General features: G+C 65.9%; 47 protein-coding genes, 2 tRNA genes and 10 pseudogenes (2 of these 59 running past the window's edge). 26 read left to right on the top strand and 33 right to left on the bottom strand.

Annotation, left to right across the window (positions count from 1 at the left end):
• Both ACPEE0_RS05095 and ACPEE0_RS05090 read right to left on the bottom strand, forming a co-directional pair.
• Positions 1-573, bottom strand: partial view of a LuxR C-terminal-related transcriptional regulator gene (locus ACPEE0_RS05095; protein WP_009358324.1) — the 5' portion only. Its footprint begins 108 nt before the window's first position; 573 of the gene's 681 nt are visible here — the first part of the coding sequence; the start codon lies at positions 571-573; its stop codon lies off the left edge, out of view.
• Positions 570-1,987 (bottom strand): annotated as a pseudogene (locus tag ACPEE0_RS05090) (PspC domain-containing protein). The gene ACPEE0_RS05095 and the pseudogene ACPEE0_RS05090 overlap by 4 nt, the downstream one beginning before the upstream one ends.
• Before the next feature lie 125 nt (positions 1,988-2,112).
• Here ACPEE0_RS05090 and ACPEE0_RS05085 point away from each other — a divergent pair.
• From ACPEE0_RS05085 to ACPEE0_RS05065, 5 genes are all read left to right on the top strand, one after another.
• Entirely contained in the window at positions 2,113-3,687 is a 1,575-nt protein-coding gene (locus ACPEE0_RS05085) for a PspC domain-containing protein (RefSeq protein ID WP_424574087.1), read from the top strand.
• 117 nt (positions 3,688-3,804) lie between these two features.
• Positions 3,805-3,999 (top strand): hypothetical protein, encoded by a 195-nt coding sequence (locus ACPEE0_RS05080; RefSeq protein WP_085939508.1) that lies wholly within the window; start codon positions 3,805-3,807, stop codon positions 3,997-3,999.
• Positions 4,000-4,002: 3 nt separating this feature from the next.
• Entirely contained in the window at positions 4,003-4,260 is a 258-nt protein-coding gene (locus ACPEE0_RS05075; protein ID WP_009358328.1) for a PspC domain-containing protein, read from the top strand.
• Between the two features lie 167 nt (positions 4,261-4,427).
• On the top strand, positions 4,428-5,453 hold the full coding sequence (locus ACPEE0_RS05070) for an ATP-dependent 6-phosphofructokinase (RefSeq protein WP_009358329.1): 1,026 nt from the start codon (positions 4,428-4,430) through the stop codon (positions 5,451-5,453).
• Between the two features lie 44 nt (positions 5,454-5,497).
• Entirely contained in the window at positions 5,498-6,214 is a 717-nt protein-coding gene (locus ACPEE0_RS05065) for a GNAT family N-acetyltransferase (protein ID WP_354175158.1), read from the top strand.
• On the opposite strand, the gene ACPEE0_RS05060 is transcribed toward ACPEE0_RS05065, so the two are convergent.
• The 6 genes from ACPEE0_RS05060 to ACPEE0_RS05035 form a co-directional block, all read right to left on the bottom strand.
• Positions 6,176-7,693, bottom strand: coding sequence for a DHA2 family efflux MFS transporter permease subunit (locus ACPEE0_RS05060; RefSeq protein ID WP_424574086.1), 1,518 nt, complete (start codon positions 7,691-7,693; stop codon positions 6,176-6,178). The two genes, ACPEE0_RS05065 and ACPEE0_RS05060, sit on opposite strands and share 39 nt — an antisense overlap.
• A gap of 56 nt (positions 7,694-7,749) precedes the next feature.
• On the bottom strand, positions 7,750-8,154 hold the full coding sequence (locus ACPEE0_RS05055) for an ankyrin repeat domain-containing protein (RefSeq protein ID WP_009358332.1): 405 nt from the start codon (positions 8,152-8,154) through the stop codon (positions 7,750-7,752).
• Positions 8,154-9,236: a YgfZ/GcvT domain-containing protein gene (locus ACPEE0_RS05050; protein WP_354175156.1), complete on the bottom strand. Its 1,083-nt coding sequence runs from the start codon at positions 9,234-9,236 to the stop codon at positions 8,154-8,156. Before ACPEE0_RS05050 ends, ACPEE0_RS05055 begins: the two co-directional genes overlap by 1 nt.
• A 111-nt stretch (positions 9,237-9,347) precedes the next feature.
• On the bottom strand, positions 9,348-10,070 hold the full coding sequence (locus ACPEE0_RS05045) for a flavodoxin family protein (RefSeq protein WP_009357115.1): 723 nt from the start codon (positions 10,068-10,070) through the stop codon (positions 9,348-9,350).
• Between the two features lie 16 nt (positions 10,071-10,086).
• Positions 10,087-10,695 carry an FABP family protein gene (locus ACPEE0_RS05040; RefSeq protein WP_009357116.1) on the bottom strand — a complete coding sequence of 203 codons (609 nt, stop codon included), beginning with the start codon at positions 10,693-10,695 and terminating at the stop codon, positions 10,087-10,089.
• A 173-nt stretch (positions 10,696-10,868) separates the two neighbouring features.
• Complete coding sequence (locus ACPEE0_RS05035; RefSeq protein ID WP_009357118.1) at positions 10,869-11,636, bottom strand: hypothetical protein; 768 nt, start codon at positions 11,634-11,636, stop codon at positions 10,869-10,871.
• A gap of 334 nt (positions 11,637-11,970) precedes the next feature.
• Here ACPEE0_RS05035 and ACPEE0_RS05030 point away from each other — a divergent pair, with 334 nt between their 5' ends.
• From ACPEE0_RS05030 to asd, 11 genes and pseudogenes are all read left to right on the top strand, one after another.
• Positions 11,971-12,669 carry a winged helix-turn-helix transcriptional regulator gene (locus ACPEE0_RS05030; protein WP_133345752.1) on the top strand — a complete coding sequence of 233 codons (699 nt, stop codon included), beginning with the start codon at positions 11,971-11,973 and terminating at the stop codon, positions 12,667-12,669.
• A 33-nt stretch (positions 12,670-12,702) separates the two neighbouring features.
• Positions 12,703-13,674: a mycothiol synthase gene (mshD, locus tag ACPEE0_RS05025; protein ID WP_354175153.1), complete on the top strand. Its 972-nt coding sequence runs from the start codon at positions 12,703-12,705 to the stop codon at positions 13,672-13,674.
• Positions 13,675-13,804: 130 nt separating this feature from the next.
• Entirely contained in the window at positions 13,805-16,054 is a 2,250-nt protein-coding gene (locus ACPEE0_RS05020; RefSeq protein WP_009357119.1) for an RNA degradosome polyphosphate kinase, read from the top strand.
• 11 nt (positions 16,055-16,065) lie between these two features.
• Positions 16,066-17,034 carry an NUDIX hydrolase gene (locus ACPEE0_RS05015; RefSeq protein WP_133345749.1) on the top strand — a complete coding sequence of 323 codons (969 nt, stop codon included), beginning with the start codon at positions 16,066-16,068 and terminating at the stop codon, positions 17,032-17,034.
• A 49-nt stretch (positions 17,035-17,083) separates the two neighbouring features.
• Positions 17,084-17,886 (top strand): annotated as a pseudogene (locus tag ACPEE0_RS05010) (thymidylate synthase).
• Entirely contained in the window at positions 17,883-18,467 is a 585-nt protein-coding gene (locus tag ACPEE0_RS05005) for a dihydrofolate reductase (protein WP_009357122.1), read from the top strand. The pseudogene ACPEE0_RS05010 and the gene ACPEE0_RS05005 overlap by 4 nt, the downstream one beginning before the upstream one ends.
• Before the next feature lie 4 nt (positions 18,468-18,471).
• Positions 18,472-18,690 carry an NF038396 family protein gene (locus tag ACPEE0_RS05000; RefSeq protein WP_009357123.1) on the top strand — a complete coding sequence of 73 codons (219 nt, stop codon included), beginning with the start codon at positions 18,472-18,474 and terminating at the stop codon, positions 18,688-18,690.
• A gap of 116 nt (positions 18,691-18,806) precedes the next feature.
• Complete coding sequence (locus tag ACPEE0_RS04995) at positions 18,807-19,778, top strand: hypothetical protein (RefSeq protein WP_424574085.1); 972 nt, start codon at positions 18,807-18,809, stop codon at positions 19,776-19,778.
• Positions 19,775-20,437, top strand: coding sequence for a hypothetical protein (locus tag ACPEE0_RS04990; protein ID WP_354175149.1), 663 nt, complete (start codon positions 19,775-19,777; stop codon positions 20,435-20,437). Before ACPEE0_RS04995 ends, ACPEE0_RS04990 begins: the two co-directional genes overlap by 4 nt.
• A 1-nt stretch (position 20,438) precedes the next feature.
• Positions 20,439-20,744, top strand: a complete 306-nt coding sequence (locus tag ACPEE0_RS04985; RefSeq protein WP_424574084.1) for a hypothetical protein — start codon at positions 20,439-20,441, stop codon at positions 20,742-20,744.
• A 226-nt stretch (positions 20,745-20,970) separates the two neighbouring features.
• The gene (asd, locus tag ACPEE0_RS04980) at positions 20,971-22,101 is read left to right on the top strand and encodes an aspartate-semialdehyde dehydrogenase (RefSeq protein WP_035752173.1); all 1,131 of its coding nucleotides are present in this window, start codon (positions 20,971-20,973) and stop codon (positions 22,099-22,101) included.
• Positions 22,102-22,160: 59 nt separating this feature from the next.
• Here the strand turns inward: asd and ACPEE0_RS04975 are convergent, their stop codons facing one another.
• The gene (locus tag ACPEE0_RS04975) at positions 22,161-22,832 is read right to left on the bottom strand and encodes a hypothetical protein (RefSeq protein WP_424574083.1); all 672 of its coding nucleotides are present in this window, start codon (positions 22,830-22,832) and stop codon (positions 22,161-22,163) included.
• A gap of 456 nt (positions 22,833-23,288) precedes the next feature.
• On the bottom strand, positions 23,289-24,401 hold the full coding sequence (locus ACPEE0_RS04970) for a winged helix DNA-binding domain-containing protein (protein ID WP_424574082.1): 1,113 nt from the start codon (positions 24,399-24,401) through the stop codon (positions 23,289-23,291).
• 105 nt (positions 24,402-24,506) lie between these two features.
• Here ACPEE0_RS04970 and ACPEE0_RS04965 point away from each other — a divergent pair, with 105 nt between their 5' ends.
• Positions 24,507-24,941 (top strand): hypothetical protein, encoded by a 435-nt coding sequence (locus tag ACPEE0_RS04965; protein ID WP_424574081.1) that lies wholly within the window; start codon positions 24,507-24,509, stop codon positions 24,939-24,941.
• Here ACPEE0_RS04965 and ACPEE0_RS04960 read toward each other — a convergent pair.
• From ACPEE0_RS04960 to ACPEE0_RS04920, 9 genes and pseudogenes are all read right to left on the bottom strand, one after another.
• Positions 24,922-25,989, bottom strand: coding sequence for a UDP-N-acetylmuramate dehydrogenase (locus ACPEE0_RS04960; protein WP_424574080.1), 1,068 nt, complete (start codon positions 25,987-25,989; stop codon positions 24,922-24,924). The two genes, ACPEE0_RS04965 and ACPEE0_RS04960, sit on opposite strands and share 20 nt — an antisense overlap.
• Positions 25,990-26,011: 22 nt before the next feature.
• A pseudogene (locus ACPEE0_RS04955) lies at positions 26,012-27,299 on the bottom strand (MFS transporter).
• Positions 27,300-27,308: 9 nt separating this feature from the next.
• Positions 27,309-27,746 (bottom strand): MaoC family dehydratase, encoded by a 438-nt coding sequence (locus ACPEE0_RS04950; RefSeq protein ID WP_424574079.1) that lies wholly within the window; start codon positions 27,744-27,746, stop codon positions 27,309-27,311.
• 2 nt (positions 27,747-27,748) lie between these two features.
• Positions 27,749-28,210, bottom strand: a complete 462-nt coding sequence (locus ACPEE0_RS04945) for an FAS1-like dehydratase domain-containing protein (RefSeq protein ID WP_424574078.1) — start codon at positions 28,208-28,210, stop codon at positions 27,749-27,751.
• 63 nt (positions 28,211-28,273) lie between these two features.
• A complete protein-coding gene (locus ACPEE0_RS04940; RefSeq protein ID WP_009357136.1) occupies positions 28,274-28,498 on the bottom strand; it encodes a DUF3188 domain-containing protein in 225 nt (74 codons plus the stop codon).
• A 32-nt stretch (positions 28,499-28,530) separates the two neighbouring features.
• A complete protein-coding gene (locus ACPEE0_RS04935; protein WP_009357137.1) occupies positions 28,531-29,502 on the bottom strand; it encodes a DUF2797 domain-containing protein in 972 nt (323 codons plus the stop codon).
• Complete coding sequence (locus ACPEE0_RS04930) at positions 29,502-30,365, bottom strand: HpcH/HpaI aldolase/citrate lyase family protein (protein WP_009357138.1); 864 nt, start codon at positions 30,363-30,365, stop codon at positions 29,502-29,504. Before ACPEE0_RS04930 ends, ACPEE0_RS04935 begins: the two co-directional genes overlap by 1 nt.
• A gap of 164 nt (positions 30,366-30,529) precedes the next feature.
• Positions 30,530-31,446, bottom strand: a pseudogene (locus ACPEE0_RS04925) (aldo/keto reductase).
• Positions 31,447-31,501: 55 nt separating this feature from the next.
• Entirely contained in the window at positions 31,502-33,214 is a 1,713-nt protein-coding gene (locus ACPEE0_RS04920; RefSeq protein ID WP_009357140.1) for a glycoside hydrolase family 13 protein, read from the bottom strand.
• Between the two features lie 229 nt (positions 33,215-33,443).
• On the opposite strand from ACPEE0_RS04920, the pseudogene ACPEE0_RS04915 reads away from it, so the two are divergent.
• Positions 33,444-34,647, top strand: a pseudogene (locus ACPEE0_RS04915) (ROK family protein).
• On the opposite strand, the gene ACPEE0_RS04910 reads toward ACPEE0_RS04915, so the two are convergent.
• From ACPEE0_RS04910 to ACPEE0_RS04895, 4 genes and pseudogenes are all read right to left on the bottom strand, one after another.
• Positions 34,644-35,297, bottom strand: a complete 654-nt coding sequence (locus tag ACPEE0_RS04910) for an SDR family oxidoreductase (protein WP_035752195.1) — start codon at positions 35,295-35,297, stop codon at positions 34,644-34,646. The pseudogene ACPEE0_RS04915 and the gene ACPEE0_RS04910 overlap by 4 nt on opposite strands.
• 16 nt (positions 35,298-35,313) lie before the next feature.
• A pseudogene (locus tag ACPEE0_RS04905) lies at positions 35,314-35,870 on the bottom strand (dihydrofolate reductase family protein).
• A gap of 52 nt (positions 35,871-35,922) precedes the next feature.
• Positions 35,923-36,714, bottom strand: coding sequence for a membrane protein insertase YidC (gene yidC / locus ACPEE0_RS04900; protein WP_035752198.1), 792 nt, complete (start codon positions 36,712-36,714; stop codon positions 35,923-35,925).
• 80 nt (positions 36,715-36,794) lie between these two features.
• Positions 36,795-38,116, bottom strand: a pseudogene (locus tag ACPEE0_RS04895) (YjiH family protein).
• A gap of 30 nt (positions 38,117-38,146) precedes the next feature.
• On the opposite strand from ACPEE0_RS04895, the gene ACPEE0_RS04890 reads away from it, so the two are divergent.
• Positions 38,147-39,061, top strand: coding sequence for an IclR family transcriptional regulator (locus ACPEE0_RS04890; protein WP_085939480.1), 915 nt, complete (start codon positions 38,147-38,149; stop codon positions 39,059-39,061).
• 198 nt (positions 39,062-39,259) lie between these two features.
• Here ACPEE0_RS04890 and ACPEE0_RS04885 read toward each other — a convergent pair whose 3' ends face one another.
• Positions 39,260-40,402, bottom strand: a complete 1,143-nt coding sequence (locus tag ACPEE0_RS04885) for a tyrosine-type recombinase/integrase (protein ID WP_424574077.1) — start codon at positions 40,400-40,402, stop codon at positions 39,260-39,262.
• Between the two features lie 1,791 nt (positions 40,403-42,193).
• On the opposite strand from ACPEE0_RS04885, the gene ACPEE0_RS04880 reads away from it, so the two are divergent.
• A complete protein-coding gene (locus ACPEE0_RS04880) occupies positions 42,194-42,394 on the top strand; it encodes a hypothetical protein (RefSeq protein ID WP_424574076.1) in 201 nt (66 codons plus the stop codon).
• Positions 42,387-42,842 carry a hypothetical protein gene (locus tag ACPEE0_RS04875; RefSeq protein ID WP_424574075.1) on the top strand — a complete coding sequence of 152 codons (456 nt, stop codon included), beginning with the start codon at positions 42,387-42,389 and terminating at the stop codon, positions 42,840-42,842. The genes ACPEE0_RS04880 and ACPEE0_RS04875 overlap by 8 nt, the downstream gene beginning before the upstream one ends.
• Positions 42,843-42,952: 110 nt before the next feature.
• Here the strand turns inward: ACPEE0_RS04875 and ACPEE0_RS04870 are convergent, their stop codons facing one another.
• Complete coding sequence (locus ACPEE0_RS04870) at positions 42,953-43,570, bottom strand: hypothetical protein (RefSeq protein WP_424574074.1); 618 nt, start codon at positions 43,568-43,570, stop codon at positions 42,953-42,955.
• A 189-nt stretch (positions 43,571-43,759) separates the two neighbouring features.
• Between ACPEE0_RS04870 and ACPEE0_RS04865 the strand changes: the two genes are divergently transcribed.
• Complete coding sequence (locus tag ACPEE0_RS04865) at positions 43,760-44,335, top strand: recombinase family protein (RefSeq protein ID WP_424574073.1); 576 nt, start codon at positions 43,760-43,762, stop codon at positions 44,333-44,335.
• Between the two features lie 58 nt (positions 44,336-44,393).
• Here ACPEE0_RS04865 and ACPEE0_RS04860 read toward each other — a convergent pair whose 3' ends face one another.
• The 7 genes and pseudogenes from ACPEE0_RS04860 to ACPEE0_RS04830 all read right to left on the bottom strand — a co-directional run bounded on the left by ACPEE0_RS04860 (position 44,394) and on the right by ACPEE0_RS04830 (position 51,546).
• Positions 44,394-45,938, bottom strand: coding sequence for an Eco57I restriction-modification methylase domain-containing protein (locus tag ACPEE0_RS04860; RefSeq protein WP_424574072.1), 1,545 nt, complete (start codon positions 45,936-45,938; stop codon positions 44,394-44,396).
• A 22-nt stretch (positions 45,939-45,960) separates the two neighbouring features.
• Complete coding sequence (locus ACPEE0_RS04855) at positions 45,961-46,887, bottom strand: N-6 DNA methylase (RefSeq protein WP_424575241.1); 927 nt, start codon at positions 46,885-46,887, stop codon at positions 45,961-45,963.
• A gap of 62 nt (positions 46,888-46,949) precedes the next feature.
• The gene (locus ACPEE0_RS04850) at positions 46,950-47,585 is read right to left on the bottom strand and encodes a hypothetical protein (protein ID WP_424574071.1); all 636 of its coding nucleotides are present in this window, start codon (positions 47,583-47,585) and stop codon (positions 46,950-46,952) included.
• A gap of 314 nt (positions 47,586-47,899) precedes the next feature.
• Positions 47,900-47,973: transfer RNA gene (locus ACPEE0_RS04845), tRNA-Met, on the bottom strand.
• A gap of 61 nt (positions 47,974-48,034) precedes the next feature.
• Positions 48,035-48,106, bottom strand: a tRNA-Thr gene (locus ACPEE0_RS04840).
• Between the two features lie 347 nt (positions 48,107-48,453).
• Positions 48,454-50,483 (bottom strand): annotated as a pseudogene (locus ACPEE0_RS04835) (DEAD/DEAH box helicase).
• 406 nt (positions 50,484-50,889) lie between these two features.
• Positions 50,890-51,546: an MOSC domain-containing protein gene (locus ACPEE0_RS04830; RefSeq protein ID WP_424574070.1), complete on the bottom strand. Its 657-nt coding sequence runs from the start codon at positions 51,544-51,546 to the stop codon at positions 50,890-50,892.
• Between the two features lie 106 nt (positions 51,547-51,652).
• Between ACPEE0_RS04830 and ACPEE0_RS04825 the strand changes: the two are divergent.
• From ACPEE0_RS04825 to ACPEE0_RS04810, 4 genes and pseudogenes are all read left to right on the top strand, one after another.
• Positions 51,653-52,314: pseudogene (locus ACPEE0_RS04825) on the top strand (Tat pathway signal protein).
• 1 nt (position 52,315) lies between these two features.
• Complete coding sequence (locus ACPEE0_RS04820) at positions 52,316-53,527, top strand: glutathionylspermidine synthase family protein (RefSeq protein WP_424574069.1); 1,212 nt, start codon at positions 52,316-52,318, stop codon at positions 53,525-53,527.
• A gap of 13 nt (positions 53,528-53,540) precedes the next feature.
• Positions 53,541-55,063 (top strand): annotated as a pseudogene (locus ACPEE0_RS04815) (APC family permease).
• A gap of 7 nt (positions 55,064-55,070) precedes the next feature.
• The gene (locus tag ACPEE0_RS04810) at positions 55,071-56,267 is read left to right on the top strand and encodes an acyl-CoA dehydrogenase family protein (RefSeq protein WP_424574068.1); all 1,197 of its coding nucleotides are present in this window, start codon (positions 55,071-55,073) and stop codon (positions 56,265-56,267) included.
• Between the two features lie 76 nt (positions 56,268-56,343).
• Here ACPEE0_RS04810 and ACPEE0_RS04805 read toward each other — a convergent pair whose 3' ends face one another.
• On the bottom strand, positions 56,344-57,079 hold the 3' portion of the coding sequence (locus ACPEE0_RS04805; RefSeq protein ID WP_424574067.1) for an SDR family oxidoreductase. 35 nt of this gene lie beyond the right edge of the window; 736 of the gene's 771 nt are visible here — the last part of the coding sequence; its start codon lies off the right edge, out of view — the gene reads right to left on this strand; its stop codon occupies positions 56,344-56,346.

Raw genomic sequence — 57,079 nt, 5'->3', positions numbered from 1 at the left:
GAACAGCTCCTTGGCGACTTCCTTGTAGCTGTAGCCGCGGGCGATCAGGCGCATGACCTCCAGTTCCCGGGCCGAGAGCTTGTCCAGTTCGTCGTCGGCGATGTCGGCCGGGGCGGTGCCGAACGCGTCCAGGACAAACCCTGCCAGGCGGGGCGAAAACACGGCGTCGCCGCCGGCCACGCGGAACACCGCGTCGGTAATCTCGGCGCCGGAGATGGTCTTGGTGACGTACCCGCGGGCGCCGGCGCGGATCACGGCCACCACGTCCTCGGCGGCGTCGGAGACACTGAGGGCCAGGAACCGGGTGGAACCCAGCAGCGGGGCGGAACCGGCGATCACCTCGCGCCCGCCGCCGCCCAGCCCGCCGGGCAGGTGCACATCCAGCAGCACCACGTCCGGGCGCTGCTCGGCGATCACTGCGATGGCCTGTTCCACGGTGGCGGCTTCTCCCACCACCTGGATGCTGGCGTCAAGGTCAGCCTTCAGCCCGGACCTGAAGATCGCATGGTCGTCCACGATGACCACGCGGACGGAGTTCACGGGACGGGAGGCCGCCCCCTGGCTGGTGTTCATGATGTCCCTTCCGAGTTGTCCGTGCCTGCCGCCTGCAACCGCAAACGCACTTCCGTGCCGGCTCCGGTGCTGAGGATGGTGGCGGTGCCGCCGTGCCGTTTCATCCTGCCGATGATCGATTCCCGCACGCCCAGCCGGTCCTCGGGCACGTCCGAGAGTTCAAAGCCGGGGCCCCGGTCCTTGATGAAAACCTCCGCCTGCCCGTCCGAAGCCTCGAGGTAGACGGATACCGTGCCGCCGCCGTGCCGCGAAGCGTTGAGCATCGCCTCGCGGCTGGCCTGGACCAGGGCTTCGTGTGCCTCGGTCATGGCGGTGTCCCCCACGCTGACGACGTCGACGGCGTTGCCCAGCAGGTCCTCCACCTCCGCGGCGACCGCCTTGATCCGGTCCGACAACTGCCCCGCTTCACGGCCGGGGTCCTGGAACAGCCAGCCGCGAAGTTCACGCTCCTGCGCACGGGCCAGCCGGACGACGTCGTGCTCGTTGCCGGCCCGGCGCTGGATGAGGGCCAGCGTCTGCAGGACGGAATCATGGAGGTGGGCGGCGATCTCCGCCCGTTCCATTTCGCGGATCCTGCCGGCCCGCTCGGCCTCCAGGTCCCGCCAGAACTTCAGGGCCCACGGCAGCAGGACCAGCACCACGCCGCCCAGCACAGCCACCGACGCCAGCAGCGCAAGCCAGGTCTGCTCCCAGGAACCGGAGCCGGACACCATCACCAGCACCCCGGCAACCACCAGGGCAAGACCGGCGGCCAGGCGCGCCCAGCCGCCGGCCTGGTCGGCCTTCGTCTTGTCCACCAGGCCGGCGCGCCGCGTTTCATCCAGCTGCATCCAGGCGATGGAGGCGCCGCCCAGGACCGCCGCGGCCGGGATCAGCGTTCCGAGCGGAACGTCCACCCCCAGCAGCTGCGCGATCATGATGCCGGCCACCAGCAGCAGGCCGGAGCCCAGCAGGATTTCCTTGCCGTACTTCATGGTGCGGAAGCGGAACCAGGGCGGGGCTGAACGGAGCCTGGGGCTCCGCTGGGCCGGCCGCCGTCGTCGAAAGGCGTTGCGGCCCGGGCGGCAGCACCGCCCGGTGAGGCCGCTATGCCAGCGCCCGCGCCCCGGTCGGAAAGGTCCGGAACAGGAGCCGGCACCCCTGACGGGGAATTTGCCGGCTGGCTCACCGCAGGCGCAATGGGCGACGCCGGGCGGCGGGCATTGCGCCGGGCGGCCTCGTCCGCGGTGGGAACCATGATCCACAGCCAGGCGTAAAAGGCCAGTCCGGCACCGCCGGCGAGGGAGGCGAGTGCCATGGCCACCCGGACATTCTTGACCGGCCAGCCCAGGTGGACCGCAAGGCCCGAACACACGCCCGCGATCACGCGGTCGCTGCTGCGGGCCAGGGGCGGCCTTGCCGGGAGGGTTGTCATGGAACAATCCAAGCACGGATCAGGGTTCCCCGGACCGGATTCCGGCGGCAACCGGGGGTGACTCAGGGGCGGTTCAGGGTATCCCCCAGTAGAGCGCCGACCTGCGCAAACGCGAGGATTTAGGTATGAACTCGCAGACCCCCTCCCCCGACGACGGCCAGCCCACCGAGCCCCTTCCGGGTCCCGGCAGCCAGCGGCCCACCGAGCCCCTGCCGTCCTCCGTGCCACCAACTCCGGCCCCGTCCGCGGGCCCTACCGCCCCGCAGGACGCGGACAGGAATAACGCCGGTCCCGCTGACGGCCGGAACGCCTCCGGCTACCAGCCCGGAGGCAGCATTCCTTCCGGCAGCCATGAGGCGGCGTCCGGCGGGCTTCCCGGCCCGCAGTACGCTTCCACTGCCCCCTCGCAGTCCACGGACTTCTTCACCTGGGTCCGGGGCCACGGCATCCACCGCGGCACCGACCGCTGGGTGGGCGGCGTCTCCAGCGGCATCGCCAACCGACTGGGCGTGGACCCGCTGATCATCCGCGGCGTCTTCATCGTCCTCACGCTCTTCGCCGGCATCGGCGTGCTGCTGTACGGCCTGGCCTGGGCGTTCCTCCCCGAACCGGACGGCCGGATCCACGTGCAGGAAGCCGGGGCGGGCCGCTGGACCACAGGGATGACCGGCGCCCTGATCGCCACCATCGTGGGCCTGACGGGCCTGGGCGGCGGCTTCTGGGGCTGGACCCATAACGGCTTCGGCGGCTTCCTCTGGACCGTCTTCTGGGTGGGCGGCGCCATCTACCTGATCTACTACCTGTCCCAGCGCAACAAGGGCGCCAGGCCGGCGATGGCCGGACAGCAGCCGGGTCCCTACAGCGGCACGTACGACGCCGGGCACTCCGGAAGTGCCACCACCTCCTCCTTCTCCGCCACCGGCACAACCTACGGCACCGCCCCCGGTTCCGGTTCCATGCCGTCCTACGGCGGCAGCCCGGGCACCGGCTCCTATGGGGATGGAACCTATGGCGGCGGCACCGGGGCGCCTGCATACGTCACCTCCACGCCACCGAGGCCGCCGAAGCCCCGGCCTGCGGGTCCGGGCGCCCCCGCTGTGGCCATCGCGACGGGTGCGGCGCTGCTGGTGGGTGGCGGGCTCAAGGCCCTGGACGTCACCAACGTGATTGACCTGGGCGATGCAGCCAATGCGATCGTCTGGGCAAGCGCAGCCGCAGTACTGGGCCTGGGCATCCTGGTGGCCGGCATCCGCGGCAGGACTGCAGGCGTCCTGAGCCTGTTCGCCGTCATCGCGTTGGTCGCCGGGGGTGTGTACAACGTGGTGGGCGACGGCGACAGGGTCCGGTTCCAGCAGGTCAATTGGAGCCCGGCCACCATAGCGGAGGCCCAGGACGGGTACGACGTCACGGCCGGACGGGGAACTGTGGACCTCACCAACCTGGCTGACGACGCCCCGCTGAGCTCCGACGTCGTCATCCCGCTGGACATCACCGCCAGCAACGTGACTGTGGTCATCCCGGACAACGTGCCCGTGGACATCAAGGCGGACATGACCATGGGAAACCTCAATGAGGTGACCGGACAGCGCGGCGGCACCACCACCCGCGAAAGCAGCTACAACACCGACGAGCCCGGCAGCCGCCTGGTGGTCCAGATCGACGGCACGTTCAGCAACGTCACCATCGAGGAAGGCAACTGAAATGAGCAACAGCAACCAGGCCCCCGGGCCCCGGACCCCGAACCCCGGACCACTGGCTCCTACTCCGCGGGCGTCCCGACGGCGGCAAGCACCGATGCAGGAACGGCACCGGCCCGGGTGGGCACGGTGGTATGGGGACTGATTGTCCTGGCACTGGCGGCCCTGATCATCGTGGCCCAGCTGGGCATCGTGACCCTCAACGGCACCTACGTCCTGATCGGGCTCATGATCGGAGCCGGCGCCGCGCTGGTGGTGGGCGGACTGCTGTCGGCCCGCAAACGTGACAATGAACCAACAACAGGGAAGTCTTGAACCATGGACAAGTTTTTCAGCATCGTCAGGGGCCTCGGCCTGAAACGCGGCCCGCAGCGCTGGCTCGGCGGCGTCCTGGGCGGCATCGCGGCCAAGCTGAACGTGGATGTGGCCTACGTCCGGATCGCCTTCCTGGTGTTTTGCCTGCTGCCGGGACCCGCCGTCGTCTTCTACCTCTTGGCGTGGGCGGTCCTGCCGGACCAGCGCAACGTGATCCCGCTCCAGACCTTCCTGGACCGGCGCTCGCTGAACCGTCCCTGACAACTCTCCCAGCAGCCCCTGCCCCCACCGGGCAGGGGCTGCTGCGTTGCCGGCGGCCGCGGCGTTTGTAACCAGTTTGTGTCGTACCCCACACCTCCCACTACACTTCTAGATGAGCTCAGCGTGGCGCTCTGCCTGTAAACCCTCTCCCAGGATTTGAGCCAAACATGAAAATTGGAATCCTCACCAGCGGTGGCGACTGCCCCGGATTGAACGCGGTGATCCGCGGCGCCGTACTGAAAGGCATCGCCATCCACGGCCACGAGTTCGTCGGATTCCTCGACGGCTGGCGCGGCGTGGTGGAGGGCGACATCATCGACATCCCCCGCACCATGGTCCGCGGCATCGCCAAGCAGGGCGGCACCATCCTCGGCACCTCCCGCACCAACCCGTTCGACAACGGCGGCGGCCCCGAGGTCATCAAGGCCCACATGGACCGGCTGGGAATCGACGCGATCATCGCCATCGGCGGTGAGGGAACGCTGGCCGCCGCCAAGCGCCTCACCGACGCCGGCCTCAAGATCGTCGGCGTCCCCAAGACCGTGGACAACGACCTTGACGCCACCGACTACACCTTCGGTTTCGACACCGCCGTGCAAATCGCCACCGAAGCCATCGACCGGCTCCGCACCACCGGCGAATCCCACCACCGCTGCATGATCGCCGAGGTCATGGGCCGGCACGTGGGCTGGATCGCGCTGCACGCCGGCATGGCCGCAGGTGCCCACGCCATCCTCATCCCGGAGCAGAAGGTCAGCATCGAGCAGATCACCGAATGGGTGAACGAAGCCCACGCCCGCGGCCGCGCGCCGCTGGTGGTGGTGGCCGAGGGCTTCGTCCCGGAGCACATGGAAACCCCGCACTCCGAACGCGGCCTGGACACCTTCGGCCGTCCCCGCCTGGGCGGCATCGCCGACCAGCTGGCACCGGAACTGGAAGCCCGTACCGGCATCGAAACCCGCGCCACCATCCTCGGCCACATCCAGCGCGGCGGCGTCCCCTCAGCCTTCGACCGGGTCCTCGCCACCCGGCTCGGCATGGCCGCCATCGACTCCGTGGTGGAAGGCTACTGGGGCACCATGGTGGCCCTGAAGGGTACGGACATCGAACACGTCGGCTTCCAGGACGCCCTGGGCCAGCTCAAGACCGTGCCGCAGAAGCGCTACGACGAAGCCGCGGTCCTCTTCGGCTGAGCGGCCTGCTCGGTTGAGCGGCCTGGCCGCCCTAGTCTGGGAACATGACACTCGACCCCGGTTCCGCCGCCATCATCCAGCTTGCGTGGGCACGGCGCCTTGGGCTGGATGACGACGCCTTCGGGGCAGCCCTTGCATCCGGTGAACGCGTGGTCCGGGCTGACGATTCAGCCCGGACCGTGGAGTTCCTCCGCCTCTTCGGCAGTTCCGCCCTGGTGGGCCCGCAGTGGGTCATCGACGCCGCGGCGGGCATTCCGGACGAAGAGATGGCACAGCACGTGACCCTCCTGACCCTGACCCGCTCCCGTGGCGGGCATGGCCTGGGCGCCGCGGCACTGTTCTTTGCGGACGACCTGCCGCTCAAGCAGCCGGCAGGGGAAATGACCGTTTCGCACGGCAACCCCGAGGCCATCGAACTTGAGGGCCGGTGCCCGCCGGATGACGTCAACGAGGTGGGCCTTTCCGACCTGGAAAACCGCTACACCATCGTCCACGAGCTAGAGGGACGGCGGGTTCCCCTGGCCTGCGGGGCCTACGCGGAGTGGGAGGGCCTGCTGGCGCACCTCGGTGTCCTGGTGGACCCGGAATGGCGACGGCAGGGGCTCGGGACGCTGGCCGCCTCCATCGCGGCCCATGAAGCACTGGCCGCCGGGCTGACCCTCCAGTGGCGGACGGACGTCAGCAACACCGGGGCGCTGGCGCTGGCCCGCAAACTTGGCTTTTCAGCCGGCGGAATCCAGACCAGCGTCCACCTTGGCTGATGCGGGCGCTCCCGCGCCCCAGTGCTGAACCGGCTGGGGTTTGGCGAAGAACAGCGCCACCGCAGCGCCAGCCAGGACCACCGCGGCGGGCAGCAGGATGGACTGGGCCATCGCCGTCGAGAATCCGCTGTGGAGGGCTTCCGGCAAAATGCCGGTGAGGGCCATCCCTTCGCCTGTCGCACCGGCTGGCCCGCCGGCGGGCAGCTCAGCGGCGAGCCGTGCCTGGATCAGCACGGCGATGGCTGCACTTCCCAGCACCGCCCCGAACTGGCGGGTGGTGTTGTAGACGCCTGAGCCTGCCCCTGCCTGGCGGGGCGGAAGGTTGCGGGTTGCGGTGGTGCTGAGCGGCGCCCAGATCCCGGCGTTTGCGAACCCCAGGACGGCGCTGGGCAGCAGGAACAGCAGGATGGGCGTTCCGGGCTGCATGAGCAAGGCGTTCCAGGCCAGGGCAACAGCCATCAGGGTCAGGCCGCCGGCGGCCAGGTACTTGGGGTTGATCCGGTCCACCAGCTTCCCCACCACGGGCGCCAGTCCGCCTGAAATCAGGGCCATGGGCACCATCAGCAGGGCTGACTGTGTGGGAGTCAGGCCGCGGACCATCTGGTAGTAGAAAATCAGCGGCAGGCCGAAGGCCGTCACGGTGAAGCCCACCATGGTGATGCCAAGGTTGGCGAGCGAGAAGTTCCGGTCCCGGAACAGCCCCAGCGGCAGCAACGGCTCACCCTTGTTGTACCGCTGCCACACCACAAAGCCCGCCAGCACAACCAGGCCGGCAATGATCAGGCTCCACACGCTGACGGGTCCGATGATGGTGCCCCAGTTGTACGTCTCGCCTTCCTGGATGCCAAAGACCAGCAGGAAGAGCCCGACGGCGCTGAGCACCACGCCGGGGATGTCGAACCTGTGCCGGTGGGTGCTGAGGGCGGGAACGTTCCGCAGCGCCAGGATGAAGCCGACGACACCGACGGGCAGGTTGATGAAGAAGATCCACTGCCAGCCCAGTCCGTCCACCAGGACGCCGCCCAGAATGGGTCCCGCCAGGGTGGCCATCCCGGCAGTGGCTCCCCACACCGACATGGCCGCCCCGCGCCGGTCTGGCGGGAAGATCCGGGTGATCACGGCCATGGTCTGCGGCGTCATGATCGCGGCGCCGAGGCCCTGCAGCACGCGTGCGGCAATCAGGGTCTCCACGTTCCCGGCCAGTCCGCACCACAGCGAGGCGAGGGTGAACACCACCAGGCCCAGGAGGTAGAGCTTCTTGGGTCCGAACCGGTCGCCGAGCCTGCCGGTGATCAGCAGCGGCACCGCGTACGCCAGCAGGTAGGCGCTGGTCACCCAGATCACCGAGTTGATGTCCGCGCCCAGGCCCTCCATGATCACGGGGTTGGCCACGGAGACGATGGTGCTGTCGATCAGGATCATGAAGAACCCGATCACCAGGGACCACAGGGCCGGCCACGGTTTTGCTACGTTTTCCACTCGCTCATCTTTCTCAGGGCCGGTGGTTGAGCCTGTCAACCACCGGGAAGCAGTGGCTAGCCGAGGAGGTCCAGGATCTCCTGGCGCGCGAACATCTGTGCCGCTGCGCGGGCAGACGGGGAACCGGCGTCAGGATCCGCGCCGGCATCCAGCAGCACGCGGGCCACGTCCGCGTAACCCTTGAAGGCCGCCCCGGCCAGGGGTGTCTGGCCGCGGTCATTGGGCGTGTTGGCGTCCGCGCCGTGCTGGAGGACCAGCCGCACCGCATCCGCGTGGCCGTGGTACGCCGCCAGCATCAGGAGGGAGTCCCCGGCGGAATTGGTCAGGTTGGCCGGGGCGCCTGCCTCAAGATAGGCCCGCAACAGGTCGGTGTTGCCCTCCCTGGCCGCCTCGAAAAGCGTGTGGGCGAGGGCGACGGCGTCGTCGTCGGTCCCGGCCGTTGGTGCGGCGTTGTCAGTCATCAGCGTGGCCCCCTGAGGAATCCGGTCTGGCGCCCCACCACCTGGCCGGCATCGGGGGCGACGATGAGTTCTTGGCTGGCGGGGTACGGCTCATCCCCGTCCAGAACCGTCAGTATCTCATCCGGAGCCACCGAACGTTTTATGACTGCCAGCGCAACCGGGCCCATTTCGTAGTGCTGGGCCACCGAGGTCACCGTCCCCACCTTCCGGTCGCCCACCAGCACCGGGCTGCCGGCGGCGGGCAGGGTGTGCTGCGATCCGTCCAGCTGCAGGAACACGAGGCGCCGCGGCGGATGGCCCAGGTTGTGTACGCGGGCAATGGTCTCCTGTCCCTTGTAGCAGCCCTTGGCCAGGTGCACTGCGGTCCGGAGGAGGTCAAGCTCGTGCGGGATGGTCTTGTCATCCGTTTCGGCGCCGATCCGGGGCCGCCAGGCGGCCACGCGCAGGGCTTCGGCCGCGAGGGTGCCGGCGAGGGGGCGGCCTGCAACCGTCTCCTCCAGGGCTGCCGCGGGGACAAGGTATTCAAACCAGGGACGTTCCAGTCCGGGATGGTTGGCTTCGGTCACCGTGGCATAGGAAAAGCCGCCGGCGCTGACATGCGGCCACGGGTCCTGCCAGGCCAGCAGGCCGGACCATTCTGGAATGGCTTTGGTGCTGCCCACAACTGCCCAGTCGGTGGAGACGTCGGCCACCTCGACCCGGAGCATGAACTTCATCCTGTTGAGGAACTCCGCCAGCGGCGCTGCCTCGGCGCCCTCGACAATCAGCCAGGTGGTCCCGCCGTCGTCAACCACCCGCGCATCAAACTCAATCCGCCCCTGCACGCTGAGGAGCAGCAGCTCGCTGGACTCGCCCGGAGCCAGGCCGGTGACCTGCTGGGAGGAGAGGGTGTTGAGCCAGCTCAGCCGGTCCGGACCGGTGACGGTCACTACGCCGCGGTGGGAGAGGTCGACGACGGCGGCTCCGGCGGCCAGGGCGCGCTGCTCGCGCAGCGGCTCGCCGTAGTGGGCCGCGACGCCGGCGTCCGCGCCGGCCGCCTCGACGGCGGCAGGGCGCGACAACAGAGGGCTGGGAATAGTCATACTTGGGGCAACGTCCTTATGTCAGCAGGTATTCCGGTTTCGACAGGCTCAACCACCGGCAAGGGTTCTATCGATATTCCAGTTTCGACAGGCTCAACCACCGGGCAGCAGTCAACGGTATTCCGGGTTTTCAAAATCGAACCGGGTTCCGGCGGACCATTCCTGCGGCAGGTTGCCGTAGGCGGGCAGGCCGCCGGCGTCCTTGAGGATCCGGGCCAGGTGCAGGAGGTTCCAGGTCATGAACGTCGTGTTCCGGTTGGTGAAGTCGCTTTCGGGGCCGCCCGAACCCTCATCCAGGTAGCTGGGGCCCGGCCCCACGGGCCCGATCCAGCCGGCGTCGGCCTGCGGCGGGATGCTGAAGCCGATGTGCTGCATGCTGTAGAGGATGTTCATGGAGCAGTGCTTGATGCCGTCCTCGTTGCCGGTGATCAGGCAGCCGCCCACCTTCGGGTAGAACGCCCACTGGCCCTTGCTGTTGAGTTCGCCGGAATGGGCGTAGAGGCGCTCAATCAGCTTCTTGGTCTGCGAGGAGTTGTCCCCAAGCCAGATGGGGCCGGCCACGATCACGATGTCCGCCGCCTGGACCGCGGGGTAGAGCTCAGGCCACTCGTCGGCCTGCCAGCCGTACTGCCTCATGTCCGGGTAGACGCCGCTGGCAATATCGTGGTCCACCGTGCGGATCACCCGGGTGGTGACACCCTGCTTTTCCATGATCCGCCGGCTGATGGTGATCAGACCGTCAGTGTTGGACGTTTGCGGGGATTTCTTGAGCGTGCCGTTGAAGAAGACGGCCTTCAGGTCGCTGTAGTCCTTCGGGCTTTCAACTGTTCCCACGGCACCGCTCCTTTGGTTATGAAACCCGTTTCAGGAAAGCCGAGGCGTGGGCTTCCAGGCCCTTGCCGCCTTCTCCCCCGGTTGCCACGTCCCAGCGCCACAGCAGGTTGCCGTCCACCAGGCCGAAGATGCGGGTGGCGGCGCTGTAGTCCTTGGAATGGCTGCCCCGCATCACCATGTCGGTGGTCAGCTGGATCTGGGGGCCCTTGATCTGCCCGTAGTACAGCTCCGAAATGCCGCCGGGATGGGAGATGGACACCGAGATGTCGAAGCCGCCCTCACTGTTGCGCAGGGCCTCCACCTCATCGGCGCTCTTCAGGGCGGGCACGATGTCCGCCGGGATCAGGCCCGGACCGCCATCGGCATCCAGCTGCTTGCGCTCCAGCGCCCAGAAGCCGGTCTCGACCGTGAGCGGCCGCAGGCGCGTGCCGTCGTCGTCGGTCAGCCAGCTCTCCGCGCGGTACTGGAGGTACGGCAGGCCGTTGTGGGTGAAGGAAACGTGCTGCAGGAAATGCTCCGAGTCCTCGTCCCCGCTGCCAAGCCGGCCGCGGCCTTCCCACTCACCAATGAGCCAGGAAAGTGGAACGAGTTCAGGGGTCAGATCTGTAGGAATCTCAATGGGCACGGCAATTACCTCGAGATACAGCTAGCTCCGAAAAAGTGTGGTCTACTTCTGGCCCTTGAAGAGGCGGTAGACCACAAAACCGGCGAACCAGGCCATGGAAATGCTGGCGATGCCGAGCAGGACAAGGAAGAAGATTTCAAAAGCAAGTACGGACATGATGCCATCCTAACGCGTTAGTAGATGAGTAGTTTGTCTATGAAGTAGGCGAGTGAACCCACCGCGGAGACGGGCGCCAGCCCCATGCTGAGGGCCGCGGGAACGTTCAGGGGCGCGCCGCGAAGGGTGGCCATCCGGCGGAAACTGGCCAGCACGGCACCCACCACGACGCCGAAAATGGCGGCAGGAAGGACCGCTATGTCGGAGAAGACCAGTCCGGCGAGCGGCCCGGCGAGCCCGGCCAGCACCATGCCGAGCGGCGCGACCACACTGTCGGGCCAGCGGATGAGTCCTGTGAGCAACGCCACTGCGGCACTGATGGCCGCCACCAGGAGCATCTCGCGCACGCCGTTGAACCTGGCCCCGGCAACCCATCCCGAGCCGAGGCAGGACAGCAGGACACCCACACAGCAGCCGAGCGTTGATTCAAGCCGCTGCGCCTGCCCGGTTCCCCTGATGAGCTGCACCACGAAGACCGCCATCATTCCCAGGGCGATAAACGCCGGGGTCCAGTCGAGGAAACCGGGCCCGGGTACCGTGGCGGCGGCGATCGCGGCAGCCGCGCCCGGCAGGGCGATGACCGCGGCGAGAGTTTTCTTTGCCGGTATCCGCAGGAAGTGGGGCCAGCCGATGCCCACCGCGGCGGCGATCAGGACGGCCACCACCACCAGGGCTTCCCGGGTGGTGTAGACGCCGGCGATGATCGCCGCGAGGCCCGCGATTCCCACCAGGCCGATGGTCCAGGAGCCGAGGGAACGAACGGGTGCCTGCAGATCCGCCGTCATGCGGGACCCTGCCTCTGCTTAGCGTCTGCACTCACTGCGCTGCAATCCCATCCTGGCGTCGACCGGGGACAAAGCCCCTTCCTGGCAGGGCGTGCCGCCCTGGCTCAATCCTGCCTTATGTGAACGGGTTATGTCGCAAAACGTCCTGTTGCAGCGCGTGGATCTCTGGCTCCGCAGGGGGTGCCGGGTATACTCAAGGTTCAGCTAAGCTCCCAGCCGGGGTGGCTGGCCGGCCCCCTGTGGCGCCGGCCGGAAACCCTTGCGGGAGCCAGTACCGGCCGGTGGAAATCCGGTTCAGTCGCCCAATGATGCGCGGACGGCCCTTGGAGGAACAATGTCGCACATCCTGTTACTGACGAACAGCACCGGCTCTTCAGTCGACATCCTGCCTGCCCTTGAATTGCTGAACCACCGCGTCCACATCCTCCCCGCCGAGCCCACGGCCCTGCTCGAAACAGACCCCTGCGACATTGTCCTGCTGGACGCGCGGAAGGACCTGGTGGGCGCCCGCTCGCTCACCCAGCTCCTTAAAGCCACCGGACTCAGTGCCCCGCTGGTGCTGATCCTCACCGAAGGCGGCATGGCCGCCGTTTCCTCAGCCTGGGCTGTGGACGATATCGTCCTGGACTCGGCAGGGCCGGCCGAAGTGGAAGCGCGCATCAGGCTGTCGGTGGCCCGGGCCGTTCCTGAGCAGGAAGACGCGCCCAGCGAAATCCGCGCCGCCGGCGTGGTCATCGACGAAGCCAGCTACACGGCCCGCGTGAACGGCGCACCGCTGAACCTGACCTTCAAGGAGTTCGAGCTCCTGAAATACCTCGCCCAGCACCCCGGCAGGGTATTTACCCGCCAGCAGCTCCTCACCGAGGTGTGGGGCTATGACTACTACGGCGGCACCCGCACCGTGGACGTCCATGTCCGGCGGCTGCGCGCCAAGCTGGGCGCCGACCACGAGAACCTGATCAGCACCGTCCGCAATGTGGGGTACCGCCTCACACTGGTGCGGCAGCAGGAAGACGAGCTCACCGAGGCCTGAGTGGCCGGGCGCCAACCCGTATAGCCTTGCTTCATGACTCCTGCGCACCCTGAGAAGTGGCCCGTCCATGTTGTCCGAGGCGGCGTTGACCAGCAGCTCCTGAAAGACTGCCGCGACCTGCTTGCCGCGGCCGAAGAGTCCGACGGCAATCCCTCCATCTCGGAGCAGACCCTGGTGACCCTGCGCGCCGGCGATTCCGCCGCGCACTCGCTGCTTACCCTGGCGCTGTACGCCCCTGACGAGGATTCGGATCCCGCCACGGGGCAGGACCTGGCGGGGTTCGCCGTCGTGGTCGAGGAACCGGACGGCAGCGGCATCCTGGAGATCGCCGTCCACCCCTCCTACCGCAACCAGGGCGTGGCCGACCGCCTGGTGGGTGCCCTGGTGGAAACCCGCGGGCTGGACGGGTTGAAGGCCTGGTCCCACGGCAACCACGAGGCCGCCGCGGATCTTGCGGCCCGGTACGGGTACGCCCCGGTGCGGGAACTGTGGAAGATGCGGATGACGACGGCGGGCGCCGACCTGCCCGACGCCGGCCTCCCGGACGGGGTTACGCTCCGCGCTTTCGTTCCGGGGCAGGATGAGGAGGCGTGGCTGGCGGTCAACAGGGCGGCCTTCGCTGACCATCCCGAGCAGGGCAACCTCACACGGGCGGACCTTGAGGCGCGCATGGCCGAGGACTGGTTCGACCCCGCAGGTTTCCTGCTGGCCGAGGATGCCGGCGGGCGGTTGCTGGGCTTCCACTGGACCAAGGTGCACCCGCAGCACGGACCACACCCTGCCATCGGCGAGGTCTATGTGGTGGGCGTGGCGCCGGAAGCGCAGGGCATGGGGCTCGGCAAGGCACTCACCGTCGCGGGGATCCGGCACCTGCAGGAACAGGGCCTGCACGCCGTGATGCTGTACACCGATGCGGAGAACGCCCCCGCCGTTTCCCTGTACCGCCGGCTGGGGTTCACCCGCTGGGACATGGACGTGATGTACGGGCCGGTGGCGGCCGGTTAGTCCAGTCGACTGACATGTCCGCCGGAGTACCCGGAAATCTAGGGTTTCGCGGCAATGAATGCTTGTAAGGTTGAAACAAGACCGCGCGGGCCGGAAGCACCAGCACCAAGCGCCAGGTAAAGGAGATGCCATGAACCCGGAACCTTCCGGAACAGCCACGTCCCAGGATGTTGCGGTTCCTGTACGCGCCCGCTTCGGTTCCTCCGAAGTACCGGCTTCCCGCGCCACCCAGGACCGCATCGACATTCCGGAATTTGCGCCGAACCTGCAGCCCGAAGGCGACATCCGCCCGGACCGCTTCCTGGACCGTGAACTGAGCTGGCTGGCCTTCAACTCCAGGGTCCTGGAACTTGCCGAGGATCCCTCGCTGCACCTGCTGGAACGCGTCAGCTTCCTCTCGATTTTCGCGTCGAACCTGGATGAGTTCTTCATGGTCCGGGTGGCCGGCCTGAAGCGCCGCATCGCCACCGGCCTGGCCGTCCCGTCCCCTGCCGGGCTGAGCCCGGTAGAGGTCCTGGAACGGATCAGCGAGGAAGCGCACCGGCTGCAGCAGCGGCACGCGCAGGTGTACGCGGACCAGATCCGCCCGGCCCTGGCCTATGAGCACATCCACCTGATGCACTGGGACGAACTGGACGACGCCGCCAAGCAGCAGCTGAGCGTGATGTTCGCCGAGAAGGTCTTCCCCATCCTCACCCCCCTGGCGGTTGATCCGGCCCACCCGTTCCCGTACATTTCCGGGCTTTCCCTGAACCTGGCCGTGGTGGTGCGGAACCCGGTCAGCGACAAGGAGCTGTTCGCCCGCGTGAAGGTGCCGGACCAGCTGCCGCGCCTGATCTCCATCGACGGTCCCCGTGCCGGCGCAGTCGCCGGCCGGGTGGCCCGGTTCATCGCCCTGGAAGAAGTCATCGCCGTCCACCTGGACAAGCTCTTCCCCGGCATGGAGGTCCTGGAACACCACACCTTCCGGGTCACCCGCAACGAGGACGTGGAGGTGGAGGAGGACGACGCCGAAAACCTCCTGCAGGCGCTGGAGAAGGAACTGCTGCGCCGCCGCTTCGGCCCTCCCGTGCGGCTGGAAGTCACCAACGACATCAACCCCAACATCCGCGCTCTGCTGATCCGCGAACTGGGGGTGGAGGAATCCGAGGTGTACTCGGTGCCGGCTCCGCTGGACCTCCGTGGCCTGTCCGTCATTGCAGGCATTGACCGCGCCGATCTCCACTACCCCAAGCACGTTCCGCACACGTCCCGGTACCTGAACGAGTCCGAGACCTCAAAAGCGGCGAACGTGTTCGCGGCCATGCGCCGCCGGGACATCCTGCTGCACCACCCGTACGACTCGTTCTCCACCTCCGTCCAGGCGTTCCTGGAGCAGGCGGCTGCGGACCCCAAGGTCCAGGCCATCAAGCAAACCCTCTACCGCACCTCGGGCGACTCCCCCATCGTGGACGCCCTGATCGACGCTGCCGAGGCCGGCAAGCAGGTCCTGGCACTGGTGGAAATCAAGGCCCGCTTCGACGAGCAGGCCAACATCTCATGGGCCCGCAAGCTCGAGCAGGCCGGCGTGCACGTGGTCTACGGCATCGTGGGCCTGAAGACGCACTGCAAGCTGTCCCTGGTGGTACGGCAGGAAGTGGACGGGCTGCGCCGGTACTGCCACATCGGCACCGGCAACTACCACCCGCGGACCGCACGGTACTACGAGGACCTGGGCCTTCTGACCGCCAACGAGCAGGTGGGCGAGGACCTGTCCAAGCTGTTCAACCAGCTCTCCGGCTACGCCCCGAAGTCCACCTTCAAGCGCCTGCTCGTTGCGCCGCGCTCGGTGCGGTCAGGGCTCATCGACCGGATCGAAACCGAGATCCGCAATGCCCGCGCCGGGGTACCCGGCCGGGTCCAGATCAAGGTGAACTCAATGGTGGACGAGGCCATCATCGATTCCCTGTACCGGGCTTCCCAGGCCGGTGTGAAGGTGGACGTGGTGGTCCGCGGCATCTGCTCGCTCCGGCCGGGGGTTCCGGGCCTGAGCGAGAACATCACCGTCCGGTCCATCCTGGGCAGGTTCCTTGAGCACTCCCGGGTGTTCGCGTTTGCCAATGGCGGCGACCCCGTGGTGTACATCGGCTCCGCAGACATGATGCACCGCAACCTGGACCGCCGCGTGGAGGCCCTGGTCCAGCTGGCAAGCGCCGACGACATCAACTACGTCCTGGACCTGCTCAAGCGGTACATGGCACCCGAAACCGCCAGCTGGCACCTGGACAACGAGGGCGACTGGACCCGGCACCACCTGGCTGAGGACGGAAAGCCGCTTGAGGACGTGCAGTCCTGGCTGCTCGCCTCTCGGCCCCGCCAGCGCAGCCTGAGCCGGCGGTAAGGGCAGCCGTTTTGTCGAGCGATGCACTCGTAGCTGACCAGACAGACCATCCGGGGGAACCAGTTGCAGTAACCGCTGCCGGCGCCCTCCCGTGGCGGGTCACCAATGACAGGCTTGAAGTCCTGCTGATCCACCGGCCCCGCTATGACGACTGGTCATGGCCCAAAGGGAAGATCGACGACGGCGAGACCATCCCTGAATGCGCCCTCCGTGAGGTGCGGGAGGAGATCGGGCTGGACGCGCCCCTGGGCCGGCCGCTGCCCGCCATCCACTACCGCGTCGCTTCCGGCCTCAAGGTGGTTTTCTACTGGGCGGTCAAGGCCAACGGGACCAGGCTGGTCCCGGACGGCAAGGAGGTGGACAGCGTCATGTGGTGCGCCCCGGAGAAGGCGGCCAAGCTGCTGTCCAACCCCACCGACGTCGTACCGCTGGAGTACCTGCGCAAAGCCCACGAGGAAGGCGAGCTGAACACCTGGCCGCTCGTGGTCCTCAGGCATGCCAAAGCGAAGCCACGCTCGTCCTGGACCAAAGCCGAAGGTGAACGCCCGCTGGCCGCCACCGGCACCCGGCAGGCACAGGCGGTGGGACGGCTGCTGCAGGTATGGCAGCCCCCGCGCGTGGTCACCAGTCCCTGGCTCAGGTGCGTGGCGACTGTTGCACCCTATGCGAAAGTGGCAGGCGCAAAGGTTCGGATGGCGGAAGCCCTCACGGAACACCGCCACCACCGCAGCCCGAAGAAGACCGCGGCCGTCGTCGAGGCCCTCTTCGATAAGCAGCGGCCGGTGGTGGTCTGCACCCACCGCCCCGCGCTGCCGACGGTCTTCGCGCAGCTGGCGAAGCACATGCCCGGCCGGCTGGGCAGCCTGCTGCCCTCGGAGGAGCCATATCTCTCCCCCGGCGAACTGGTGGTCTGCCATGTGGCGCCCGGGGCGAAGAACCGGGTGGTCGCCGTCGAGCAGTTCAAGCCGTTCGACGACTGACCCGGCCGGGATTCAGGAAGCGGACAAGCAACCCCGATAGACTTGGTGCGTGAGCATCCCAACGCCTTATGAAGACCTCCTGCGCGATGTCCTGGCTTCCGGCACGCACAAATCCGACCGGACCGGAACCGGAACCACCAGCGTTTTCGGGCGGCAGCTGCGTTTCGACCTGTCGAAGAGCTTCCCGCTGATCACCACCAAGCGGGTGCACTTCAAGTCCGTCGCCGTGGAGCTGCTGTGGTTCCTGCGCGGTGAAACCAACGTGAAGTGGATGCAGGACCAGGGCGTCACCATCTGGGACGAATGGGCAGACGCAGATGGCGACCTGGGCCGGTCTACGGTGTCCAGTGGCGCAGCTGGCCCACCCCGGACGGCGGCCACATCGACCAGATCGCCGAGCTCGTGGAGGGCCTGAAGTCCAACCCGGACTCGCGCCGGCACATCGTCTCGGCGTGGAATGTCTCCGAGCTGAGCGACATGGCCCTGCCGCCGTGCCACGCGTTCTTCCAGTTCTACGTAGCCAACGGCAGGTTGTCCTGCCAGTTGTACCAGCGCTCGGCGGACATGTTCCTGGGCGTGCCGTTCAACATCGCCTCCTACGCCCTGCTGACGTGCATGCTTGCCCAGCAGGTGGGGCTTGAGCCCGGCGAGTTCATCTGGACCGGCGGCGACGTGCATATTTACGAGAACCACATGGACCAGGTCCTCAAGCAGCTGGAGCGGGAGCCGTACGAGTACCCGCAGCTGAAGATCAACCGGAAGCCGGCGTCGATCTTCGACTACACGCTGGAGGATTTCGAAGTGGTGGGTTACAAGCACCACCCGACGATTAAGGCACCGATCGCCGTATGAGCACCGAGAACTTCACCGATCCGCAGTCCTTTACGGAGGAGCTGGCCGCCTCGATCACCGGCGTCGGACTGGTCTGGGCGCAGACCCCCGACGGCGTCATCGGCAAGGACGGGGACATGCCCTGGCACCTGCCCGAGGACCTCAAGCATTTCACCCGCCTGACCACCGGGCACCCGGTCATCATGGGGCGCAAGACCTGGCTGTCCTTCCCGGACAAGTACCGTCCCCTGCCCGGGCGGACCAACATCGTCATCACCCGGCAGAAGGACTGGGCAGACACGCCTGAGGCGAAGGGCGCCATTGTGGTTCCTTCGCTGGATGACGCGCTGCTGGAGTCGCAGTTCGTCGACGGCGGCGACACCGTCTGGATCCTGGGCGGCGGCGAGATCTTCCGCCAATCCACGGACCTGGCCAATGTTGCGGTGATCACCACCATCGATGTGAAGGCCGACGGCGACACGTTTGCCCCCGAACTCGGCACCAGTTGGGAGGCCACCGCGTCCGTTCCTCCGGACGGCTGGCTGACCGGTGCCAACGGCACACGCTACCGATTCACCAAATGGTCAAGGACCGAGGGCTAGGAACATGCTGAAGAAACCGGAAACCCTCTTTGTCCTGGGGTACATGCTGCTGCCGCTGCTTGCGCTGCTGTCCGCCATCGTGGGGCTGACCATGATCCTGGGCAGCAACAAGATCGCCGGGGCTATCGTGCTGGTGGTTGTTACGCAGGTCTTCGCGTTCGGCGCCTTCTTTGCGCTGCGGGCCCGGAAGGCAGCCGTGGCCGAGGAGTCCAGGCGGAGCTAGTCGCTGTGGGCAGCTGCATGGGGAGCTCACCCCATCGCGACTTGGCGGGGGCTCGCCTAAGCTGAAGCCTGCAGCCTGACGGACTGCTGGTTTGGACACTATTGGGGGGATACCGGGTGGCAGGAACTTTGTGGGGCGCCGACGTCGAGCAGCTGCGCACCTTGGCGCGGCAGTTCAGCAAGACGGCCGACATGCTGCAGCAGCAGTCGCAGCAGCTGAGCGGCCATATCAACAACAGCCCCGCGTGGAAAGGCCAGGACGCGTCCCGCTTCCGGTCCGACTGGAACGGCAACCACCGTGCGCTGCTGCAGAAGACGGCGGCGCGGCTCCAGCAGGAGTCGAAGCTGCTCCTCACGCACGCGGACGAGCAGGAGAAGGCGTCTGCCACGGGGGGTGCCGGCAATTCCGGGCCCGGCACCGGGACACCGGGCGGAAACGTCCCCGGACGGGACAGCGACAACCCCTGGGGGCCGGACTGGCTGGCAGACCCGGATTCTCCGTTCCGTGACGGCTGGGACATCTACGGCCTCACCAAGGCCTTCCCGAATCTTCGGGCGGGCCTGTTCGACATCGCCGCCATGCTGCACAAGTCCCGCATCTCTGATTTCCTGGATCCGGCAGCCTGGCGGGCCTTCCAGAACTCCAACGAGTTCAGCAAGTTCTTCAACATGTCCAACAGCCTGTTCGAGGGCAAGTTCCACGAGGTCCTCAACCTCGCCGAGGGATCCAACGCCTTCAAGTACCTCGACGGCTTCAGCAAGGGTTTGGGCGTTGTGGGCGTTGGCCTGGACAGCCTGGACGCCTTCAACAACTTCCAGGAGGGCGATTACGGCTCCGCCGCCTACTCCACCACCAAGGCCCTGTTGGGCGCCGGCTCGTTCCTTCCGCCGCCGGCCGGCACTGCGTGCATGGTGGCCAGCGGGGCCCTTGCCCTCTACGACAACGTCCCCGTCATCCATGATTCCGTGAACTACGTCGGGGATAAGATCGCCGATGGGGCCGAGGCCGTTGGCGGCGCTATCAGTGATGGCGTGGACGCCGTCGGCGACTTTTTTTGGCTTCTGAGAACTGAGGAGAACAACCAGTGACTGAAACAACCACAGCCAGGTCCTCGAGCGCCGGCCAAGGGTTTCCGGACGCGATCGGTTTTGGCTTCGCCGAGCTCCTGGTGCTCCTGAACCTGCGGCGCGGACCGGCCGCCGAAGCCTCCGCCAGGGCGCTCCGGCTGGAAGGCGAACTCGACGACGCCTCCCTGCTCTCGGCGGGAGCATCCTCCCTGGTGGCCCGCGGTGCAGCCACTGTAGGTGCGGACAAGGAGCTTTCCGTGGAGGGTCCGGTGGCAGCCGTTACCCATGCCCTGACGGAGACCGGGAAGCTGGTGCAGATCAACCTCCTTACGGCCGGCTCCGTGGACAACGTCCTGTCCGTCGAGTCACCCGAATACCGGATCCTGCTGCAGCCCCGGGCCTACCTCAGCTGGTTCGCGATGGCGCAGCGGCCGGATACCACGCCGGCAGAAGCCAACTTCTTTATCGTGCGCAAGCATCTTGAAGACAACCCCGACGGCGGAGCCACCGTCCGCCTGCTCGACGGTTCCGACGGCAAGCAACTGCTGGTCAAACGCAGCGGGGAGGGCTGGACGGTGGGCTACGGCCATCTTGATGCCCCTTCCGAACCGATCCGGGAAATCTCGGGCCTCAGCGAGGGCCAGGTGTTGGACCACATCCGATCGATCCGACAGGACTAGCATGCAGAACGGCAATCCGGGCAATACTCCCGGCAGCGCACCCACACCCGACGACCAGGTCCGTACGTTTCACGAGCAGGCCCTGGCACGCGGGGAAAAGCGCGTCCTGCTCCGCACAGTCGAGGGCGCGCTCCACAGCTATCAGAAGGACGAACTCGGTGTGGTCACCGCCAGTTCGCACCCGCAGGTGCGCTCCGCCGGAGGGTTCCTCACGATGGCTGTGTTCTTTGCTGCCTTGGCGGTTTTCTCGATCATGTTGGTGGCCGGGCCCACCAGCAGGGCCAGGATCCGATGTGGGGAGCCCTGATACTCACTGTCGCCGGGGCCTCCGGCGTCCTCTACGCAGCACGGATGGCGGGCGTCGCCGCCAAGGCCAAACGGCTGAGGGCGGAACGGGGCATCCCGGAACCGACAGCCAGGCAGTTTGACCGGTAAGGGGCACCCCTCCTACTAAAGGGGCCTGCCTTGTTAGCCGCGCGCCGACGTGACGTAACCGACTGCGCCCCGCCGGCTCCGAAGTCTAAACTGGACGAATGACTACAGCAGCTACCCCTTCCGTCGGCCTGGTCGGATGGCGCGGCATGGTCGGTTCCGTCCTCATGCAGCGCATGCAGGACGAGGGCGACTTCGCCAACATCAACCCGGTGTTCTTCTCCACCTCCAACGCGGGAGGTGCCGCCCCGTCGTTCGCTGAGGGCGCCGGCAAGCTCGAGAACGCGTTTGATCTCGACACCCTGGCGAAGCTGCCCATTATTGTCACCGCGCAGGGCGGGGACTACACCAAGCAGGTCCACGGCGAACTGCGCAGCCGCGGCTGGGACGGCCTCTGGATCGACGCCGCCTCCACCCTGCGGATGAACGACGATTCCATCATCGTGCTGGACCCCATCAACCGCGACGTCATCGACAAGGGCCTGGTCAACGGTACCAAGGACTTCATCGGCGGCAACTGCACCGTCTCCTGCATGCTGATGGGCCTCGGTGGCCTGTTCAAGAACGGGCTGGTCGAGTGGGGCACCTCCATGACCTACCAGGCAGCCTCCGGCGGCGGCGCCCGGCACATGCGCGAGCTCCTCAGCCAGTTCGGCACGCTCAACGCCGAGGTCAGCACGGAACTGGACGACCCGGCGTCGGCCATCCTGGACATTGACCGCAAGGTCCTGGCCCACCAGCGCACCGACATCGACGCCACCCAGTTCGGGGTGCCGCTGGCCGGCTCCCTGATCCCTTGGATCGACGCCGACCTGGGCAACGGGCAGTCCAAGGAAGAGTGGAAGGCCGGGGTCGAAACCAACAAGATCCTGGGCACCTCCGAGGAAAATCGCGTCATCATGGACGGCCTGTGCGTCCGGATCGGCGCCATGCGCTCCCACTCGCAGGCCCTGACCCTCAAGCTCCGCGAGGACCTGTCCGTCGCCGAGATCGAGAAGCTCCTGGCCGAGGACAACGAGTGGGCCAAGGTGGTCCCGAACACCAAGGAAGCCTCCATGGCCGAGCTCACCCCCGTGGCAGCTTCCGGCACCCTGGACATCCCGGTGGGCCGCATCCGCAAGATGGAGATGGGACCGCAGTACATCAGCGCCTTCACCGTGGGCGACCAGCTCCTCTGGGGCGCCGCCGAGCCGCTGCGCCGCATGCTTAACATCGCCACGGGCAACCTGTAGACCCTACAGCTGCTTCATAGGCGGCCCTGACGCGCATAACCGTTGCTGCCCAGCACCGGTTATGCGGGCCAGGGCCGCTTTTGCGTTCCGGGATGCCGTCCGAGGAACGCCATCAGCCGCCGGTGGAGCTCGGTCGGACGGTCCAGATGCTTCCAGCGGACCCTGAAGACTCGCCATCCGGTTTCCATCAGGGAAGTTTCCCGCAGGCGCTCCGCGATCAGCACTGCCTCCGTGGGTTTGTAGTCCACGTACTTGGCAGTGCCGTCGAACTCGATGATCACCCGGGCCGCAGTATCGGCGAAGTCAGCGCGGAACAGGCCTTCGGCAGTCTGGATTTCGACCTGCGGTGTAAAAGTGTTCACGCCGAATAAGGAGAGCAGCAGCCTGGTCCGCGTCTCCCCTGCTGACTCCGAACGCCCGTCCAGAACGTTGAGCAGGTCCGATGCCCGCCGGCTCCCACGCTTCACAGGGCTTTCAGCCAACAACTGCCACATGGTGTCCATGGACGCGCCTTTGCGGAGTGCATGGTCGCCGATGACGGCAGCCTTGTCGACGGGCAGGATCCGTGCGCAGTCCAGAACCGTTCTCTCGATTGTGGTGGTTTGGATCTCGCGGCCGTCCGGAGTCCACAAGGACGCCAGGTCATTGTCGGGGAGCGGAAGCCGATGGGTCCGGACGTCCTTGCCCGCACTGGTCCGCGAATTGGAATACTGCGTTGTGACGTGCACCAAGGGTCCGGCATCCCATACATCGCAGCCGTGCAGCATGGCTGCGCTTACATGCGTGTAGCGGGCTGAACCGCCGGTGGATTCATAGTGCGCGATGACAAGGAGCCGGTCTTGATCCCAGGGTTTTAGAGTATTCCAGTAGGTTCGCCGGACATATGCACCGCGGCGAAGCCGGAGAAGTATCCCCTGCTGTACAGCTGCCCCAACCACACGGCTTTCCAGGCCGGCGCCGCCTAATTGCCCAGCAGAAGCCACGGGGTATTGCGGCCAACGTTGCTCCACCAGGTCACGGATTTTGCTGGACTTCATCGTGCCAGCATGCCGAATCCGCGGGCTGGCTGGCAGCCGGCTCCTCCTCTATGTGGACACTGCAGCGGCTTGACCGGCCCTGGCCTGCATAACCGTTGCTGCCCCACACCGGTTATGCAGGCAAGGGCCGCTTTTGGGTTTCGGGCCAGGTCAGGTGGCGAGGAACTCCAGGTACCGCCGGGAGGCCTTATCGAAGGCTGCATGAGCTCCGGGACCGAGCGGGCGGTCATCGTCAAAGAGTTCGGGTACGACGGCGGCGCGCTGGCCTTTGCCCGCAACAGCCCAGGTGCCGATCACCTCGCCCGCCGCAACAACTGTCTTCTTGAAGACCCCGTTGCCGCCGGGAACAACCAGGTTGGCATGCTCTGGCGGAAGAACAAGGCTCCGGTCCGTGTAGCCGAGCAGAAACTCGTCGAAGCCGGGCAGCAGCAGGACGGACCGGCCGCCCGGGACCCTGCCGTCCAGGAGCGCCGCCGTCTCCGGGGACATCCAGTAGCCTGTGCCGTCAACCTCGAGCTCCACCAGCTCGGTCCGGATCTCCGCCAGGGCGGACCGGACCTCGGTCAGGGGAATCTGGGTCCACCAGGCAAAGTCGCGGACGGTGGCGGGGCCATGGCTGCGGAAGTAGCGGAGCAGCCACTCGGCAACCGCCTCCTTACGGTCCAGGCGGCGGGACTCGGGGATCCACTGATCAAACGCCACCAGCAGCTGCTGGTTCCCGGCCAGCGGCCCCTGCACCAGCCAGCCGTGCCGGCACAGCGTCCCGAGGATGTGGACGCCTCGCTGCCCCTGCGTGGGCTGCCCTGCGGCATCGAAAACGCCGAACAGATCAGTGCGGCTGGCCGGCCCTGCGGACGAAAGATGGTCAAGGGCGAGATCCCGGCACTTTTCGACGTCGGCCCATGTGATGCCCAGTTCCCGGTGCCGGGCGGCGATGCCCTTGGTCAGCCGGTCCGCGGTGAGCTCCAGCATCCAGCCCAGGTCCTCCGGCGCCACCAGGTGGAGCGTTCCCCGCATCGGCCAGGACCGCACTATGGTTCCCGCGTCGAGGGCTGCCCGCACGCTGCTGACGCCGGAACCGGGAAGCCGGACGCCCACCGCCCACAGCGCCGCCTGCAGGTCCTGCGCCTGCATGGCCGTCATCCGGCGGACCAGGTCCGCCGGTGAATCGGGCCGCTCCCCCACGCCAAGCAGCCCCTGGGACACCAGCCGCAGCCGGCCCAGCACCCTGCGGTCACCACGGTTTCGCACCAGTGCAGCCATGCCCTCATCCTACGGTCGCGGCGGAACCCGCAACACGGCGGCTAGGGTAGGACCATGACTTTGGGGAGTTTGTGGCGGTTGCCTGCGCGTAAAACCAGGAGATGGATGATCGGCGGAACGCTGGGCGTCCTGGCAGGAACGGCGCTGGGGCTCGTTTCCCTCTCCGCGTTCCTCAGCGCGGGCAGGTCAAACCCCCTGTTGCTCCTCCCCTCCCTCGCCCTGAGCTTGGGCGGCGGCTATGCCGTCCTGTTCCCCGCAATCGCTGTCAGCCGCAACGGCGTCCGCATCCACCGGGACTGGCGGCAGCACCCCCGGGCGGCCCGGCTCCTCTGGATCCTGTCACTCGGGGTGGCGGGCGCCGGACTGGCCACCTGCATCGCCGCGGGGGCGGCAAATCCGCAGGCACCGGGCCTGCTGGTCTGGCTGTTCATGGGGATCTACCTGGCCCTCACCGGCTGGGCATCAGCCCTCATGGGCGCCGCGGAAGTGCTCCGGCAGGGCGCGCCGGACGCTGGGCGGGCTACAGCTCCAGCCCGATAAGCAGCGGCTCCGGGTGCAGTTCAATGCCGAAGCGGCGTTCGACGCCGGCCCGCACCTCACGGGCCACGGCCACCACGTCTGCCGCCCGGGCTGCACCGCGGTTGGTGATGGCCAGCGTGTGCTTGGTGGACAGCGACGCCCGGCCGCCTGACACACTGTCCTGCTCCAGGCCAAACCCTTTCCCGAAACCTGCCTGGTCGATGAGCCATGCGGCGGACAGCTTCACCAGCCCGTCGGCCCCCGCCGGGTACCGCGGCGCGGACTCCGGCAGCGCCTCCGCCACCTCCGCGGGAACAATGGGATTGGTAAAGAAGGAGCCAGTGGAATAGGTGTCCCGGTCGGCGGCGTCCCACACCATGCCCTTGGAGGCGCGCAGCCGGAGCACCTCTCGGCGCACATCCGTGGCGTAGGCGCGCTTGCCGGGCTCGACTCCCAGGGCGCGGGCCAGTTCGGCATATCGGATGGGTGCGCTCATCCGGCCGATCGGAAGCTGGAATTCGACGGTCAGCACGATGTAGCGGGGCGACCCGTTGACGGTGGTCCGCTTGAGGATGGAATCCCGGTAGCCGAACTGCAGCTCGGAGTTGGTGAAGGTCCTGACGGCGTTCCGTTCGCGGTCCCACGTGCGCACCGCGGCGATGGTCTGTGAGACGTCGGCACCATAGGCACCCACGTTCTGGACGGGAGTGGCCCCTGTGGACCCGGGGATGCCGGAGAGTGCTTCGATGCCGGACCAGGCGTGCCGGACGGCGTGCTCCACCAGCTGGTCCCAGTTGTGGCCTGCCTGCACCACAACGGCCACGCCGCCGCAGGAATCCTCGGCATTCACGGTGAATCCCTCGGAGGCGATCCTGACCACCGTGCCGGGGAACCCGTCGTCGGAGATCAAGAGGTTGGACCCGCCGCTGATGATCAGCACTTGCTCGCCGGCCGCGTCCGCTGTGCGGATGGCGTCGATGATGTCGGCCTCGGTCCGCCCCTCGATGAAGGTGCCCGCAGGGCCGCCGACGGCGGAGGTGGTCAGGGAGGAAAGCAGCGTGGGAGTCACCCGTCCACAATACTAGGGAAAGTCAGGCAAGCTTCCGGGCCACCGGCGAGAGCAGGAAGCTCACCGCCAGCATCACCATGACGGCGAGCAGCGAGTGCAGAATGCCAACGTGCTCGGCTAGAAGCCCCAGCAGGGGCGGTCCGCAGAGGAAGGCCCCGTAGCCGATGGTGGACACCACGGAAACCCTGGCGGCGGCCTTGGCGGGGTCGTCGGCCGCGGCGGACATGCCCACCGGGAACCCCAGGGATGCACCCAGGCCCCAGACCGCTAGGCCGGCGAATGCCAGCCACGGCGCCGGTGCAAAGACAAACAGCCCCAGTCCGGCAACCGCCATCGCCGCGCACCAGCGCATCACCGGCACCCGGCCGAACCGGTCCAGGACAAGGGTTCCGGCGAACCGGCCAATGGTCATGAAGGTGACAAAAAGCCCGTAGCCGGCAGCACCCGCAGCGTCCGTCTGGCCGTGGCCGTCCGCCAGCGCCAGCGCCACCCAGTCCCCCGCCGCGCCTTCGGCCAGGGCGAGCCCCAGCACCAGCACCCCCAGGAGGAGGGTGCGCCGGTCCCGCCAGGCCTGCGCGATCTTGCGCTTGTTGTCCAGGGGCTCGGAGGCGGACTCCGGCGTCCCCGCCGGGATGACGGGAATGGGACCGGTGCTGGGGTCCTCGAAGTTGTCCGGCGTGTAGGTACGCTCGCCGGCAACGGGGGTGGTGTCCGCGCGGAACCAGGACGCCGCCGTCGCCACGGAAACGGCCACCACCGCGCCGGCCGCGGCCAGATGCCACGCCACCGGCAGGGACACGGCGGCCGCTGCCGCACCCAGCCCTGCGCCGGCCACAGTCCCCAGGCTGAAGGCGCCATGAAGCCGCGGCATGATGTGCCGCCCGAACGGCCCGCTCAACCGCCGCGCCCTCAACATTGGAGGCGGTGTTCCAGCTGCCGGTGCCAAGCCCGATGACGGCCAGACCCAGAGCGGTGGCGACCGGACTGGACAGGACCGAGGTGCCGAAACCGGTCAGCAGCAGGCCTGCGCCCACCATGATGCTGCCGGTCCGGATGGTCCGCTTCGATCCCAGCCGGAGCACGATCAGCCCGGAGGCGGAAACGGAGGCGAAGGAACCAAGGGTCATGCAGAGCAGGAGTACCCCCACGTTGCCCGGGGTGAGGTCCAGCGCGTCCCTGATGGCAGGGAGCCGGGACACCCAGGAGGCGAAGGCCAGCCCGCTGGCGGCGTAGGCCACCACCACGGCGTTGCGCCAGCGGGTGACTTCACCGGCGGTGACGGTTGTCCCCGTGCCTGCGCTGGGTGTCAACGTGCCCGCTCAGGAAAGCTTGACGACGGCCTGGGCCTTCATCAGGACTTTTTGGCCGGCCGAGACAACAGTGAGGTCGACGCGTGCGGTGCCGGCCTCGGCGTCGAGCTTTCCAATGGTGCCGCTCACCTCGATGGTGGCGCCGGGCTGGTCCGTGCCGGTGGTGTCCGTGACCAGGACCGGCTTGGTGAAGCGGGTCTGGAAGTCGACGACGGCGGCCGGGTCGCCGGCCCAGTCGGTCACCAGCTGGACGGCCGAGCCCATGGTGAACATGCCGTGGGCGATGACGCCGGGCAGTTCCACCCCGGTGGCGAAGGCCTCGTTCCAGTGGATGGGATTGAAGTCGCCGGAGGCGCCGGCGTACTTGACCAGGTCGGTGCGGGTGACCTCGACGGTGCGGCTGCCGATTTCCTGGCCGGCGCTGAGTTCGTGGGTGCTGGGGCTCATGGCTACTGTCCCTCCCCGCGGACCAGGATGGATGACGTGGTGGTGGTGACGGGCTCCCGTGAATCGCCGGAACCGAGGGCGAAGATCTCGGAGCGGGTGGTGACCATGGCGCCGCCGCCCATCGCACGGACGCCGTCGACGTGGAGCTCGGCCACCAGCCGGTCGCCGGCGACGATGGGGCGGTGGTGGGTGAAGCGCTGGTCGGCATGGACCACGCGGGAGAAGTCGATGCCGGCTTCCGGATCCTCGATGAGCTGGGCGTCGGCGCGCTGGGCGATGATGATCGCGAAGGTGGGCGGGGCCACCAGGTCATCGTGGCCCAGGGCCTTGGCGGCGTCGACGTCGAAGTGCGCAGGATGGGTGGCCTTCACGGCGCGGGCGAACTCGCGGATTTTCTCGCGGCCGACGTCGTACACCTCTGCGGCAGGGTAGCTGCGGCCCTGCAGGTCCGGATTGATAGTCATGGCCTCCAGCCTATCGCCCGCCTGCTGGAGGGCAGAAAAGCGGCTCCGGCCAGGGCGGCAGGGTTACCGGCGCAACCGCTTGCGGATGGCCTGGCCGCGGACCACCATTCCGGCGACGTGCAGGACCAGGCCCAGCCCGATCAGCGGGAGGGAGGCCATGGCCAGCCCCTGGTTGCCGCTGGTGTTGCCCACCAGGTTCAGGATGATGCCGACGGCGATGAGCCCCATCGCGCCGAAGACCAGGACTTTGTAGCGGGTTGGCGCGGTGGCCCAGAATTCGTTCAGCACCCAGCCAGTTTACCGGGCCTCGGTGCTGCGGTTCAGAACAGGGCTTCCTGCAGGGCCGGGACCTCTGACGCGAAGTCGCCCAGGATGACGGTGCGGGCTGCCAGCTGGCCAAGGTTCACCACGAACGCGGCGTCCGCGCCGTCCAGCCGTGCCAGGGCATTGTGCCCGCCCAGACCCGTGACAGTGAAGCCGTGCCCGTCGCTGTCCAGGGGATGCGGGTAGGGGTGGCGGGCGCCCGGGCCGTGCAGGAGGGACGCCTGCCGGGGCCGGATCCAGGGTTCGTCCACCACGGTGAACCCTTCGACGGCGGTATCTGCCAGCAGCGCACGGGCTTCCGCGGCGAGGCGGGCGTTGATGGCATCCAGTTCGGGGGCGGGCAGCGGGCGGAGCAGCGCCTCGGCCTTGGCGGCCGACCTGACCTGCTGGGGCAGCCCGGCTTCGGCCGTGACAAGGTCCTCAAGGATGCGGACCACCCGGCCGTCCCGGGCGCGGGCCACATACCGGGCCGCCGCAGCCCCCTGCTCCGCCAGCCGGTTCCACTTCCGCGGTCCCGAGGCTGTTCCCACCTTGCTGGCCCCGCCCGCGAAGGTGGCCACATACAGCCAGTGTTCCTGCATCAGGTACTCGCGCAGGCCGGGGGTGACGCGGCCGCCGCGGTGGAAGTCGTGGATAAGCCGCGACTCGTCCAGCATGAAGCAGCGCTCGCACTGCTTGCCCCGCACCGCCCGGGCGCCGGCTGCGCACAGGATGTGGTCGCGCCTGGTGGATGAGTGGACGAGAAGGTGCCCCAGGCAGGATTTTGCCGGGTCCGCGACGCGAAAGCCGAGCCTGGCACCCGGGTGGAGGCTGACGTGCCGGAAGTCCCCGGACGGTGCCTGGAGGCGCAGGACCGGCGCGCCGCCGTCGTCCGCTGCCGTGATGGCCGGCGGCCCATCCCAAGAGACCCCGTGGACCAGATAACGGGTATCGGCCAACGGGGTCCCGGAGGAAAGCGGGTGGGGCATCAGAGCGCCGGCTGGACTCCGAAGGCCACTGCGAGCTTCATGATCTTTTCGGCGCGGCCCAGGCGGGGAAGATCGGAGCCGTCGCGGATGACGCGGCCGTTGGCTTCGAAATCGGTCATGAAGTCGGTGGCCCACGCGACGTCGGACGGCGTGGGGCTGATGACCTCGTTGATGACCGGAGTCTGGTCGATGGCCAGGCACAGCTTGCCGGTCATGCCCATCATCACCGTGATGCCGGTCTGCTCGCGCAGGATGGGGTGGTTGGTGCCCACCGTGGGGCCGTCGATGGGGCCCGGGAGGTTGCCCACGCGGCTGGCGACCACGAGCTTGGCCCGGGGGTAGGCCATGGCCTCCGGGGTGGCGGCCATGCCCGTGTCGCGGCGGAAGTCGCCGGAACCGAAGGCCAGGCGGAACGCGCCCTGGGCCTTGGCAATGTTGTTGGCTTCCTCAATGCCGACGGCGGATTCCACGAGCGGGATGACGGGCGTCTTGCCGTCCATCCGGTGGAAGCTCTCGGTGACCTGGTCCGCGGATTCGGTCTTGGCGAGCATGACGCCCAGGAGGCCCGGGGTGCCGCGGAGGCCGGCGAGGTCGTCGGCCCAGAAGGGGCTGGTGGCGTCATTGATGCGGACCCATGCCTTGCCGCCGGCGGTCAGCCAGTCAATGACGTTGCCGCGCGCCTGGTCCTTTTGCGAGGGGTCCACTGCATCTTCAATATCCAGGATGATCGAGTCGGCGCGGGACACGGCCGACTGGTCAAAAAGCTCGGTCTTCATGGCATTGACCAGCAGCCAGGAGCGGGCGATCTCTGCGGGGATATTGCGTTCCGGCCTTACGGTCTCGGTGGCGATGGTAGACGTCATGCTTTCTACAGTATCCGCCCTGCAAGCGGCGCGGCGACGAAAATGGCCAGCTTGTGAGGATCAATACGAACTAAACGGGATGTGACCCGCGGCGGGTGGAAAAGACGCAGCAGCACGTGCCGTTCCGGCGGCCGGGACGGCACGTGCTGCAGTGCGCTTGGCGGTCAGGGAATGTTGCTGCCGCGCGCTGTCACCCAGAGCCTGTACCAGTCGGCACGGGACATCGCGGCGGCAACCTTCGCGGCGTCGGCGCAGGCGCGGATCCGGCCGGTATTCACCGTGCCGATCACCGGCGCGATGCCGGCCGGGTGCTTCATCAGCCAGCCGAGCAGGACGGCCTCCCCGGATGCCCCGTAGTCCCCCGCCAGCTGCGCCACGAGCTCCGCGGTGGAATCATCCGCGGAGGTGGGGCTTTCCAATTCCGCGCCGGTGTAGACGCCCCGGCCAGGGAGCCGTAGGCCTGCAGGGTGATGGAGTGGCGGGTGCAGTACTCCACGGTGCCGTGCGGAAAGCTATAGTCCAGGTGCTCCGGATGGTTCACCAGTACCTGGCTTTCCAGCCACGCCCGCTTCAGCAGGCTCATTTCCAGCTGGTTGGCCACCACGGGGGTTTCCAGCCGGTCCTGCAGCACCTCGATCTGCGCCCCGGACATGTTGGACACACCCAGCTGCCGGACCTTTCCTTCCGCCATCAGCTGCCCGACGGCGGACGCCACCTCTGCCGGGTCTGCCAGCGGGTCCGGGCGGTGCAGCAGGAGGATGTCCACGTAGTCGGTGCGCAGCCGTTTCAGGCTCCCGTTGACCCGTTCCAGGATGGCGTCCCGACTCAGGTCGTAATGTGTCTGCAGGCCGCGTTCGTTCAGCCTGATCCCGCACTTGGTCTGCAGCCGGATGCGGTCACGCAGCCCCGGCGTGGCGGCCAGGACCTCGCCGAAGACGGCCTCGGACTTGCCGCGGCGGTAGATGTCCGCGTGGTCGAACAGGGTGATGCCGGCGTCCAGGGCAGCCTGGACGGCGGCAGCGGCCTCGTCCACATGGGCGCTGCCATGCGGTTCGTCGGACCAGCTGCCGCCGAGTCCCATGCAGCCGTAGATGAGCTCCTGCATCAGGATTCCTGGCTTCCGCCGGGTGCGGGCATCAGCGCAGCCATGCGGTGGTGTTGGCGGGCAGCTTGCCGTCTTCCAGCGGCGCGCTGGTGAGCAGCACCTTCCCCGCGGGCAGCTCGACGGCGGTGCCGCCGAAGTTGGTCACCGACTGCCACCCGTTGGGGCGGCGGAAGTGCAGGATCTCAGGGTTGCCGGACTCCACCCACTCGAGTTCCTCGTCCGTCTGCAGCTCGTGGCGCAGCTTCAAGGCTGCACGGTACAGCTCCAGGGTGGAGCCTTCGGTCCCGTCCTGGGCTTCCACGGCGTACTTGCTGAACCAGTCCGGCTGCGGCAGGTGCGAGCCGCCCTCGCCGAAGCCGAAGGACGTTCCCTCCACCTTCCACGGCAGGGGCACGCGGCAGCCGTCACGGCCGATCTCCACGCCCTTGTTGCGGAAGAAGGACGGGTCCTGGCGTTCGGATTCGGGGATCTCTGCCACTTCCTGGAGCCCCAGTTCCTCACCCTGGTACAGGTAGGCGGACCCGGGAACTGCGAGCATCAGCAGTGTGGCTGCGCGGGCGCGGCGCTGACCGAGCTCCACATCCAGCTGTTCCTTGGGACCGCCGGCGAGCAGCCAGTCCTTGCCGTCCTGGCCCTTAGTGCCGGCTTTGTCCTTGGACACCTGGGGCAGGCCGTAGCGGGTGGCGTGCCGGACCACGTCGTGGTTGGAGAACACCCAGGTGGAGGAGGCTCCGGTGGCGGCTGCCTCTGCCAGGTTGCGGGTGATGATCTCCTTGTACTCGGCGGCATCGAAATCGGCCTGCAGCAGGTCGAAGTTGAAGGCCTGGCCCAGGCCCTGCGGGCTGGCGTACCGGGCGCGGCGGGTGGCGTGCACCCAAGCTTCGGCGACGGCGGTGCGCGGCGGGTTGTATTCGTTGAACACCTCGCGCCATTCGGCGTAGATCTCATGCACTTCGTCGCGGTCCCAGAAGGGGTGCGTGCCGTCGTCGAACCCGTCCACGCCAGTGTTGGCCGCGCTCAGTTCCAGCTTGGACAGCAGCGGCTCGGTGAGGTCCTTGGTGAGCGCGTGCGCCACGTCCACGCGGAAGCCGTCCACGCCGCGGTCGGACCAGAAGCGCAGGGTCTTGAGGAAGTCCTCGCGGATTTCCCGGTTGGACCAGTTCAGGTCCGGCTGTTCCTTGGCGAAGATGTGCATGTACCACTGGCCGGGGGTGCCGTCCGGCTCGGTGATGCGCTCCCATGCAGGGCCGCCGAACACAGAGTCCCAGTCCGACGGCGGGAACTCGCCGTTGGGGCCCTTGCCGTCACGGAAGATGTACCGGTCCCGGGCGGGTGAACCCTTGGGCGATGCCAGGGCCTCCTTGAACCATTCGTGCCGGTCGGAGGAGTGGTTGGGGACGATGTCCGCAATCAGCTTGATCCCGGCGCCGTGCAGGGCCTTGGCCATCTCGTCAAAGTCCGCCAGCGTGCCCAGCTTGGGGTCGACGTCGCGGTAGTCATCCACGTCGTAGCCGCCGTCGGCGAGTGCCGACGGGTAGAAGGGGCTCAGCCACACGGCGTCGATGCCCAGCGCCTTCAGGTAGGAGACCTTGGCGGTGATGCCCTTCAGGTCACCGATGCCGTCGCCGTTGGAATCGGCGAAGCTGCGCGGATAGATCTGGTAAACCGCTGCCTGGCGCCACCAGTTGGGATCAGCGAGGCGGTCGGAATCGGAGAGGGTTGCCAGCGTGGCGGTGGTGGACAAAGGGATCTTCCTTTTCTGTGCGTTGGGTTTGTTGCTGGTCAAGGTCATGTGGGTCTACTTGGCGGCCCCGCGCATTACTTCGGACAGTACCCACCGTCGCGCCAGGATGTAAACCACCAATTCGGGTGCCAAGGGCCAGAAGGCACCCCTTCAGGGGGCATCTTTATATTGATTCTAAATTTAGTGCCTCAAGTATTATGGAGGGCAGCGCAGAGAGAGGTCAACACCAGTGACGGAATCCCCGCCGGCCACGCCCCAGCTGCTCCGTCGGGTCAGCGCCGGAGCAGTCCTCGAATTCCTGCGCGCGTCCCAGGCAGTGACCGTGACGGAGGTCATGGAGGCCACCGGACTGACGCGGGCCACCGCCATCTCCGTCTGCGAGGATCTGATGGCACGGGGCTGGATCCGCGAGCTGGAGAACCAGCGGGCCTTCGGCGGATACCAGAAGGGCCGCCCCGCCCGACGCTTCGAGCTCAACGAGCGCGCGGGCTATGTGCTGGGCATGGATGTGGGGGTCTCCAAGGCCACGGTGGTGGTCGCGGATCTACGGGGCAGGACGCTGGGCAGGTCAACGCAGGCATTTGCCCGGGCGGACATCCCCGCCGAAGAACGCGTCGCCGTCGTCGACCGGACCGCCCTGCTGGCACTGGCGGGCAGCGGCGCCTCCCCGGATGCAGTCCTTGCCGTCTGCGCCGGCATCGCCGCGCCGGTGGACCGCCACGGGGACGTCCTGGTGAGGCAGCACTTCTGGGAACTGTTCGACGTCGGCCTGAAGACAGCGCTGCTGGAGATGCGGGGCTGGACCGTGCTGCTGGAAAACGACGCCAACCTGGCCGGCACTTGGCGACCGCTGGCAGGGAGCGGCAGCCGGAGTGGATGACGTGGTGGTGATCCTGGCCAGCGAGCGCCTGGGTGCGGGCCTCATCGACAACGGGCGGCTGCTGCACGGGCGCGACGGGGGCGCCGGCGAACTTGCCTTCCTGGAGTGGGTGGAAGGCGTGGGCGACACCTACGGCATCGCCTTCCTCGCCCGGAACTGGGCCGCGGAGGCGCTTGCGGGCACAGCGGGGACAACACTGCGGAAGTACGCCGCGGACGGCGTAGAGGCGGAGCACGTATTCGCCGCAGCCGCTGCCGGCGACGCCGTTGCGCGGCAGATCCTCGACCGCGTCGCCGTCCGGATGGCCCGCGTGGTGGGTGCCGTGGCCACGCTGTTGAACCCGGAGTTGGTGGTGATCGGCGGCGCCGTGGCCAATTCGGCGGACATGCTGCTCGGGGCCATCACCGAACGCCTGGCCCAGTTCACCGCCACTCCCCCGCGGGTGGCCGTGTCACCCCTGGGCGACTCCATCGTCACGGCCGGCGCCGTGCGGCGGGCCCTCGACTACGTGGAGCAGAATTCCCTGGATTTGGAGCTCACGGCCGCCGGTTAGGAAGAACCCAGGGCGGCGGCAACCGGAAGCGAGCCGTCGCGGAACTCGATGGTGCGGCCGGCCGTTTCCGGCATTTCAATCACGGCTGCGGCCACGCTGGCCGTGTTGTCACGGGACGTCGCCCCATTGCCGTCCCGGGGCGGATCCACGTCGATACGGCCGGTGCCCGGCTTGTCCGTCAGCGAGCCCGGTCCAAGGATGGTCCACGCCAGCCCCGTGCCCCGGAGGTAGTCGTCAGCTGCCGCCTTGGCTTCCGCGTAGGCGAAGAAGCTGTTGCTTTCGGGCACTCCATGGTCCTTGCCGGCCCCCAGGTAGGACACCATGACGTACCGGTCCACACCGGCCTGGGCCGCGGCATCCATGGAACGGATGGCGGCGTCCCGGTCCACCGCATAGGTGCGCACCGGGTTGCCGCCGCCGGCACCGGCGGACCAGACCACAGCGTCATGGCCCTGCAGCGCCCCGGCGAGTTCCGCCGTCGTCGCATTTTCCACGTCCAGGACCGACGGCGTAGCCCCCGTCTCCGCCACGTCCGCGGCGTGGTCCGGGTTGCGGATGAACGAGGTGACGCTGTGCCCCTCGTCCGTGAGGAGGGCTGACAGGCGGAGGGCCACTTTGCCGTGGCCGCCGATGATTGCGATTCGGGTCATGGACCCATTCTGCCCCTCAGGCCAGGCAGCGGTAGCGCAAATAGACCACGCCGTTGCCGAACCGCCGCTCATCCAGGAGCTCGAGCCTTGTCTCCAGGCCGTCCGGAAAGAAACCGAGGCCGCCGCCCACGGCAATGGGGTTGAGGAAGAGCTGGCACTCGTCCACCAGCCCGGCTTCCAGTGCCTGGGCCGCCAGGGTGGGGCCGCCGATGCCAATGTTCCGGTCCGTGTTTGCTTTCAGGATACGGACGGCGTCGGGGCTGAACGCCCGTTCCACCCGGGTCCGGGCCGCGGACACCCCGGCCAGGGAGGTGGAGTAGACAACCTTGTCTGCCCCTGCCAGATACGGGCGTAATCCTGGATCACCGGCGGGTCGCCGGCGGTGCCCATGGTTTCCCAGACGGACATGACCTCGTAGATCCTGCGGCCGAGGAGGTATGTTCCGACGTCGCGCTCGAGGTCGTTCACGAAGGCGTGGACCTCCTCGTCGGGTGCGCTCCAGTCAAACCTGCCGTTCCGGTCAGCGACGTAGCCGTCCAGGGAGGTGATGCCGGAATAGATCAGCTTGGCCATGGGGTCATTCTGCCCGCGATACCCGGCAGAAGACAGGACTCGGGCGGCCCGGTCACGCTTTGCGGGTCACCAGGTACTGCTGCACCAGGGTCCACAGGTTGGAGACGGTCCAGTAGATGAGGACACCAATGGGGAAGATGATCCCGCCGGCGCCAAAGATGACCGGCAGGATGTAGAGGAGGATTTTTTGCTGGCGGAGGAGTGGGTTCTCCGGGTCCTCGCCGACGAGGCTGCGCGCCATGACGAGCTTCTGCGTGACGAACTGGCAGGCCGTCATGGCCAGGATCATGACGACGGCGAGGATGGCCACGGCGGCCTGGTTGCCGCCGCCGCCGTGCAGCAGGGACGCTGACAACGGTGCGCCGAAGATGCTGGAGGCGTCAAACTGGGCCGCCTGGGCGGAGGTGAGGGTTCCGATGCCCTCGCCCCGTGCCGCAGCGCCGGAAATGCCGGAGAGGACCTGGAACAGGGCGAGGAAGAACGGCGCCTGGATCAGCAGCGGAAGGCATGCAGAGAAGGGGTTGGTGCCGTGCTTCTTGTAGAGGGCCATCTGTTCCTGGGCCATCGCCTGCCGGGACAGCTGGTCCGTTTTACCCTTGTACTTCTCCTGGAGTTCCTTCAGGTCCGGCTGCAGGAGCCGCATGCGGCGCTGGGCCCGGACCTGCGCCAGGAACACCGGGATCAGGGCCGCGCGGATGACCAGTACCAGACCGATGATGGACAGCGTCCACGTCCAGCCGCTCCCGGCCGGCATTCCGATGGCGGTCAGGCCGCCATGGAACGCCAGCATGATGACGGAGACGAGCCACTGGAAGGGCGCCATCACCTCATTGAAGAAGTCCACCACATTCCCCCGTCCGCCGCCTGCTGCACAACTTACGGCGAAACGGGGAAGTTGTCACGGTTGGTCGCGGGGGTCGTGTTCTAGGACGGAAACATCAGGAACGCTATGGGGGTCACAAGGATCAGCGTCAGCGCCACCCGCTGGAACCAGATCACCACCAGCTTCCAGACCGGGACGGGAATATCCGTAGCCATGATGCAGGGGACCAGGGCGGAGAAGAAGATGATTCCGGACACGGACACAACACCCACCACGAACTTGACCACCGGAACCGCTTCCGCTGCAAGGAGTGCGGGAAGGAACATCTCTGCAACACCAACAGCGCTGGCTTTTGCCACCAGCATGGGTTCGGGCAGCTGGAGCGCCCACGTGAAGGGATAAACAGGAAGCCCAGCCAATCGAAGACAGGAGTGTAGGTCGCAAGGACCAGTCCCAGCAGGCCGATGGAAAGGATTGAAGGGAGTATGGCCATCGCCATTAGCAGGCCGTCCCTGACGTTGGTCCAGACGTTGACCGCGAGCGAGGGTGCTGCTTCCACCGTTTGGCGGGCCTCATGCCAAGCGACCGAGAGGCGGCGCCCGGAAACTTCCTCCTCAGGCTGCGGCACTGCATCAGGGTGGTATTCGTCCGGGATGCTGTTAAGCGGCCAGATCCTGACGGTGATGGCGGTAACCGCAAAGGTGACCAGGAAAGTGATCCAGAAGTAGGCCGTCCACTGGCCCATCAGGTCCAGTGTCTTGGCCACAATCACCATAAACGTTGCTGAAACCGTGGAGAACCCTGTGGCGATGATCGCAGACTCACGGGCCGTGTACTTGCCCTCTTTGTAGACCCGGTTGGTGATCAGGAGTCCGAGCGAATAGCTGCCCACGAAGGATGCAACAGCATCGATGGCGGACCGCCCCGGCGTCCGCCAGATAGGGCGCATGACGCGCTGGACAAGGACACCGATGAACTCCAGCAGGCCATAGCTAACCAGCAATGCAAGGAACACGGCGCCGATCGGGACAAGGAGCCCGACCGGAATCACGAGCTTTTCGAACAGGAAGGGCCCCATGCCGGGTTCGAAAAGCCACGCCGGCCCCACCCGGAAGACCATCATGAAACCCACTACCATCCCCACCACTTTCAGCAGCGAGAAGACCACCTCCACCGGGGACCTCTTCCACGTTCCGGCAATAAACGGATAGCCCGCGCCGGCAACGATGACGGCCAGCGCATAGAAGGGAAGAACCGGGCCGATACTCGCCTGGAGAAAGGAAACGATGTGGTCCAGCATGATCGTGTTTTTTCCGGCAATAGTTACTGGCACGAAAAACATGAACGCACCTATGCCGCTGTATACGAATAGCTTCCAGATATGGCGCGATGCAGTGCGCGGGGCCTGAGAGGTGATGGCCATGGGTCTGTCTCCTGACATTCTTGCCAGCCTGTGCGGGCGGGTCATTTTTCTGACTGGAACCATCGCACCGTGAATCCAGGGCAAGGACAATGGAATAGACGGCAAAGCAGTCTCACATATGAGATTCAGGTCACGGGAGGCGTTTTGAGGGGTGAACAGGACAATACCCTGAGATCGCTCCAGATCCTGAGTTACCTTGCTACGCAGGCAAACCCTGTTCCCGCGGCCAGAATTGCTGAGGCAGTGGGGTCGCCGAGGTCATCCACCTTCCGGCTTCTCCGCGGAATGCAAACGCTCGGCTACGTAGCCCACATTCCTGAAGAGCATGCATATGCCTTGGGCGTCGCTGCCCTGGAAATTGGCCAGGCCTTTGCCATCCAGGCGCCGTTGGCACGTTACGGCCGTCCAGTCGTGGCCCGCCTAGTTGCCAGCGTAGGTGAAACGGCCCACCTGGCTGTCCTCCATGGCAATGAAACGCTCTATATCCACGAAGAGACCGCGCCCCTGCGGGCGCCGTTGGTCACCGCTAAGGACGTCCGCCTGCCAGCGCACTTAACGGCGTCTGGACGAGCAATTCTTGCCGGCATGAATCATGACCAGCTGAGGGCCCTGTTCCCGCCCAATTTTGCTTTCATCCAACGGACCGGGCGGGGCCCGCGGACATACGCCGAACTCACCCAGCAGCTGGCAGCCACACGCAGGCAGGGGTTTGCGCGCGAGTTTGGGGAGGTGACAGAAGGGCTGACGTCAGTCGCCAAAGCTGTCCGCGATAGGAATGGGCGGGTGGTGGCGTCTATTGCCGTGACCCGCCCCTACGACACGCAGTCCGCCCGCGTTCCGGCCGCTACTGCAGGCATTCCGGAAGACGTGATCCTTACAGCCCTGGAGCGCGCAGCTCTGGAGCTCAGCCGCAGGCTGGGGTGGGATCCGGAACGCAGGGCGTGAGGACGTATCCCCGCAGACAACAAAGAGCCCCCGGAATCCCATGGATTCCGGGGGCTTGTCCTGTAGCGGTGGGGAGGCTCGATCTCCCGACCTCACGATTATGAGTCGTGCAGTTATCCCTGGCTGTTACGAGCCCTTCGCGCATTTAGTATCCACTTAGTAGCCATTTCATTTTTTCTCCACGCCAGCGTTCCCGGTTTACACGCGCTGTCCGTTCAACAACGCATCCACAGCCCTGGCGGAGGACTGGGCATCGTGGGCAAAGAGTTGCGCGTACACGTCAAGCGTGGTGACAGCGGAGCTGTGCCCCGCGATCTGCTGCACCAGCTTGACGTTGGCCCCGGCGCTGACAGCCAACGTAACCGCAGTGCGGCGCAAATCATGAAACACGATTTCAGGAAAGGTTGAGTCCGCCTCACGACAACGCGCAACCGCTGGGTGAAACACCCGGCGCGCAAAGTTTGATGCTCGCAGTTCGGTCCCGGACGGGGAGGTAAAGACCAAACCCCCGGACGTTAGACCCTTTGCGTGCACCTCAAGCTCAGCTGCAATCGAGGCCGGGATAGGCACCGTGCGCGGCTTGCGGCCCTTGGTTGTCTCCCTCAGCTCCAGACGTCCATCCACCGGCACAAGGGTCGACCGGACGACAACCTGGGGGTTCTCGCCAAAGCTCAGGGCACCTGCCTTCAGGCCGGAGACCTCCGACCACCTCAGCCCAGTAGTTCCTGCAAACAAAATAAGGAGCCTGTAGGCCTCGTGCGACTGCCCCGCATAACGCCCACCCTCCGCCGCACGCTCCGCCAGCATCATCAGTTGCCCAGCAGTAAGAGCGGCAGGCTCACGAACGGGAGCGGGAGTCGGCACATTATTGATGGTGGCATTACGTGCGGGGTTTGCTGCCAGGTAGCCACTATCCACCGCATACTGCAACATCCTCCCCAACTGTCGATACGCCCGGCGCCGTGCATCATCGGTTGCAAATGTAACCAACCACTCGTTGATCACACTGAGGGTCACACCCGCCAATGTGCGGTTTTCAAAGTGTTCTTGCATGTGCCGCTCGTAGATTCGGCGGTATCCGGCCACGGTCACCGGAGAAGCGGGCCGTTGACCTTTGGCTCCCACCCGCTCAACACGGTCCAGCCACTCCAGGTACAGATCGTGGAACCTGATCTTGCCACCCTTCCGGGTGTCAACCAGCGTGCCGCCAGACTTCGCAGTATTGATTTGCAACTCATGCGCCAAAGCCTCGGCTTTGGTCCTGAACTGCCTGTAGCGACGAATTCCATTCACGCGGTAGTCGTGGCGCCACTTTCCGTTTTCCAACTTGTTGATGGCCATAGCCTCAACAGTAGCCAGTAAGTCGCAAATTCGGGAGAGGCCCCGAAAATTACAGCCCTCACCTTCAATAAGTCTCGAAATACGCCTGTGAGATAACGGTGGATACCCGACGACAATTTTAATCAAGGCAGTTCCCCAAAGGTCCTGCTCAAAGCCCAGGGACCTCCCATGTTCCCCAAACAACAATTGTTAGGAGATAGCTCTGTCCGAAAATCACGATGAGCGTAATTCCACCGTCCGCACGGCTCAGGGTCTCTCGAACTCGGTCTACATGAGCCGCCGGGAAACGGCGGAATACATGGGCGTGAGTGAAAAGTTCCTTGCCACTCATTTGCTGGACGGACCCAAGCGCCTGAAGGTCGGGACCAAGGTCCTGTACCGCCTGTCGGATGTCGAAGCATGGATGAAGCATCAGGAGGTCAGTCGGTAGGTTGACCGACCCGTAACGCAGCGGCGGGCCACCGCCCTCGTTTTCAAGCAGATCACCCAACTCGTTGAAGTAGGCGCCAAATTTTGAGGAAGGACCACTCACCTTTGCAGGACCAGCCCGAGACGATCAGTCAGGCTATTGAGTTTCACAAAACCAAGAATCACTACGTTCGGCACGGCCTCTGCTGCGTATGTGCAGCCCAGGCCGCATACGGCCACCAAATCGGTTTCTCCCGCTGTAGGCCTCCCTGCCCAGGCTGCATGGAGTTGGTCGCAGCCTTTCCCACCGCCCAGCCAGGGCAGTGGCGGAGCTTGAGTCGGAGGCACGGTCGGCCCCTCTCCATGTAGGGATGCCATCAGACGCCCTGGCTGCGGATTTGAGGGTGGAGCGACAACAAGGTGGTCCTGTTGCACCCGGGTGGTCAGCACCACCCGCAAACGGGCTCTAAGCTGTGCGCCCCATTGCCCCGCCCACAGTGTCCGGATCAGGGAGGCGCATCTCTTCGGGAGATGCGCCCAGTAGACCGGAGCCGACGACCTCCAACAACCCATCCAACAGTAATGACTCCTGGATGGCCCGACTGTTTCCAACGGCCCCCTTTCCAGTCAGCAGTAAGGGCCGCGACGGTCTCGGCAGCTTCACAAATGCACGAAAAACACCTCACCGATGAAAGGAGGCTCGTTACTGCCGCTTACGCGAACCCGGTCCTGCAACGCACTATCTTGCACGCGACCCGCCTACGCCTTCGGCCACTGCAAAATGCATTACGAACAGGAGCGGCGCCGCCGCACTCCTTGCGCCGAACCGGGGTGCCCAACAAAAGCCGAGAAGTTGTCCTATTGCCGCCGTCACGAGCGCCGCGCGCTCGAAAAACTCGACAAAGGCACAATGGGCAGTCCCGTGATGGACTCTGAGTTGGACCGCTTGGCGCGGTTTCTTCTTGTGGACGAAGTCACAGGGTGCTGGATTTGGAATGGCCCCCGGAACGGGGATTATGCCTCGGTGATTGTGGGCGACCGGGAATGGCTCGGCCACAGACTGATGTACGTGTGGTTTGTCGGCGGGCACGGTCCGCGACGAGAACTGGACCACGTCTGCAATACGACCCTTTGCATGCGGCCGAATCACCTTCAGCCAGTGACACACAGGGTCAACGCGGCCCGGCGCGCCCGCAGGGCGAAGAGCCCCGATGCCCCTTTTTGGACTGACGACTACCTATGCACTACAACGCTTTCCCTGCTCATGTGGGCCGGGAGATACGGGCTTCCTGCAACTCCGAGCCACTGGGACTCAGGCGAGGCGTAGCACGGGGCAGTCCACTAATGACGGCCCCGGCATATGACAAAAGGAAAGGAATAACAATGCCCAAAAGGACGACCAACACCCTGCCATACAGCCAGGAGATTTTAGAGCCCTGGCCAGGAGTGTGGCAGTTCGACTGGAAGCTGTACTACTCGCTGGCCGAAGCTGGCGCTGCCCGGGCTGAAGCTAACAAGACCAACGGCATTTACAACTATGAAGATGCCATTTACAACTATGAGGAAGCCAACAACGATGACTGATCATAACTACGACCACTTCGGTTACCGCAAGTCTGTGGCCGAGCATCTCGCCGATGCGGCCGCCTCAGTCGGCGATACCGCGCCGCCGCCTGACCCAGCTGCTCTGGACTTCGATCCGGTGGAGGTGAGCCCGGGGATGTGGCAGCTTCCCACGGAAACCAACCCCAACCGCTTCTTCCGCACTTATACGGAAGCCCGGCGGGAAGGCATCACAGCTGCGGCAAACGCCCGGCGCGAGTACGCCAACTACGTGAATGCGCTTCCGCCTGAGATCAAGTCAGTTGGTCAGGAGGTCAACGAGGCCTACGAGGCCGGCCGGGCTGCGGCCATGAGCGAAGGCATCACGCCGGAAGCTTGGGCCGTCTCAGCCGAGATCAGGGCAGCTTACCTGCCGGAAACCAAGACGGGTGCCGAACTCTGGCATGAACATAAGCGCAACCGCCACTAACTGAGCACGGGAGCGGGTGGGCCTCACAATCCACCCGCTTCCCAGCTTCTAAACCCGTACGCGACGCCGGGCGCTATGACGGCCGGGCGGCGTGACTCAGAAGGAAGGGGCTACCCCCCTCCCCCTTCAGACTTCTTTGCAGGGGACTTTGTGTCCTGGAAACTGACGAGGTTGTCGCGAGAGGCATCAGCAAAGGCGAAGCGCGCATCAACCAGTGCAGCGATCTGCGCATAGCAGTCGGACGCCCGCGAAAACATTTCCAAGGTTCCCACCGCCTCAATCAGCTCATCTGTCAGACGCCGACACGCTGCTTCCTGGGCATGCGAACCAATAATTGCAAGCTCCCCCATAAGGTTCTCCAGTTCTTCAACAGCGGCGAAACCTTCCTCAACGGCTTCCACCAGAATCTCTCGTTTGAGCTCGTCGATCACCCCTTCAATACCCCCTTCAGGCGCGAGCAGCACCGACTTGATTCCTGGCATTCGCGGCTCCCGCTCCTCGTCGTCAAGCAGAGCTGCCGCGTTGTAGAGTTTCCGCTCGATGGCAGCAGCCTTGGTGACAATAGCCGCACTCACGCGGTAGTTCTCGTCATGCCAACGCGACTCGGCCTCGTAGCTGCGTCTCGCGGACTCACTAAGACGGTTGTAACGCTGGGTGATGAAAACAGCGCCAAGAGTGGCAGCAAATCCCGCTGCTGCGGTTAGCAACTGCATTGTCGGTTGGTCCACTGCGCTTCCCCCTACTTTTTCGACTGACTACCAGGTTCTCAAAAACGATCGTTACTTGAGGCGGCGAGAAGTGGAACCATCAGCCCCGGTTTCACGAACAAAACTCAGCCCTTGTGGCATCAAAAGTCTTCTCATAATCTATTTCTTGTAACCTCCAACTTCGATGAGTATTTGAGAAAGGAAACCGCAATGGCGCTTGTTGGCTATATGAGAGTTTCCACGGCGGACCAGAATACCGATGGCCAACGTGACGCGCTGATCGCTGCCGGGGTCAAAGACGACCCCCGGCATCTATTCCAGGATCATGGCGTGAGCGGCGCCAAAGCCAGCCGCCCAGGGTTCGACAAGTGCCTGTCGTCGCTTCGAGAGGGGGACACTCTCGTGGTTGCGAAGCTGGACCGGTTGGGACGGTCCCTCGGCAATCTCGTCCAGCTCTTCCAAGAGCTTGGAGACCAAGGGGTCGGGGTTCGGGTGCTCGATAACCCCGTGTTGAGCACGGATGGCAACAAAGCCCAGTCAAAGCTAATGCTCGGCATCTACGGGGCCTTTGCGGAGTACGAACGGGACCTGCTGCGGGAGCGAACGAACATAGGGCTTGCGGCGGCCCGGGCACGTGGACGCGTTGGTGGCCGTCCCCAGCTGCTGAACGGGCCGAAAGTCGCCAGAGCCAAGGAACTTCACGCTGCTGGGGTCATGTCGCCCAGGGAGATTGCAGATGCGGTAGGAGTCTCGGTTGCCACCCTCTATAGATACCTCGCAAAGTAGATCAGATGAGTGAAGGGCAGGCACTTCGGTGCCTGCCCTTCCTTTTGCCATCGGTCAATTACTCGGCAGCGTCAGGGTCCACGCTAGGAATCACTGCGTCGATGGCCCGAGCCAACTCCGCAGCTACCCCGTCTGCGGCCAGTGCAGCGTCGACAAGCCTGCGCGCCTGTTGGAAGGTCTTGGCTCCCCCGACTTCGACCGTTGCTGCCACTGTTTCCGCCCGCTGTGCCAGCCTGGCGATAACCGCGTGGTCGTCGTTCCCGGCGTCCCAAGCGGGGAACGGGACCAAGAACACGTATTTGTCGAAGTCCCTTTCTCCGAACAGTCCCAAATTTTGCAGGGGCTTGACCCGCTCCAGAAGGACGGGGCTGTTCAGGATGGCTTCAAGGTATCGGGCTTCGGACATCGTGTGGGCGGGCGCCCAGTAAAGCTTGTGCTCCACGATGGCGCGCTCGTCTGTCGTGATCGCTGCTGCTAACCGACTACCGGAGCTGGTGTAACACACACGGTATGGAGCGTCCGCTGCGAGCTGGGCACTCAGCTGACCGTGGTAGTCGATGCGGTCATTCAGGGGCGTGCTGTCCGATTTAGACCGATTGGCCGCCCAACCGGCTTCCGCCAATGACCACCAGGAATCAAGATCAGGCGTCGCGCGGATGGCGGAGGCCGAGAGGATCTTCCGGTCGCGGATCGGCACTACGCATTCCAGCGGCTTTTGCATTCTGTAGGGCAGCACCGTTTCTCCGAGTAGGAGCGGGAAGACGAATGACTCCGATACTGTCGCAGTAAGTGAATCAAGGAACTTCCACGGTTCCTTGTCCTGTGTGGAGCGTCGTGAAGTTAGTTTCACCCGACCCGCACCAGCCCCAAGCGGACCTGCATCCACCCGCTCCACGCAAACCAACATACGCGGAAGAATCAGAGCGCCCTGGCGGAATCGTTTGGCGTAAGGAGACACGGGGGCTGGCTCGCTTGGGTCATGTTGCGTCACCCTGCCCGGCGTAATGGTCACGCGATCCTGAACCTTCTCCCAAGTCTGCGCGTGATTTGAAAATGTCCCCTTCCAATTCTTGGTCACGGACGGCATAGACGATGCCGAGGTACTGGCTACCTTGCGGCCAAATATGACACAAGAAACCATCGGAAACCCGGTACGAATTCTTACGAATTCCCACGACTCTTCGAAGCTAGCAGCAAGACCGGAGACTGTTTGACTGTTGGTGTTCCAGCGTCCAGTTCGGAAGCCATGATGTGGCTTGCGTGTCAGCGTTCCGTGGGGCATCACGAAACCGAAACGCCCTTCAGGCTTCAAATAGAGCTCAACGGCGCGAGTTACGAAGAGCGTGGAGAGGTCCCTGGCGCTGGCACCGAGGGTGCCCGACAAGAGGTTACGTTCTTTTGCCAATCTCTTGTATCGGTCCTGCATAGCGCCGGGCATTTTGGAGTACCTAAGCCACGGAGGATTGCCGACAAGGACGTCCACCCTGTTTTCAGGCATCGAAAGCCACAGGGGACGCACGAGGTTGCGCACGTAGTATCCCCAGATGTGGTTTCTGCCGTTCAGGTGCAGCTGACGGAGTGTGGAGAACGTGGTTCTGAGCACGTCCTTATCCTCGTCCGGAACGTTATGAGCGTTGAGGATGGGATCGACGAGGTCCCGAACCTTGCTTGACGGGGTGGCGTTTCGCTTCCTGCCCTGAACTTGAGGCGTCATCCGGGCGGGAGCGAGCTTCTTCATCCGCAGACGACAGAACCTTGTCAGCCATTGCTGATACCAGGCTGTCAAAGTTTTGGGCATCGTTCAGGATGGACAGTGGAAACACAAGGTTGTCGTCGAAGAGAAGACCACCACCAGCGGACATGATGTCCTCACCAGTGGTCTCCACGGTTATAGCGTCCTCAGACGAGAGGAGATTAGTTTGCTGCTCCCACTGGAGAGAGTCGCCCAAATACACCGGAATCGTAATTTTTCCCCGCGAAGGATGACGCAGCTTATCTGAACCGATGGCGAGCAGGTAAGTCACTCGCGCCAACGTCACTGCAACAGGATGAATGTCCATACCGAAGACGTGCCGTACGACACCGTCAACGGCCTCTCCAACCGGCAAGCCCTTAGCTGATGCCGCGTCTAGATAGGACCTCACGGCATGAAATATGAACGTTCCCGAACCGCAGGACGCGTCCAGGACCTTGGTGTCCAACGGGTTGTCATACTCTTTGGACAGGACCCGATCTGCAAGCCAATCGGGCGTGTAGTACTCACCAAGGGCTTCGCGCGTTTGCTGAGTGATGACGCTTTCATAAAGGTGCTTCAGAACGTCGTGCTCAACCTGGTCCCAACGAAACTTGCCAATCCTCGCGGCCAGTGAACGTACGAACTGTTCGCCGCCGTCCACCTCCAGCACCCAATCGAAGAAGTCGGCTTCAACGACTCCGTGAATCTGCGAGGACGCGAACCGGCTGCCTTCCGCTAGCTCCCGTGGCCCTACAGCGTTGGGGCCACTGAGCTCAAAACCTATCACCGCATGAGCAATGGCCTCCGCTGTGAGCACAAGCAACGTGTGATCTAGAAATAGGTGCTCAACGTTCTCGAAGCTAGAACCGAATGCAGTCTTTAGAAGCTTCCCCAGAGTTCCCTCTTCAACACAACCGTAGGGTTGTTGCGGTTGGCATCAAAGAGGGCTTGCAGAGAAGCGTGGTCGGCATGATGGGCTGGTGACTCAGCGCCCAGCCTCCCCTCTATCTCCTCCGGGGTGGGTTTGATCTGCTCTACAGTCGAAAGAACTGCTCCTAGCCAGGAGCGGAGTCGTTCTGTGTCAGTTGCATTGCTGACTACCAGTGGCTCTGCTGCCTGCCTAATCCCTCCCGGCTGGTCAGGGTCGGGCACGTAGAGTATCCACTCCCGACCGTCCGTGAGGACGCCCAGGTAGCGCGCTCCCGTCTGCTCGCAGCGAGCCCTGACGTACTGTCCCAGCTGAGCTTCAGCATTCTCAAGAACACTGCCCAAACGTAGGTTCTTTTTCACCTCAATGACTGTGGTTCCAGACTCCACGTCAATGCGACGACGAGTGCCGTCGCCTAGCTGGGCTTCCATAGTGACGCTGATGGATTCCTCAGTGATGTCATTGGCATCGACGTTCAGGGCCGCCGCGAGAATGAATGCCCGAATGTCCGCCTGGAGGGTTGCCTCAGAACGGCCGGAATCCCTCCTAGCGATCCGCGCGGTCAGGTCTTCAAGCAACTCTGGCAAAGGTCCCCTGGTGGACTGGGATGCCCCTTTCACCAAATAGGGGTTCGGGCATCTCATTGGTTGGAATCTGTGGCGCCAACGGTGGGCGCACGTGCATCTGATCTTACTCATGCCAGAGGCCCAGAGGCCCAGAGGCCCGGACCGGCACGGTTGAACGAGGCGCGTCCAGCCAACAGCAGCAGTAGCCATTTTGTCGCCACCAGGTGGAGACTGCTGGTCCACGGGGAGGATTTTAGGAGACTCCACCGCCCAAGTGCACGAAGCACTTAACCAAAAAACCCCCGGAATCTCGGGGATTCCGGGGGCTTGTCCTGTAGCGGTGGGGAGGCTCGATCTCCCGACCTCACGATTATGAGTCGTGCGCTCTAACCAACTGAGCTACACCGCCACGAATGAGAAAAACCTGTGTCAAGCCGGTCAAAACCGCCTTGACACAGGCCCTGATTCAGAGCCCCCCACCGGAATCGATCCGGTGACCTCGTTCTTACCAAGAACGCGCTCTACCACTGAGCTAGGGGGGCAACGAGTAAATACTCTACCGGAAGATTTTGCTCCCAACAAATCGGCGCGAGGAGGGCTCAGGAAGCCGTGAAACACTTGCAATTCGCCGCCCCTTTACCTCCGGTTCCCGCGCCAATACTGGGATCCGCGGGCACCCGCACGACGCAAAACCGGGAGCTTCAGACCCGCTCCGCCACCGCAGCGGCGTGGAAATGTGGCAAGCCCCACACCAGTAGAAGTTTTTGTCCAGATATGGCGGCCTGGACGGCCCGGAAGTCGCCATATGTGGACAAAAAATCGGGGGTTAATGCCGATGGGCCGGCTCGAAAGCCGGCCCATCGGAGGGATGCGTGTCTACCCGAAGGGTTTACCACTTGCCCTTGCGGTTGAAGTCGCGGTGTCCGCCGTCGGTGCCGTGGCGGGGCTTGCGGGAGCCGTCGCCGTGGCCGCCGAAGCGGGAGTCGCTGGCCTGTCCGCGGTCGCTGAAGCTGCGCTCCGAGCGCTCGCTGTAGGAGCGGCCGCCGCGGTCGGCGGAGCTGCGCTCGCCGTCGTTCTTCCGGAACTCCTTTTTGAACCCGCCGTTGCCCTTGAAGTTGCCGCCACGGTTGCCCTGGTAGCTGGGGCGGTCACCGGAGGGCCGGCGGCCGTTGTCCAGCTCCAGGTGGATCAGCTCGCCGCCGATCCGGGTGCGGGACAGGGCACGCAGCTGCTCGGCGCTCAGGTCCGCGGGCAGCTCCACCAGGGAGTGGTCCGAACGGATGTCGATGCCGCCGATCTGCGAGGAGGAGATGCCGCCCTCGTTGGCGATGGCGCCCACGATGGAGCCGGGCATGACGCGCTGGCGGCGCCCCACCGCGATCCGGTAGGTGGCGTTGCCCTCGGTCAGGGCGCGGGTCGGCCCACGGGAGCCGAAACCGTCCTTGGAGCGCTCGCGCTTCTGGAACTCAGGGGCTGCAGGCAGCTCCTTGACCAGCAGCGGCTGACCGCCCTGGGCCATGACTGCCAGTGCAGCAGCGATCTCGGCCGCCGGGACCTTGTGCTCTTCCTCGTAGGAAGCGATGAGGTCGCGGAACACCGCAACGTCCTCGGACTCCAGGGTCTCGGTGATGCGCTCGGCGAACTTGCCCAGGCGCAGCGAGTTCACGGTCTCGGCGGTGGGCAGGTGCATCTGCTCCACCGGCTGGCGGGTGGCCTTCTCGATGGCGCGCAGCAGGTACTTCTCCCGCGGCGTCATGAAGAGGATCGCGTCGCCGTTGCGGCCTGCACGGCCCGTGCGGCCGATGCGGTGCACGTAGGACTCGGTGTCGTGCGGGATGTCGTAGTTGATGACGTGGCTGATGCGCTCCACGTCCAGGCCACGGGCGGCGACGTCGGTGGCCACCAGGATGTCGATGCGGCCTTCCTTCAGCGCGTCAACAGTGCGCTCGCGCTGCTGCTGCGGGATGTCACCGTTGATGGCGGCAGCCTGGAAGCCGCGGGACTTCAGCTTGTCCGCCAGGTCCTCGGTGGCCATCTTGGTGCGCACGAAGGCGATGACGCCGTCGAACTCTTCAACCTCGAGGATGCGGGTCATCGCGTCCAGCTTGTGCGGGCCCATGACCTGCAGGTAGCGCTGGCGGATGTTGGTGCCCGTGGAGGTCTTGGTCTTGACCGAGATCTCGGCGGGGTCGTTCAGGTACTGCTTGGACATGCGGCGGATCTGGCTGGGCATGGTTGCCGAGAACAGGGCCACCTGGCGGTCCGACGGGGTCTGCTGGAAGATCTGCTCCACGTCCTCGGCGAAGCCCATGCGCAGCATCTCGTCAGCCTCGTCCAGCACCAGGTACTGGAGTTCGGAGAGGTCCAGCGAGCCCTTGGAGATGTGGTCGATCACACGGCCGGGGGTTCCGACGACGACCTGGGCACCGCGGCGCAGGCCGGCGAGCTGGGGTCCGTAGGCGGAGCCGCCGTAGACCGGGAGGACGGTGAAGTCGTCGATGTGCTTGGCGTAGGAGGTGAAGGCCTCTGCAACCTGGAGCGCCAGCTCACGGGTCGGGGCGAGGACCAGGGCCTGCGTCTTGCGGGACGGGCCGTTCAGGTCGTGGAGTTCGGCCAGGCGGGACAGTGCCGGCACTGCGAATGCTGCAGTCTTGCCGGTACCGGTCTGCGCCAGGCCGACGACGTCGCGGCCTTCGAGCAGCAGCGGGATGGTGGCTGCCTGGATGGGGACGGCTTTTCGTAGCCGACATCCTGCAGCGCGGCGAGGACGCGGCCGTCGATGCCGAGGTCGGCGAACTTGACGCTGTTGTCCTCGGACTCGGCTTCAGGGCTTGCGGCCGGGGCTTCGGCGGCGGCAGCTGCCTCCGCGTCGATCACGGCGGCGGCAGTTTCAATGGTGTCGTTCTGGTTTTCGGGCATAGGGAAAGATTCCTCATCCATAGGGGGCCAGGCGGCACTACCCAGGGTGAGCGGAGCCGCAGTACATGTGCCGTGGATGCCGGGCAAACATTGACCGGCCGGTCACAGAAGTCCGGCGCTTTCGCAATCCCATGGCAGGACTTCGCGCTGCATCTCTTGGCTGCTATCCCAGCAGTCTGTACAGCGTTTTCTTCAGCCGGCTCTCCCTATGAAACTGCCCGCATCACAGTTGCGGGCCCCAACACTTGCCAGTCCTGCCTCAAAAATTGGGCAGGAATAAGGGATTTCCGGAGTGGGGGATGTTTCAAGTGTACGGCACCGGGGCGGTGTCCCCGAAATCAGGTGCCCGACGGCGGCGGTGAGCTTGGGCACATGCGGCACCTCCGCCGTCGTAATTTCCCGTCAGTCAGCCGCGCAGCTGGCGCTGCAGGGCCTCGAACTTGTTGTTGAATTCGGGCTGCTGCAACCGGATCTCGCCATCGGCATCCGCATCCTTAAGCGCCTCCATCAGCTCAACACTGGGCTCGCTGAACCACTGGCCCACCGTGATGCCGTGCGTTGGAACGTAGGTCCGGTGGATGTGGTCTCCGGCCTGGATGCTGCCCGTCTTGATGACCCTCAGGTACGCCCCCACCCGGCCCTCTTCCGTGAAGCGCTTAACCCACTGGCGCTCCCCCAGCCGCCGCTGGAACGTGGCACACGGTGTCCGCGGCGACGTGACTTCGAGTTCGACGTCGAGCCCGATCTTCCAGCGCTCCCCGATCACGGCGGCCGTGGCATCGATCCCGGCCACGCGGAGGTTTTCGCCGAACGAGCCGGGCGGCAGGTCCTGCTGCAGCTGAGCGGCCCAGTAGTCGGCGTCAGCCTGCGAGTACGCGTAGACGGCCTGGTCCGGGCCGCCATGGTGGACCCGGTTCGCCTGGATGTCGCCCTGCAGGCCCAGCCGGTGCACCTTGACCGGACCCTCCACCGGGCGCTTGTCAATGGCGGTCACTCCCACGCTCGAGGCATTGGGAAGCAATTGGTGAACACGGCAGACAGCCAGCAGGGACGCGGTTTCCATGGCTCCAGTGTAGGGTCACGTTCCGCGCGCGGAAGGGATGGGCAGTTCTCCCCTGCGGCATGCTCGCCGCCCGGGCCGGCAGGGACTACGCTGATTCGAGGATTGCATGTTGGGGGTGCAGCGCTGTGCCCAATTCACGTGGATAACTGAGGGGGACGCCGTGGACCCAGACAAGCAGGACCCGAACAGGCCGGATCCGGAGCGCCGGCCCAGCGGCGGCGCCGAGCCAGGCGGGGACAGTCCGAAGCCGCCGCCCTGGCAGGTGCCCAAGCCTGAGCTCCGCCCCGAGCTGCTCAATGAACCCGTCACGCCGGTGGATCCGTTCGCCCGCGACCGGGAAAGACAGCTGGACGAGGCAGCCGCCCGGAAGAAGCGCTCACAGCGGCGCACCGTCGTCGTCGGACTGGGCGTGACAGCGCTGCTGGCCGGCACCATCACGGCCGTGGTGGCCAGCAACGGGACGAGCCCGAATACGCCCAGGTGTGCTTCAACGACGAAACCGGCGAGCGCGTGGAGGACCGCAACTGCGAAAGCTCTGCCGGGCGGGCCGGCGGGGTCTACGCCTGGTACTTCTTTTCCCGCGGAGCCTATGTGCCGCCCTTGGGGCAGAACCGGTCCACCGCCCCCAACTACACCCGGACGGTGCCCAGCGGCGCGAAGGCCTCCACCGGGTACAGCACCCAGGGCGGCACCGTCAGCCGCGGCGGCTTCGGTACCAGCGCCAAGAGCGGAACGAGCGGTGGCGGCGGCAAGGTTTCGGGGGGCTGAAGTGAAGCGGCTGTTGAGTGAACCCCGTCCCGGCTGGAAGCAGAAGATCGAGGAACAGGGCCTGCGTCTTTCCACCACCACCATGGATGACGGCCGGACGATCGAATACTGGAACGAGTCCGCCTACTACGAGTTCAGCATGGACGAAGTGGAAACCCTGGAGGAGACCGCAGAGGAAATGCACCGCATGTGCCTGGAGGCGGCCAAGTTCCTTGCCACCGGGGCCATGGGCACCATCGGGATCGGACCGCAGGCGCTGGAACTCGCCGCCGAATCCCTGCAGGCGGGCGACGTGGACGTCTACGGCCGGTTCGACTTCATCTATGACGGGCAGGGCGGCCCGGCCAAGATGCTCGAATACAACGCCGACACCCCCACCGGGCTGATCGAGGCAGCCGTGGCCCAGTGGTTCTGGCTGCAGGACGTCTTCCCGGGGAAGGACCAGTGGAACGGCATCCACGAGGCGCTGATCCGGCAGTGGAAGAAGTTCCAGTACCGCACCGGTATGAGCACCCTGCACGTGGCCCACTCTGAGGTGGAGGAGTCCGGCGAGGACTGGATGACCGCCGCCTACATGCGGGACGTGGCCGGCCAGGCCGGGTGGACCACCATCGGCATCAACATGTCCGATATCGGCTGGGACCCCAACCTCAACCGCTTCGTGGACCTGGACAACTTCATGATCAGCACCATCTTCAAGCTCTACCCCTGGGAGCTGATGATGAAGGAGCCGTTCGGTCCCCGCCTGCTGGAACGCGCCCACAATCCGCGCTGGGTGGAGCCGGCCTGGAAGATGCTGCTCTCCAACAAGGCCCTGCTCGCCGCGCTCTGGCACCTGTACCCGGAGCATCCCAACCTGCTCCCGGCCTACCTGGACGGGCCGGGGCCGCTGAAGGAATGGGTGGCCAAGCCGCTGCACGGGCGTGAAGGAGACAACATCCGGATCCATGCCGACGGCGTCAGCCTGGAACAGCCCGGCGGGTACGGCCGTGAGGGCTGGTGCTACCAGCAGTACCACCAGCTGCCCGACTTCGACGGCAACCACCCGGTCCTCGGCCTGTGGGTGGTGGACGGCGAGTCCGTGGGCTGCGGCATCCGCGAATCGGACGGCCCCGTCACGGACTACTTCTGCCGCTTCGTGCCCAACACCATCGACGCGCCGGCGCCGCTTTCGGCCGTGGCCTCCTCCAGCAAAGCAGGTATCGCACTATGAATCCGGTGACAGCATGAGCACAGACATGACGACGGCGGGAGGCCCGGCGGGCGCGCCCGGCACCCCGGTCCCGGCCAAGGGCCTCCGCGCCGGGATCCTCGACCTTGGCGACTCCGTGATGCTCGGCCTGGCCTCGACGGCGCCGGTATATTCGCTGGCGGCAACACTCGGGCTGATCGTGGCAGTGAACGGGAACTACACTCCCCTGATCCTGTTGTTGGGTTTCATCCCGGTCCTGTTCATCGCCTACGCCTTCCGCGAGCTCAACAGTGCCATCCCGGACTGCGGCACCACGTTCACCTGGTCCCGCCGCGCCTTCGGACCCTGGGCGGGCTGGCTGGGCGGCTGGGCGTGGCGCTCGCCGGCATCGTGGTCCTGGCCAACCTGGCGCAGGTGGCCGGCCAGTACCTGTGGCTGCTGGCCGGTGACGGCTCGCTGGCGGAGAACAAGGTGTTGGTCACCGCTACCGGGGTGCTGTTCATCGCCGTGATGACCCTGGTCAATTACCGCGGCATCCGGCTGGGCGAACACGTCCAGCGGGTCCTGACCTATGTGCAGTACATTGCGCTGGGCATCTTCGCGCTGGCGATCATTGTCCGGATTGTCGGGGGTCCGCCGGAGGGCCAGGCGTTTGATTTCGAGTGGTTCAACCCGGTGGGCGCCTTCGCCGATCCCGGGGCCGTGGTCCACGGCGTGCTCCTGGCGCTGTTCATCTACTGGGGCTGGGACACCTGCCTGGCGGTGAACGAGGAAACCGAAAACCCGAGGACCACGCCGGGCCGCGGCGCCGTCATCTCCGCGTTCGTCCTGGTGGCGATCTATGTCTCCGTCGCGCTGCTCGTGATGATGTACGCCACCGTGGGCAGCGAGGGCATCGGCCTGGGGAACGAGGCCAACCAGGACGACGTGTTCGTGGCCATGAAGGACGTGGTGCTGGGGCCATGGGGCTGGCTGATCGTCGTCGCGGTCCTTGCCTCGGTGCTGTCCTCCACGCAGACCACCATCCTGCCCACCGCCCGGGGAACGCTGTCCATGGGTGTCCACGGGGCCCTGCCGGCGAAGTTCGGCGAGGTGCACCCGCGGAACCAGACCCCCGGGTTCTCCACGCAGGTGATGGGCGCGGCGGCGATCGCCTATTACGTGGCGATGAGCTTCCTCAGCGAGAACCTGCTCTCGGACTCCATCAGCGCCATCAGCCTGTTCATCGCCTTCTACTACGCCCTCACCGGGTTCGCCTGCTTCTGGTACTTCCGGGGCACGCTGCGGACATCGGCCCGCAACCTGTGGTTCCGCGGGATCCTGCCCCTGACCGGGGCACTGCTCCTGACCGCCGCGTTCTTCATCTCAGCGGTGCAGATGTGGGACCCGGCCTACGGCGATACGGAGATCTTCGGCGTCGGCGGCGCTTTCATCAGCGGCGTGGTGCTGCTCGCCCTGGGCGTGGTCCTGGCCGTCGTGTGCCGTTTCCTGCCCTCGACCCGCGGCTACTTCACCGGCAACCCGGCTGCCGTGGCCCCCGCACGGAACCGGGCATAGGTCCGCGATGAGCGACGCCGCAGAGGTGCCGGGCCCCGATCCCTCCGATGTGCTGGCCCTCGACGGGCTCCTGTCCGCGGACGAGCTTGCCCTTCGCCAGCGGATCCGGGACTTCACGGACCAGCGGATCAGGCCGGGCATCGCCGCCTGGTACGACGCCGCGGTGTTCCCGCTGGAGCTTGCCCCCGAACTCGGCGAGCTGGGCGTCCTGGGGATGCACCTGGAGGGCTATGGCTGCCCCGGCCGGTCCGCCGTCGAGTATGGCCTGGCGGCGATGGAGCTGGAGGCCGGCGATTCCGGGATCCGGACGTTCGTGTCGGTGCAGGGGTCGCTGGCCATGACGGCCATCCATAAATGGGGTTCCGAGGAACAGAAACAGGAATGGCTGCCCCGGATGGCGGCAGGCGAGGTGATCGGGTGCTTCGCCCTGACCGAACCGGCGGCGGGTTCGGATCCTTCGTCCATGACCACCTCCGCCCGCCGTGACGGCACCGGCGACCAGGCGGGCTGGGTGCTGGACGGCACGAAGCGCTGGATCGGGCTGGCCTCGGTGGCGGACGTCATGGTGGTGTGGGCCATGACCGACGACGGCGTCCACGGTTTCCTGGTGCCTGCCGGCACCCCGGGCGTGACGGCCACCCCCATTACGCAGAAATTGTCCATGCGGGCCTCCATCCAGTGCGATGTGGTGTTCGACGGCGTCAGGCTGGGACCGGAGGCCCTGCTGCCGGCTGCGCGCGGGCTGCGCGCCCCGCTCACCTGCCTGAACGAGGCGCGGTACGGCATCGCCTGGGGCGCGATGGGGGCTGCCCGGGATTCGTACCAGGCGGCCCTGGCGTACTCGCAGGAGCGGCTGCAGTTCGGGAAGCCGCTGGCCGGATACCAGCTCACGCAGGAGAAGCTGGTGAACATGCTGGTGGAGATCCAGAAGGGCACCATGCTGGCCCTGCACCTGGGCCGGCTCAAGGATGCGGGGATGCTGAAGCCCGAGCAGGTTTCGCTGGGGAAACTGAACAACGTCCGGGAAGCACTGGCCATCGCCCGCGAGGCCCGCTCCGTGCTGGGCGGCAACGGGATCACCCTGGACTACCCGCCGCTGCGGCATGCCGCGAACCTGGAGTCCGTCCGCACCTACGAGGGCACCGACGAAGTCCACACCCTGGTCCTTGGCCAGCACATCACCGGTCTCGGCGCCTTCCGCTAACTCCTCCCCCAACTGGCTGGCAGTAGATGCCGTTTTGGGGGCCCAAAACGGCAAGAACTGCTACCCAGTTGGGCAGCTAGGCCGAGAAGCCGCCGTCGGCCTTGATGAGCTGGCCGGACACCCAGCGGCCTGCGGGCGAGAGCAGGAACGCCACGGTCCCCGCGACGTCCGCCGGGGTCCCGAGCCGGCCGGTGGGCTGGCGCCGGAGAACCTCTTCCCGGATGGCATCATCCATCCAGCCTGTGTCCACAGGCCCGGGGTTGAGGACGTTTGCGGAGATGTTCCGGGGGCCCAGCTCGCGGGCGGCGGCAATGACGATCCGGTCCAGCGCCCCCTTCGAGGCACCGTAGGGCAGGTTGAACGCTGTGTGGTCGCTGGTCAGCGCAACGATCGCGCCGCCGTCGTCCGTGGCCTGCCGGGCGAACGCGGCAATCAGCTGCCAGCTGGCCCGCGTGTTAACGGCGAAGTGCCGTTCGAAGGATTCCAGGCTGGTGTCCAGGATTCCGGAGTCGACGGACTCCGCGTGGCTGAGCACGAGCCCCTGCAAGGGCCCCGCCAGCTGCACGGCCTCGGCCATGAGCCGATCCGGCACGCCCGGATCCTGCAGGTCGGCGGACAGGACGTGGACGCGCGCGCCGATGGCCTCGAGTTCGGCGGTCAGGCGGACGACGTCCTCAGGCTCACTCCCCCACGGCATCCGCTCGTCGTAGTCCTGCCAGTGGGACAGGACCAGGTCCCAGCCGTCGGCGGCGAGCTGGCGGGCGATGCCGGCACCAATTGAGGCCAGCCGGCCGGCACCCGTGACCAGGGCA

The sequence above is a fragment of the Arthrobacter sp. SD76 genome (genome assembly GCF_049726125.1).
Classification (GTDB): domain Bacteria; phylum Actinomycetota; class Actinomycetes; order Actinomycetales; family Micrococcaceae; genus Arthrobacter; species Arthrobacter nitrophenolicus.
This window is presented reverse-complemented; position numbering and strand designations above follow the sequence as displayed.

What these genes read in the sequence shown, in the direction of transcription:
- ACPEE0_RS05085 (WP_424574087.1), top strand. Translation starts at nt 2,113, where the DNA reads ATGAACTCGCAGACCCCCTCCCCCGACGACGGCCAGCCCACCGAGCCC.
- ACPEE0_RS05075 (WP_009358328.1), top strand. Translation starts at nt 4,003, where the DNA reads ATGGACAAGTTTTTCAGCATCGTCAGGGGCCTCGGCCTGAAACGCGGC.
- ACPEE0_RS05070 (WP_009358329.1), top strand. Translation starts at nt 4,428, where the DNA reads ATGAAAATTGGAATCCTCACCAGCGGTGGCGACTGCCCCGGATTGAAC.
- ACPEE0_RS05065 (WP_354175158.1), top strand. Translation starts at nt 5,498, where the DNA reads ATGACACTCGACCCCGGTTCCGCCGCCATCATCCAGCTTGCGTGGGCA.
- ACPEE0_RS05055 (WP_009358332.1), bottom strand. Translation starts at nt 8,154, where the DNA reads ATGACTGACAACGCCGCACCAACGGCCGGGACCGACGACGACGCCGTC.
- ACPEE0_RS05050 (WP_354175156.1), bottom strand. Translation starts at nt 9,236, where the DNA reads ATGACTATTCCCAGCCCTCTGTTGTCGCGCCCTGCCGCCGTCGAGGCG.
- ACPEE0_RS05035 (WP_009357118.1), bottom strand. Translation starts at nt 11,636, where the DNA reads ATGACGGCGGATCTGCAGGCACCCGTTCGTTCCCTCGGCTCCTGGACC.
- ACPEE0_RS05030 (WP_133345752.1), top strand. Translation starts at nt 11,971, where the DNA reads ATGTCGCACATCCTGTTACTGACGAACAGCACCGGCTCTTCAGTCGAC.
- mshD (WP_354175153.1), top strand. Translation starts at nt 12,703, where the DNA reads ATGACTCCTGCGCACCCTGAGAAGTGGCCCGTCCATGTTGTCCGAGGC.
- ACPEE0_RS05020 (WP_009357119.1), top strand. Translation starts at nt 13,805, where the DNA reads ATGAACCCGGAACCTTCCGGAACAGCCACGTCCCAGGATGTTGCGGTT.
- ACPEE0_RS05005 (WP_009357122.1), top strand. Translation starts at nt 17,883, where the DNA reads ATGAGCACCGAGAACTTCACCGATCCGCAGTCCTTTACGGAGGAGCTG.
- ACPEE0_RS05000 (WP_009357123.1), top strand. Translation starts at nt 18,472, where the DNA reads ATGCTGAAGAAACCGGAAACCCTCTTTGTCCTGGGGTACATGCTGCTG.
- ACPEE0_RS04985 (WP_424574084.1), top strand. Translation starts at nt 20,439, where the DNA reads ATGCAGAACGGCAATCCGGGCAATACTCCCGGCAGCGCACCCACACCC.
- asd (WP_035752173.1), top strand. Translation starts at nt 20,971, where the DNA reads ATGACTACAGCAGCTACCCCTTCCGTCGGCCTGGTCGGATGGCGCGGC.
- ACPEE0_RS04970 (WP_424574082.1), bottom strand. Translation starts at nt 24,401, where the DNA reads ATGGCTGCACTGGTGCGAAACCGTGGTGACCGCAGGGTGCTGGGCCGG.
- ACPEE0_RS04965 (WP_424574081.1), top strand. Translation starts at nt 24,507, where the DNA reads ATGATCGGCGGAACGCTGGGCGTCCTGGCAGGAACGGCGCTGGGGCTC.
- ACPEE0_RS04950 (WP_424574079.1), bottom strand. Translation starts at nt 27,746, where the DNA reads ATGAGCCCCAGCACCCACGAACTCAGCGCCGGCCAGGAAATCGGCAGC.
- ACPEE0_RS04945 (WP_424574078.1), bottom strand. Translation starts at nt 28,210, where the DNA reads ATGACTATCAATCCGGACCTGCAGGGCCGCAGCTACCCTGCCGCAGAG.
- ACPEE0_RS04935 (WP_009357137.1), bottom strand. Translation starts at nt 29,502, where the DNA reads ATGCCCCACCCGCTTTCCTCCGGGACCCCGTTGGCCGATACCCGTTAT.
- ACPEE0_RS04930 (WP_009357138.1), bottom strand. Translation starts at nt 30,365, where the DNA reads ATGACGTCTACCATCGCCACCGAGACCGTAAGGCCGGAACGCAATATC.
- ACPEE0_RS04910 (WP_035752195.1), bottom strand. Translation starts at nt 35,297, where the DNA reads ATGACCCGAATCGCAATCATCGGCGGCCACGGCAAAGTGGCCCTCCGC.
- ACPEE0_RS04885 (WP_424574077.1), bottom strand. Translation starts at nt 40,402, where the DNA reads ATGGCCATCAACAAGTTGGAAAACGGAAAGTGGCGCCACGACTACCGC.
- ACPEE0_RS04880 (WP_424574076.1), top strand. Translation starts at nt 42,194, where the DNA reads ATGCCCAAAAGGACGACCAACACCCTGCCATACAGCCAGGAGATTTTA.
- ACPEE0_RS04875 (WP_424574075.1), top strand. Translation starts at nt 42,387, where the DNA reads ATGACTGATCATAACTACGACCACTTCGGTTACCGCAAGTCTGTGGCC.
- ACPEE0_RS04865 (WP_424574073.1), top strand. Translation starts at nt 43,760, where the DNA reads ATGGCGCTTGTTGGCTATATGAGAGTTTCCACGGCGGACCAGAATACC.
- ACPEE0_RS04830 (WP_424574070.1), bottom strand. Translation starts at nt 51,546, where the DNA reads ATGGAAACCGCGTCCCTGCTGGCTGTCTGCCGTGTTCACCAATTGCTT.
- ACPEE0_RS04810 (WP_424574068.1), top strand. Translation starts at nt 55,071, where the DNA reads ATGAGCGACGCCGCAGAGGTGCCGGGCCCCGATCCCTCCGATGTGCTG.